Source organism: Polyangium jinanense (assembly GCF_028435365.1).
Genome location: NZ_JAGTJJ010000003.1, coordinates 1 through 57,671 on the forward strand (window position 1 = coordinate 1; position 57,671 = coordinate 57,671).

Below are 57,671 nucleotides of genomic sequence, written 5' to 3' on the forward strand. Positions count from 1 at the left end.
GAGCGAGCGTGAAGGTCTCGCTGGGCGCTGAGCTCACCGAGGGGCTGCGCGCGCTCGCGCGGCGGCAGGGCGTGACGCTGTTCATGGTGCTGCTGGCCGGGTTTCAGGCGCTCTTGCACCGGCTGAGCGGGCAGGAGGACATTGCGGTAGGCACGCCGATCGCGGGCCGCACGCAGAAGGAGCTCGAAGGGCTGATCGGGTTTTTCGTGAACACGCTGGTGCTGCGTGCCGATATGGGCAAAAACCCGCGGTTCGTCGACTTGCTCGCCGAGGTGAAAGAGACGACGCTGGACGCGTATGCCCACCAGGACATCCCCTTCGAGAAGCTGGTGGAGGAGCTCGCGCCGGCGCGTGATCTTTCACGGCAGCCGCTCTTCCAGGTGATGTTTGTCCTGCAAAACACGCCGACGAGCACGCTCGCCGCAGGCGACTTCGAGGTGGCACCGGTCGAGCTGGAAGGCGCGGAGGCGGCCCAATTCGACCTCACGCTAAACCTGACGGAGCGAGGGGACACGCTCGAAGGGGCGCTGGTGTACGCGAAGGACCTCTTCGACGAGGATACCATTGCGCGGATGGCCGAGCGGCTCCAGCTCCTGCTGCAAAGCGCGGTGCGCTCCCCGGAGGCGCGCGTGGCGGACCTGCCGCTCGTGACGGAGTCCGAAACGCGCCAGTTCGCGCAATGGAACGACACCGGCGCGCGCTACCCGGACGACGCATGCATTCACGAGCTCTTCGAGGCGCAGGTCGATCGTACGCCTGACGTGCTGGCCCTCCTGTTCGAGGGCCAGCACGTCACCTATGCCGAGCTGGATCGCAGGGCAAACCGGTTTGCCCACGTGCTGCGCGCGCGAGGCGTGGGGCCGGAGGCGCGCGTTGCGCTTTGCCTCCCGCGGTCCGTCGACCAGATCGCGGCGCTCCTCGGGATCCTGAAGGCCGGCGGGGCCTACGTCCCGCTCGATCCGGCCTATCCGCGCGAGCGCCTCGAATACATGCTGCGCGACAGCGGCGCGCGCTTGCTCATCGCCCGCGGAGAGCCCGGCGAACGCCTCGCGGCGCCGGGCTGCGCCCTGCTCGACCTCTCGCAGCTCGACGCGGCGAGCGACGCGCGAATCCAGGGCGGCGCGCGGCCGGACAACCTCGCCTACATCATTTACACCTCGGGATCGACGGGCAAACCCAAGGGGGTCTTGCTGGCTCACCGCGGGGCGTGCAACCTGGCGGAGACGCAGCGCCGCCTCTTCGGGTTGGGCGAAGGCGCGCGGGTGCTGCAATTCTCGCGGACGAGCTTCGACGCGTCCGTCTTCGAGTTGCTCTTGGCGTTGCCCGTGGGCGGTTGCCTGGTGCTGGCGCGCGCCGAGGCGCTCCAGCCAGGCGGCGGCCTCGCGTCGCTGATCGAGGAGCGTGCGATCGACGCGGCGCTTTTGCCCCCGTCCGCGCTCGCGGTGATGCCGGAGGTCGCCGCCGCGCGGCCGCGCTTGCTCTGGGTGGGCGGCGAGGCTTGTCCCCCGGAGGTCGCGCGGCGCTGGTCGCAGGGCCGCCGGCTGATCAATGCGTACGGCCCGACGGAGATCACCGTGTGCGCGACGATGTTCGCCCACGAGCCCAGCGAGGGCAGCTTGCCCATCGGGCGGCCGCTGCCGAACATGCACGTCTACGTGCTGGATCCGAGCCTGCGGCCCGCCCCGCTCGGCGTCCCGGGCGAGCTCTACATCGGCGGCGTCGGCCTCGCGCGCGGCTACGAGGGGCGTCATGGGTTGACCGCGGAGCGGTTCTTGCCGGATCCCTTCGCGCCCGGGCTCGGCGCTCGCATGTATCGCACGGGCGACCGCGCGCGGTGGCTGCCGGGCGGTGACCTCGAGTTCCTCGGCCGCGTCGACGAGCAGGTGAAGCTCCGTGGGTTCCGGATCGAGCTAGGCGAGATCGAAGCCGCGCTCGCCGCGCACCCGGGCGTGCGGGGCGCGGCGGTGAACCTGCGCGGCGACCGGCTCGTGGGGTATGTCGTGGCCGATCCGGAGCGCGCGCCGTCGCCGTCCGAGCTGCGCGACCACCTCGCGCGCCTGCTCCCCGATTACATGATCCCCGCGGCCTTCGTCACGCTGGACGCCCTGCCACTCTCGCCGAGCGGCAAGGTCGACCGACGCGCCCTGCCGGAGCCCGCCCCTGCGCTTCGTGCCGAGGCGCCGCGGCGCTCCCTCGATCGCCTCGAATTCGAGCTCGCGGCCCTCTGGGAGGAGCTGCTCGGCGTGCGCGGCGTGGGCCCCCGGGACGACTTCTTCGCCCTCGGAGGCCACTCGCTGCTCGCCGCGCGGCTCGTCGCCCGCGTCGAGAGCCAGATCGGCCGCAAATTGCCGCTCGCACGGCTGCTACGCGGCGCGACAATCGAAGAAGTGGCCGCCGTGCTCCGCGAGGACGGCGAAAGGCCGCGCTCGCCTCTCGTCACATTGCAGCCCCGTGGCGAGCGCCCCCCCCTTTATTGCGTCCACGCCATCGGCGGCTCCGCGCTCTCGTACCTGGATCTCGCGCGGGCCCTCGGGGACGAGCAACCTCTCCATGCCTTGCACGCCCGCGGGCTCGATGAGGGGGAGCCCGTCGACGACGTGGTGACGATGGCCCAGCATTATGTGGATGCTTTGCTGGAGACGCATCCCGGGGGAGCCATTCGGCTGCTCGGCTGGTCCTTCGGCGGCCTCGTGGCCTTCGAGATGGCCAGGGAGCTTTCGGCGCGCGGGGTCCCGGTCGAAGAGGTCATCCTCGTCGACACCCATTTGCCCTCGCGGATGCAGGATCCGGGCGACGTCTCGCTGGCCCTCCTCTTCGCGCGCGAGCATGGCATGACCCTGTCGAGCGAGGAGGAGTGCCGCCTGCTCGTGGCCTCTCCGGCCGAACGCGACGCCCGGCTCGCGGCGCTGGCCGTCGAGCAGGGGATCTTCCCCGCAAGCATGGCGGAGACCATCCTTCGTCGCACGCTCGGCGTCTACGAGGCGCACCTGCGGGCGCTGCGCACGTACGTGCCCCGCAATGCCGCCGTGCGGACGTCGCTCCTTCGCGCGACGGGCGCTCTGGCCGTCGAGGAGGACGTGTCCTCCTTCAAGGATCCCACCGGCGGCTGGAGCGAGCTCGTCCCGACGATTACGACGTGGGACCTGCCCTGCGATCATTTCAGCGTCCTGCGCCCGCCTCTCGTCGACCACGTCGCGAAAATCGTGCAAGGTGCACCACGGTCTTCTTGAAGGGAGGATTGACTCATGACGTATAAAGCTTACTGCCTGATGCCGCTGCTCCTCGGAGCCGTCCTGCTCGGATGCTCGGATCCGGATTCGACGCCTCCTCTTGCGGTGGGCCCGCTCGGCGACCGCGCGGATCTCCCCGTGGATGCCCGGATCCGGATCGACGGCCTTTCGGCCCCCGTGGATATCGTGCGCGACGACCAGGGCCGCCCGCACATCTATGCGTCGACCCTCGCGGACGCCATGCGCGCCGAGGGGTACATGGTCGCGCTCGATCGCACGGTCCAGCTCGATCTGTTCAGGCGTCACGCGCTCGGCACGACGGCCAAGTATTTCGCGACCATCAATCCGGCCGCCATCAACCAGGACATCGGCCTGCGGACCGTGGGCGTGAACCGTATCGCCGCCGCGCAATACGCGTCCATCCAGGATCCCCAGGCGAAGGCCCTCCTGGAGGCGTACGCCGACGGCATCACCCAGGCGTTCCGCCGCTTGCGTAGCGGAGAGATCCCCTTGCCGGCAGGCATCACCAATTACCCGCTCGAGGCGCTCGTGGATTGGACGGCCATCGATTCGCTCGCGGTCGCGCGCCTCCGCATCTATCAGCTCTCCAACCAGGGGACCGCCGAGACGTTCTACACCAACCTGTTCGCCGATCTCGGCAAGACGTTCCCCACGGACAGCCCCGATCCTTCCATCACGAAGCGCGCGGGCATGATCCAGGACCTCTGGCTTTTGGCGCCGCGCGAGCGCGTGTACACGTCCTCCTCTACACCGCAGAGCCCGAGCCCGAAGCCTGGGCCGCCCAAGCCACCCGCCAATGCGCGGGAGCGCTTGCCTGCGTCGAGTGACGCCTTCTTCCGCATTCTTACGGAGTTCAACGAGCGGCTCTCGCCCGACGGATTCGGATCGAATACCTGGGCCATCTCTCCCTCGCGCAGCGCCACGGGCCATGTCCTGCTCGCCAGCGATCCCCACCTCGGGCTCGGCGCGCCTTCGACCTTCTGGCCCGTCGCGTTGCACGTCGGCGCGACGGGCGAGGGGCTGCACGTCTCCGGTGTCGCGTTCCCCGGCGTTCCTGGGATCACGCTCGGCCACAACGAGCACATTGGCTGGGGCTCCGCCGTCGCCGGGTACGACGTCACCGACGTATACACCGAAGAGCTCACGCCCGATGGCAAGGCCGTGATGTGGAAGGGAGCGCCCGTGCCCCTCGAGTTCGTCGAGGAGATCATCGAGGTGCAGGGCAGCGAGCCGATTGTGTACAAGCTCCCGATCGTCCCGCACCACGGCCCGATCGCGCCGACCATCGAAAATGGAAAAATCCTCCCCATCGATCCTGCGGCTGGCGCCGTCTCGGTGCGCTGGACGGGGCACGCGGCGACCCACGACCTCGAGGCGCTCTTCACCCTCATGCTTGCCAAATCGGTCGACGAGGCGCGCACGTCGCTCGAGCGATTCGAGGTCGGCGCGCAGAGCTGGGTCGTCGGCGATACCACGGGCAACATTCTCTGGACCTCGCACGCGCGTGTCCCCAAGCGTGCCCCGGGCGCTCTCTCGTGGGATCCCACGACGGGCACGGGCAACCTGCCTTGCCTCGCGCTCCCCGGCGACGGGACCGCGGAGTGGGAGGACGACATCCCCGGAGACATGATGCCGTGGGGCAAGAACCCCGAGAATGGGTACATCATCGCCGCAAACAACGATTCCTGGGGCGGCACCGACGACGGCGACCCCACGAACGACAAGTTCTCGGACGGCACCCCGGCCTACCTCGGCTGCGAATTCGACATCGGCTTCCGGGCGTCACGCATCAAGACGCTCCTGGAAGGCGCCAAGGCGCCCGTCACGCCCGAGGATATGGCGACCTATCAGGGCGACGCGCGGTCGAACCTCGGCGCCCGCCTCGCGCCTTTCCTGGTCGAGGCCATCACGCGCGGCGAGGCGGAGCGCGCCACGCCCGGCACACACCCGGATCTGACGGCCGTGGTGGCGGATCCGGCCTTCGCGCCGGACCGCGTCGCCGCAATCAAGGCCGTGCTTCAGCAATGGGGGACGGAGGCAGATTACCTGGCCGCCGCGGGGATCGATCAGGACACGGGCGAAATGCTCTCCGACGCGGAGGGGGCGCCAAAGGTCGTCGAGGCGCGAGCCGCTCGGGCCACGCTGATCTTCAACGTCTGGCTCATTCGTCTCCTCCGGCGCACGTTCGGCGACGAGTACGTCCGCGCCGGTCGCGAAGAGGGCATTCCGCGGGCGATGCAGCTCGATGGCATCCTCCACCTGGTCGAGGACGACCATGCTTCCTTCGCGACGCTCGACCCCGCGACGAGCGACAGCGCCCTGTGGGACGACATCGACACCCCGGCGGTCGAATCCCGCCACGAGCGCGCGCTCCGGTCGCTGCTCGACGCCATCGCGTGGCTGGACAAGAACGCGACAGAGAGCAAGGCTGTTTGGGGCGCGCACCACAAGGTCACGTTCGCTCCGCTCACGCCGATGTGGATCGAGATGCACATTCCTTCCGCCCTCGATCCCGTCTTCAAGACGGGTTTCCCGCGCCACGGGGACCTGCTCGCCGTGGACGCGAGCGATTTCACCACGTCTTGGGCTCTCGACGACTCGCCCAATTTCACCTACGCGGTCGGCGCCGCGCAGCGCTTCGTCATGGATCTCGACCCGACCGGCCCGCGGTCTTGGAATGCCATCCCTGGCGGGAATGTCTGGGACCCCGCGAGCCCCCACTTCCGCGACGGCGCGGATCTCTGGCGCCGGAACCAGACGCGCGCCGTGCCCTTCCGCGTGGAGGACGTCGTGGCCGCCAAGGAGTCGAGGCACGTGCTTTCGACGCAGTGACGGGACCTCCCGGCCGAGCCGTTACTCCAGCTTGGGCAGGACGAGCGTCTCCCCCACGGGTGGCATCGTGATCCTCGAGAGCCGCTGGTCCTGAAAACTCAAGAATCGCAGCTTCGGATCATCCAGCGAGCGGTCGAACGTGAACCGCACGCGCACCGGGACTCCCTCCCGCGCCTCCACCACCTCTGCCTCGAACGCACCGGTGCGCACGCGCGCACCGGCGGGCACGACGGCGCGTCGCGACCGGAACACCCGCTCCTGAAAGCTCTCGAGCCACGGCCCGCGGGTCGACATTTCGAGGACGGACGGGCCCACGCGCGCGACGTCGTGCTCGTGCGGCGACAGGGAGAGGGTCCACCAGCGGTGGACGCGGGCGCCGCTGAGCATGGTCCGCGTCACGCCCCCCCAAGGGCCGATGATGGGATCGGGCGCGCGCAGGACGACGACGTCAGCGGCGGGATCGTCCTCGACCGGCGCCGATCGCAAGGCGTCGTCGCGAGATCGTCCGAAATTCGCGAATTTCGTCGTGACGTAGGGGATGAGCGCCGCCGGCACGAGGAGGTGCATGACCCCGAGCACGACGGCGACCGCCCCCCAGGCGACGCGCCGCTTCCGTGGTTCCCCGAGCGCCTCGCGCGCCACCCGGTAGCCGTAGCGAAGCACCACGGCAATGCAGGGCGCGATGCCGATGGATGGGATCAGCAGCACGCGTCCCGAGAGGACGCTGGCCAGCGAAGGGAGGATGGCGACGATCGCCCCGATGCCGAGCGCCCCGAGGAGGGCGCGCTCCTCGCGGGACACGCTCGGGAAGGCCTTCCGGCCGAGCGCGACGAAGACGGCCACCGCCGCGAAGCCGATGGCGATCAGGAGGTACGCGGCGCCGGACGCGCCCGTCGGGATCCCCGCCAGCAAATCCGAGAGCAGCAGCGGCAAGCTGTGCACGTGCCGCAGCGCATACCGGAGTGGATCGTCGACCGGATCGGCGTAGTTGCCCGATCCACGAATGCCTCGCTGGTACAGAACATAAAGGACGAAATAAGCCGCCGTGATGGCCACGGGGGCCGCGGCGCGTCGGAGCCGCGCGCGCAGCGGCGCGTCGCGCGAGAGCTCGACCGCGACCATCAAAGGCAGCATCTGAAGCGCGCCCTCGCCGGCGACGAACGATCCTGCAAAAAGAAGCAAGCTCGCGGCCCGCGCGCGGCGGGGGGCGGCCTCGGAGGGCCGCAGCGCGAGCGCGAGCGCGAGCGTCCCGAGCGTGGCGGAGATGAGCAGGTGGCGGCCGCAGACCCAGCTCACGGCCTCCCAGTGGCCCTCGTCGAGCGCGAAGAGCGCGAAGGAAAGGAGCGCGATCGATGGCTCGAAGGCGCGTCGATAGAGCGTCCAGACCGCGGCGAGCAGCGCCGCGAACCAGAGGAGCGAGTGCACGTGTGCGCCGAGGGGTTCGAGCCCGAAGAGCGTATGGTCGAGCAAGAAGGACGCGCTCGCGATCGGGCGAAAGAGCGCGAATCGGAAATCGGGCTGCGTCCACCATGGCAGCGCGCCGTCGTGGATCAACCGGCGCACGTCCTCGGCCTGCCCGCTCGACAGGCGATACAGATCCAGGGGGCGCGCGTTCGAGATGTCGTATCCCTCGAGCGCCGCCATTCCCACCCAGTCATCCTCGAAGAAACCGCCGCGCAGCGCAGGCGAATACAAGGCGAGCGCGAGCAAGGCGACGGCGAGAGGCAAGAACCGCCATCGCCAGCGTGGCCCGCGCGCGCCCTCGGACGCGGGCGGCCGTCTCGACGCGTTCATGGCTGGTCCATCGGGGGCAGGACAGGTGCGCCGGCGGCGGCCTTGGGCGTCGATCCGGCGCGGAGCGTCGCGTCGGCTGCGAGGCGGCCGTCCTCGAGCTTCACCACGCGGTCAGCCAGATCGAAGTAACGATCGTCGTGCGTGATGGCGACCACGGTTTTCCCTTGGCTGCGCAGCTCCGGCAAGAGCTCTCGATAAAATACGTCCTTGAATTGAGGATCCTGGTCCGCGGCCCACTCGTCGAACAGGTAAATGGGCCTGTCCTCCAGGTATGTCGCCAGCAAGGCCAGCCGCTTGCGCTGCCCCTGCGACAGCGCGGTGGTCGAGAGGGCGCCGCCCACCACGGCCACCTTCTTGTCGAGAAGCAGCCGCGCGAGATAATGCTTGACGCGCGTCTCCCGCTGCGCGGGCGAGAGCCCGAGCAAGACGTCGAACACGTGGAAATCGGAGAAAATCGCCGAGAAGAGCTCGCGGTAGTCTTCCCGGTCGGCGTCCGAGACGGGCCGACCGTCGAGCTGGATTTCGCCTCCCTCCGGGGTGTACAGGCCCGTGATCAGCTTGGCCAGAGTCGTCTTCCCGCTGCCGTTGCCTCCCACCACGAACACGAGCTCGCCGCGCCGCAGCGTCAGGTCGATGGGGCCGAGGGTAAAACCCCCCTCTTCATTCTCTCGGTGATACGTGTGCGTGACCTTCGACAGCTCGATGACCTCGAAGGCGCGCGGCGCCTCCGGGGGTTCGGCACGCGGCGCAAGATTTCGCTCCGTGCTGAGCGACAAGCCGAGCTTCTCGATCTTCTGCACGGCGACCTCTCCCTGCCCGATGACGGGGATCATGTCCATGATCGCCCCGAGCGGCTGCTGGATGTACAGCGTCGCCAGGGCATAGCCGGTGAGCGTCGCGCGATCGAGCGGGACCCAGCGCTGGTAGACGAACACGAGCACGCCGAGAAAAACGAAGAAAAACAAGAGCCCCCAGGCGCTCGATCCCGTGAAGAAGTTTTGGCTCTTCACACCGAGCCGCTGCATTTTTTCGATCGTCGGCACGAGGTGCTCGTCGAGGAACGCCCCGCGGCGTCGGCGGTGCAGCTTGAGCTCCTTGATGCCGCTCACGAGCGATTGAAATTGCTTGAACACCGTGTCCTGCACGTTGCGCCCTTGTTCGAGGAGGCGCATCGCGTGGATCGTCGGGATCCAGTACGTCACGAGCCCGACGACGATGCAGGCGAGCATGACGCCGAGCGCGCCCAGGGACAGCCAGGCGAGGTACGACAGCGACGCCAGGATCACGATCACGTTCGTGAAGAAGAACGGCAGGATCGAGAGCCCCGTGCCCGCCGTCACCACGCCCTCCATCAGCGCGCCGAGAACGAGGTGCGGGCCTTGCTCCTCGAGCGATCGTAATGGCGCGGCGAGGATACGCGACGCGAGGTGATGGCGCATCTCGAGCAGCGCCCTGTGGCGGACCCAGGTCAAGAGAACCTGCGAAGCCACCCGCGTGACGAGCGCCAGGGCCGCGACGGCGACGAACTTCACGCCGAGGTCCCCGAGGCGCCCCTCGTCACTGGCCAGCGCCTCGTTGAGCAGCGCCACCAGCGCCGCGAATGCGGCGCCCGAGAGGAGGCCACAAAGGACCGAGAGAACCACGAGCCCGAAGGACTGCCGGAGGAGTAGCTTGACGAGCCTCATGACGATTGCATTCTTTCCCGTGGAAATCGAGCAGCGCGGCCCGATCCCCCGGCCACGTGGTCCGCGCGCCGCGCGGGCATGGGGAGAACCTTGCGTGCCCCGCGGGGCCCGTGGTAGGTTGCGCGCATGGCGACGAGCGTGCTGGATGACGACAATTCGAACTTTATCGTGGTCGTGAACCACGAGGAGCAGTACTCGATATGGCCCGTCGAGCGTGAGATCCCTGCCGGGTGGCGCGCCGTGGGCAAGACGGGCAAGAAGAGCGAGTGCCTCGAATACATCGAGCAAGTCTGGACGGACATGCGCCCGCTCAGCTTGAGGAAGCAGATGGAGGCCGCCGCCGACAAATCGAGCTGACGCCGCCTGGGCGAGCCATGCTCACGATCCCGAGGCGTCGCGGTCGATGAAGTGCGTGACCTGCTCGGGCCAGCCACGTGGGTCCATTCCCTTTTGGCTCAGAAAACCGTAGACCCAGCGCTCGATGCCGAAGCCCATGCACGCCGTCTCCGCGGCCGTGCCGTCGTGGTGCCGGATGTCGTAGACCGACGCATAGAACTCCCGGTGCAGGTTGAACGAGGACGCAGCCACGTCCATGTCGCGGTGGGGAATCCGCAGCATCAGCTCGTATTTGACCTCCCCGAGCCGCTGGTAGACGATCTTGTTCGTGTTCTCGCTGAGGAAGAAGGGATCGTTGGCGAGCTCCAGTCGGGCCGTCAGATCCAGCGCCTCGCAGAGATCCATCGCCGCGTCCATGACCTCCTGGCGGAGCGCCTTCAGCCGGTCGAAGGCGCCCATGAACACGATATCGCGGACCTGGAAGTCCCACAGGCGAGCGAGCGCGTCGTAGGGGGTGGTCTCATGGCGGAAGACATGATTCTGCATGGTGACGCGCAGGACCTCGCCCTCCGGGATCCGCGCGCCGCGATGCTGACCATAACAAGGAAGGCAGACGGCGGGCTTGAGCGCGTGCGTGACGGTCTGGACGCGCGCGCGTAGCTCCTCGACGAGCCGCCCCTCGTTTTCGTTCGCGGAGCGCGCCACGGACTCGATGATCGGTAGATCCTCGGGCAGGTGCGTGCAGAACGTGACGTGCTGCGGGAAATGGCCGAAGTAGCCGACCTCCTCGAGAATCCGCATGGGCAAAAGGACCGGATAGTGGCTCTCCTTCGCGTGAAAGCGGCGCGAGAGGCGGAGGAAGGTGCGTTCGAAGAATCGAAAGAGCGCGAGCACATCCCCGCGGAGGGCCACGAGTCCCGGGTCCAGCGCATGGACGTCAGGGGACGCCATGAGCGCGTCGTCGCCGTCGAGGCCGATCACGCGGGACGCGGTGCATTCACGAAGGATCTTCGTCCGGTACGCGCGCGGCTTGTTCATGCGCTCCTCGATGCAGCTGCGTCGGCAGAGCCGAGCTTCGCGATCATGATCTCCAGCATCTGGGTGCTCCCCTCGATGATCTCCATGATACGCGCGTCCCGGAGGTACCGCTGGATGGGGTATTCGCTGCCGCAGCCGTTCGCGCCGTGGATCTGGAGGGCCTGGTTCGCCACCTCGTTCAGGACGGTGGACGCCTGGTACTTGGCGATCATCGCCTCGTACGACGCGGTATGCAGGCGCTCCGCGCGGGCGTGGCCGGCTCGCCAGCAGAGCATGCGCGCGCTCTGGACGCCGACGATCATCCGCGTGAGCAGCCGCTGGATGAGCTGAAAGTCCTTGAGCGGCGCGCCGAACTGCTTTCGCTGGTCGGTGTACGCGAGGCTCGCGTCGAGGCAAGCCTGGGCCTGGCCGACGCAGGACCACGCGAGGTTGTACCGCCCATTGTCGAGGCCCGCGCTCATCACGTGGGAGATGCCGAAGCCCTGCGTGCCGATCCGATGCGCCTTCGGGACGCGGCATCGATCGAGCACGAGCCTCGCCAGCATGTAGCCCCGGCAGCCGAGAATGCCTTGAATGGGCGTCCTGGAGAACCCCTCGGCGTTGGCCGGCACGAGGAACGCCGTGGGCGCGTCGCCCACGCGCGCGAAGAGGACGAACACGTCCGCGATGGCTCCGCAGGTGATCCATTGCTTGGTGCCGGTGAGCAGGTAATCGTCGCCGTCCACCTCCGCCGTGGTCTCGACGAGGGCGTCGCTCCCGACGTTCGGCTCGGTCAGCGCGAAGGCGGCAAGCAGCTCGCCTCGGGTGAACCGAGGGAGCCACGCTTGCTTTTGCGCCGCCGTGCCCCAGCGCGCGAGCGCGGACGTCGCCATGTGGTGGACGTTCACGAGCCCCTGGATCGAGGCGCTCTCGTATCCGAGCGCCTCGTGCATCAAGCCGCGCACGATGGGATCGGCGTGGCGCCCGCCGAACTCCTCGGGCAGGCCGCTCGCAAGATATCCCTCGCGCGCGAGCGCCTCGACCACCGACCTCGGGATCCGCTCCTCGCGATCGACGAGCTCCGCGTGCGGCGCGACCTCCTCCTTGGCGAAGCGCTGGAACGTACGGCGCGCGAGCTCTTGCGCCTCGGAGAGCGCGATCTTCACGCGCCCTCCGCGTTTGCCCGGGGCCCGTCGCCCGACGATTTGCGCTCCACGAGCGCGGCGATCGCGTCGATGCTGCGGAAGTTGTCCATCTCGAGGTCGTCGGGCCCGATCTCGACCTCGAAGCGCTTCTCGATGAACTCGACGAGCTGCATGGCGAACATGGAGTTCACGAGCCCCATCGTGAAGATATCGTCGCTGTCCTTCACGTCCACGCCCCGGACGTGCCGCGAGAGGAACGCCTTCACATCAACCTTGATCGTGCTTTGCGACATGTACTTGTGCTCCTTATGAATAAGCGTTTGCGTGGCCAGGATCCCGGCCTCAGACATCGTATTGGTAGAAGCCGCGGCCGCTCTTGCGGCCGAGCAGCCCTTGATCGACCATCTGCTGGAAGAGGGGGCAGGGGCGGTATTTGTCGTCCTTGAACTCTCGGTGCAGCACCTCGATGGAGTAAAGGACGGTATCGACCCCGATCAGATCCGCGGTCGCCAGCGGGCCCATCCGGTGGTTGAAGCAGGTCTGGAAGAGGCGATCGATGTCCTCAGCCGAGGCGACGCCCTCGTGGAGCAGGAACACCGCCTCGTTGACGGTCAGCATCATGACGCGGTTCGTGACGAAGCCGGGCGAGTCCTTGACGACGATGCATTGCCTCCGCATCTGCGTGGTGAGCTGCTTGGCGGCGCCGAGGGTGTCCTCGGCCGTGGCCTCGCCGCGGATGACCTCGATCATCGGCATGAGCGGGACGGGGTTCATGAAATGCATGCCGACGATGCGCCCCGGCTTCGAATAAAGGGCGGCGAAGCGCGCCATCGGGATGGCCGAGGTGTTGACGGCGACCGGCACGGGGGGCATGTCGAGCTGGTCGAGACGAGCGTGCAGCTCCTGCTTGATTTCCCATTTCTCGGTCACGTTCTCGACGATGAAATCCGCCGCGCGGAGGGGCGCGAGCTCCGTCGTGGTCTCGATCCGGCCGAGCGTCTCCGCGTCGTTCGCGTCCGGGCCTGTCGGCGCCCCCGAGGAGCGCGCCTGCAGGAGGCGGTACATGCGCAGGTTCTTCCGGATGTTCTGGCGGGCCTTCCGTAGCTGCTCCTCGCTCACGTCGTTGAGGATCACCCGGTGCCCGCTCTCGGCGAGGGCATGGGCGACACCCGTGCCCATGACGCCAGCACCCAGGACACCAATCGTCTTCATTTGCATCGAGCCTCCTCCGGGAAACGTGCCAACCACGCCGCGAACTCTGCTCGCCTCCGCGGGCCGCTGCGTGGCAGCTCGCCTTGTGGGAGGGGAATCGAAGTGGAGCCCCCAGCGCTTCGGCGCTGTTTTGTATATGAGACTACGGTTCGAGTCCAGAGGAAAATGAGGCGGTCTTCGGTGGAACCTCACGGTCGCATGCGGCGAGGGCGCGAGGAGAGAACCGGGGGTGCGGGGGTTGGAATGACAATCGCGTCGAGGTACCTCTGCACCTCTTGTGATGCGCAGTGAATGAACCTTTCGCGACGATCAGAAGCAGGATGGGGGCGGCTTTGTAGGCTTTGACGCTCGAATCGTATCCCGTCCCCTCGAGCCCAGCGACGACCGACGCGCTGGCGGTCGCTTAGAAGATGCGAGCGTCGAGCTTCTGGCCGGACGACGACGACCGCTCCTTGGAGACCGTCGCGAACAAGCTTCGCCATGCCGAACAATCTCTATCGTACCCGTCGTTTTTTGGGTCACCCGACTTCGTGGGCGGTGGGCTCGGAGCGCTCCTCTTTCAAGCACACGAGACTGGTGCCTCTCCGATCCACGCCCACGTCGTTGATCTGTTCCGTTGCGCGGTAGACCAGCCGCCGGTTCATCCCCTGCAGCACGTAGAGCTCGCGCACGCCGCCGTCCTCGGTCGCCCCCACGTGGTCGCCTACATGGTGCACGGAGCCCGACGAGCGCCGTCGCGGACACTTGCTCGAGCCCCCAGTGCCCGCCGGTGCCGTCCGTGGTCACGAGAGCCGGGCGAGAGTTCGTCTGGACGAACCGAGAGGGTTGAAAAAAACGACCGGCAGGTTCGACGGCCGAGCATTCGCCCCTTGAGTTTGACCGCGGAGGGGTGTACGAGGCAAACAGGCCTGGAGGCAGACCCGAGAGGAGTACGATCATGGCGACGTCCCGCCGGAAACCGTTCATCTTCTGGACCCGTGGTCAAACCCGCGGTTTTTCCTTCGGCCTGCGGCGAACCTCGGTGCTTCGTCGGGGAGGACCGCATGCGACCGCTTGACGTCCCGATCGGGGTCTCGGACTTCAGGGCGCTGCGCGAGGGGGGCCGGTACTACGTCGACAAGACGGAGTTGATCTGTGACGTCCTCCGGGCGCCGCCGCAGGTGCTTTTGTTTCCTCGGCCGAGGCGGTTCGGCAAGTCGCTCAACCTGTCGATGCTCAAGTACTTCCTCGAACGGAGCCCGGAGGACCGGCGGCCGTTGTTCGAGGGGCTCGCGGTCATGCGGGATTCGGACGCCCTCGCGCATTTCCAGCAGTACCCGGTCATCTACACGCGCCTCGGCACCGTGTGGGCCCGTGATCGCGAGGAGGCGCGGCAGACGCTCCGCGAGGAGGCCCGGCGGATCTACGAGGCGCATTCCTATCTCCTGACCGAGGACGCGCTCACGCCGCACGAGCGCGCGCGTTTCCTGGAGATTTTCGAGCGTCGCGCGGACGAGGCCCTTCTGTGCTCGGCGCTGGAGGATTTGTCACGGTACCTGCACCGGTATCATCGCAAGCGTGTGGTCATCCTCGTGGACGAATACGACGCGCCGCTGCACCTGTCCCAGATGCACAGATCGTTCGTCGATACGGTGGAGCTGATTCGAAAGTTCCTTCATTCGGGGATCAAGGACAATCCCCACCTGTTCAAAGGCGTCCTGACGGGCATCCTTCGGGTCTCCAACGAAAGCATCTTCTCGGGCCTCAACAACGTCGTGACGTATTCGATCCTCTGTTCGGAATGCGCGACGTCGTTCGGGTTTACCGAGGAGGAGACGACGAAGATCCTTCGCGACGCCGGAACGTATGATCAGATCGAACAGGTGCGCCAGTGGTATCAGGGGTATCTGTTTGGCGGGCAGTCGATCTTCAATCCATGGTCCGTGCTGAATTTCGTGCGCCAGAAGGACGTGCGGTTCCTCGACTACTGGGCGAGGGAGAGCCCGAACGACATCTCCGAAGAGCTGATCGTCCGGTGGTTCTCCGAATGTTACGAGGACTTCGAGAAGCTGCTGCGCGAAGAAGCCATCGAGAAACCCATCCAGGACCATATCGCGCTGCGGGACGCGACGAACCACCAAGAAACGGTGTGGAGTATCCTGGCGATGGCCGGCTACCTGCGGGCCGAGGTGATCGCGCAGCGCGAGGAAGACCAAGATGGCGAGCCCCTCTGCAAGCTCTCGTTCCCAAACCGAGAGGTCAAGGGGAGGTTCACGCGCATCTTCAAGCGGTGGATGGATGCGGGCATCAGTGGTAACCGGGGGCTTGATCAGCTCGCGCTCTCCCTCTTCGAGGGGAACGCGGAGCGGCTCGCCATTGTCTTGGAGGGCTTCCTGATCAGGTTTTCGAACCACGATCGCGCCCTCAAAGACATCGAAGCGCACTATCACATCTTCCTGATGACATTGCTCCTCCCGCTGGAAGAGCGGAGTTTCGAGGTGAGATCGAACCGCGAATCGGGGCACGGGCGATACGACGTGATGCTGACCCCGAAGAGGCCGGGTTTGCCTGGTGTGGTGATGGAGTTCAAGGTCCTGCCGGCGCGAGGCTCCAAGCTCCCCAGCAAGGAGAAGGTCGAAGCTACGCTGGAGACCGCGCTCTTGCAGATCGAGACGCTCGCGTATGCACAGGAGCTCTACGAGCGAGGCGCGAAGCCGATCCACGAGATCGCGGTCGTGTTCTCGGGCAAGCGCGCCTGGGTACGTTCGCGTCGTGCACCACCCAGGCGTTTGCCTTCACGGTAGCAGCACATCTCCGGCTTTAAAGCCGATTGCACCTCGCTCCCGCCACGAGTAATCCCACCTCATGGCATCTTCTCTCGAACAGATCCCCGTCCACACCATCGATGGCCGTCCCTCCTCGCTTGGCGTGTACACCGGCAAGGTTCGCCTCGTCGTCAACGTCGCCTCGCGGTGCGGGCTCACGCCGCAGTACGAGGCGCTCGAAGCGCTTTATCGTAAGTACAAGGACCAGGGCCTCGAGGTCCTCGCCTTTCCCGCGAACGAGTTTGGCGCGCAGGAGCCTGGAACGAACGCCGAAATCCAGTCGTTCTGCTCCACCTCGTACGGCGTCACCTTCCCGCTCTTCTCCAAGATCGTCGTCAAGGGCGAGGGCCAGCACCCGCTCTACCGCGAGCTCACCTCGGCCAAGCCCGAGGCGCGCGCGCTCCCGGGCAGCGATTTCAGGGCGAGGCTCATCGGCTACGGCATCGACCCGGGCGCGCCGCACGAGATCCTCTGGAACTTCGAGAAATTCCTCATCGATCGCAACGGCCAGGTCGTCGACCGCTTCTCGCCCGACGTCCCGCCCGACGCCGAGCTCATCGTGTCTGCGATCGAGCGAGCGCTCGCGTAGGCGTGAAAGCAAAACCCTTCTCATCGTAGGAGACGGTTTGTCATGACTCACCCCGCACTCACTCCGGGCGCTGTCGCCGTCGTCACGGGCGGCGCCTCTGGCATTGGGCTCGCTGCGGCGAAAAAGTTCGCGTCGCTCGGCCTTCGTGTCTGCATCGTCGACCTCGGCGCCGATCGCCTCGCACGGGCGCGTGAGGCGGTCGTGGCGGTGGCGAAGGGCGGCGACGCCGACGTGATGACCTCCGAGACCGACGTCAGCCGCGTGGAGGCGCTCGTCGCGCTCGAAGACGCCGTCACCGCGCGGTTTGGCGGGACGAACGTTCTCATGAACAACGCCGGCATCGGGCCTCGAAGCACCGTGCTCGGACCTTGGGAGAGCTTTTCGCGGACGCTCGAGGTGAACCTCTATGGCGTCATTCACGGCACGCAGGTGTTCGTGCCCCGGATGCTCGAGCGAGGGCTTGCGGGCCTCGTGATCAACACCGGCTCCAAGCAAGGCATCACCACGCCGCCGGGCAACCCGGCGTACAACGTCTCCAAGGCCGGCGTGAAGGTTTTCACCGAGGCGCTCGAACACGAGCTTCGCAACACGCCAGGCTGTCAGATCCGGGCGCACTTGCTCATCCCAGGCTTCGTCTTCACCGAGCTTACCGCGTCCGGTCGGACCGAGAAGCCCGCGGGGGCGTGGACGCCGGAGCAGACGATCGACTTCATGATGGAGCGTCTTGGCCAGAATGAGTTCTACATTCTGTGCCCGGACAACGAGGTGCCGCGCGAGCTCGACGAGCGCCGTATCCTCTGGGCGGCCGGCGATATCGTCGAGAACCGCCCGCCGCTCTCGCGGTGGCACCCCGACTTCGCCGAGGCATTCAAGACGTTCGCCTCGGCGAAGAAATAGCACGGTGTCGTCGAGCGCGATCGCTCGTCGAACCTTGACGGCAACTTCACCTACACCGTAACCTTACGGATGCAACGCATCGGTGTTCGGGTTTCGGGGGGCTGACATGTTGAAGGACACGCCGTCGGGGAGCTCGTCCCATTTCGCCTCGGGAGCGTGGTCTGCTCTCGATGCGCTCACGGATCCGGTGGCGCTCGTCGACGCGCGTGGGGGAATTCGTTACGCCAACCTCGCCTGGTATCGGCTCGCCGACGACGCCGAGCCGGGGCCGCGGAGCCGCGAGCTCGCCACATCCACGCCCCCGGATGCGATGCTCGACATTCACGAGACGAACCGAGAGGCCATGCGCGCTGGCATCGCCGAGGTGATCGCGGGCAGACGCGCGCGCTTCGACCTGGAGCTCGGCACGTGCGTTGCGGCGGACGAGGCCGAGCGGTGGTTTTCGCTCGTCGTCACGCCGTGCCCGGTCGACCCGGAAGGCGGGGCGCTCGTCCATCTTCGCGACGTGACCGCGCAGAAAAAGACGGAGAGCGCGCTCCGCGCGAGCGAGGAAGGTTTGCTCTGGGCCCAGGAGATCGGAAGAATGGGCAACTGGGACTGGGACATTCCCACGGGGGGCTTGACCTGGTCCGACCAGATCTTCCGCATCTTTGGCTACGAGCCGCAGAAGTTCGACGTCAGCTATCAGGCGTTCGTGAACACGATTCACCCCGACGATCGCGACATGGTCGTGGTGGCCGTGAACAAGGCCGTGAACGAGCGCGCCCCTTACAGCATCGAGCACCGCATCGTGTTGCCGACGGGCGAGGTCCGCGTCGTCCACGAGCAGGGCAAAGTCTTCTACAGCGATTCGGGCGCGCCGCTGCGAATGCTCGGCACCGTGCAAGATGTCACGGAGCGCAAACAGTCCGCCGATATCATTCGCTTCCAGGCCGTGCAGCTCGAGCAAGAGCTCGCGGCGCGCGAGGAGGCCGAGCGGGCGCGTACGGCCTTGCAGGACGAGGTGATCCGCGTGCAGCGCGCGCTCCTCGAAGAGCTGTCCACGCCCCTCATCCCCATCCGCGAGGACATCATGGTGCTGCCGCTCATCGGCGCCATCGACGCTCGCCGCGCCGATCAGATGCTGGAGACGGTGCTGCATGCGGCCGTGGCGAAGCAGACGCGCGTCGTGATCATCGACATCACCGGCGTCAGGCAGGTGGATACCCACGTCGCCAATACGCTCATGCGCACGGCGCAGGCGCTCGGGCTCGTCGGCGCGCAGGTCGTGCTGACGGGGATCCGGTCGGACGTCGCTCGGACCTTGGTCGAGCTCGATGTGCCGCTCACATCGCTGGTCGTTCGTGGCACGCTGGCGAGCGGTATCGCCTACGCCACGGGTCAGGCCGGAAAACGGCGCTGACGCCGGCCGGATCGGCTCACATCTGCCGGCGTCGTCCCTTCGCCTCACGGCACGCCGGCGCCACGCCGAGCACCTTTTCGAGGGCCGCCTCTGCGATCCGACCGAGCGCCTCGCGCTCCATCCCCGTCTTTGCGAGGAACTCCATCCCCTGATGGACCGCGAGCAAGAGCCGCCCGAGCTCGCGCGCGTCGGTGTCCGGCGCAAGGTCGCCCTCGCCCCGCGCCTGCTCCACAAGCTCGACGAAGAGGTCCTCCAGGGCTGCGAACGTCTCCCGCGCCCGCGTCCGCACCTCGGGGTCGTGTGATGCGAGCTCCGCGGTGCTGTTGACCAGCAAACACCCGCGCGTATCGCCGAGGGTGGTTTCGGGCGGTCGAGCGGCGGCCTGGAAGAGGTTTCGCAGGCGGTCGATCGCCTTCGCCTCGCTGCCGAGCGCGGCGCGCATGACCTCGAGGCGCCAGGCGGCGTAGGCGTCGAGGACGGCGAGGAAGAGCTGGCGCTTGTCGCCGAACGCCGCGTAAAGACTGCCCTTTCCGAGCCCCGTCGCCCGCATCAGGTCGTCGAGCGACGTCGCCGCGTACCCCTTCTCCCAGAACTGGTCCCGCGCGGCCTCGAGCACCTGTTCCACCTCGAACTTACGTGGACGACCCATACTTCTCTCTATGGTACTTGACCGATCGGTCCACAAGTCTCATACTGGACCGAGTGGTCAACAACGCCGACACGAACGACCTCGTCGTCGGCGACCCAACCTACCACGTCGGCGCGCGTGCCCGGCGGACCAAACCGAACAAAGAAACTGGAGAATGATCATGGGCGCACTCGAAGGAAAAGTTGCCGTCGTCACGGGCGGGAGCACGGGCATCGGATTCGCCGCGGCCAAGCGATTCGCCGCGGAAGGCGCGCGCGTTTTCATCACGGGCCGGCGTCAAGCCGAGCTCGACGCGGCGGTCACGGCGATCGGGACGAGCGCCATCGGCGTCCGCGCCGATTCGGCGAACCTCGCGGATCTCGACCGGCTTTATGCCATCGTCGGCGAGCAGGCGGGCCGCATCGACGTGGTTTTCGCGAATGCCGGCGGCGGCGAATTCGCCCCGCTCGGCGCGATCACCGAGGAGCATTACGACAAAACATTCAATACGAACGTGAAGGGCGTGCTCTTCACGGTGCAGAAGGCATTGCCACTTCTCGTCGACGGCGGCTCGGTCATCCTGAATGCCTCGACCACGGCGACGATGGGCACCGAGGCGTTCAGCGTCTACAGCGCGACGAAAGCGGCCGTGCGCAATTTCGCGCGGAGCTGGATCCTCGACCTCAAAGCGCGTCGCATTCGCGTGAACGTGATCAGCCCCGGACCCATCAAGACCCCGGGCCTCGCGGGGATCGCGCCGACGGAAGAGCAGGCGAAGGCGCTCCTCCAGGGGCTCGCGACCGCGATCCCTCTCGGCCGGCTCGGCGATCCGGACGAGGTAGGCAAGGCCGCCGTGTTCCTCGCCTCCGACGCGAGCAGCTTCGTCAACGGCGCCGAGCTCTTCGTCGACGGCGGGTACGCGCAGATCTGAACCGCGTCGAGCCGCGTCGGGACCCTGCGTCGAGCGCTTGACGCCCCTGGATGGGTGAGGTGTCGTGATGCCCTCTCCATCGCAGACGGACAGGAGTGCGAGATGAGCGATCCCTCGGCGAGCACGTATCGCGCGTTTCTCGACAGCCAGGCGCGCGATCTGGCGCTTTCGGTGGCTCGTGATGCGATGACTGCAGACGCGCTCCTCGGCAAGGCGACGACGGCGGAGGTCGCTGCGTGGTCCGAGGCCGTCGTGGACGCGACGATCGGCGCGCTCGTCGGGGAAGACGGGGCCGCCGCGCGCGTCACGGCGGCTGCGCTGGACCTCGGGCGGCGCGGGGCGCCCGTCGACGAGGTGCTCCGCGTGCTTTCGGGGGCCCGGCGTCATTTCCAGCGCGCGCTCCGCGCCGGGCCTGCATCACCGCTCGATGCCGCGGCCTACGCCGACGCGCTCGACAGGCTGCTCGCTACGCACGATGAAGCGGCAAGCGCGCTCGCGCGATGCGCCGTCTCGGCCACCGACGCGGCTCGGTGCGATGGCGAAGCGCGTTTTCGCAGCCTGGTGAACGCCGTCAAGAGCGTCGTGGTGATCATCGGCGAGGACCACACCATTCTCGAATGGAACAGCGAGGCCGAGCGCCTCTACGGTTGGTCGAGGGACGAGATCCTCGGGAAAAACTACCTCGAATGGTTCGTCCCCGCGGAGGCGCGGGCCGCGGTCGCGGTCGACATGCGCAAGGTGCTCGGGGGCGAGGAGACGCGCGGCTTCGAGAACCCGATCACGTCGCGGGACGGGACCGTCCGTGTCCTGCAATGGAACGTCGGGCGCCTGCGCGACGGCGAGGGACGAGCGATCGCGGTCGTGGCCAGCGGCATCGACATCACCGACCACAAACGGGACCGCGAGGCGCTCGACCGGAGCGAGGGGATGCTGCACGCGGTCATGACGAACGCGCCCATCATGCTCTTCGTCAAGGATCTCGAAGGACGTTATACCTTGACGAACCGCGCCTTCGACGAGGGGATGGGCTTCGAGCCCAACTTCGCGATCGGCAAGGTGGACACCAAAGTCCTTCCGCCCGCCGTCCTCGCGAAGCATCGCGCGGATGACCAGAGAGTCTTCGACGCGGGCGGGCCGATCCAGATCGAAACGAACATTCCCACGAAAAATGGCGTGCGCGTCTTTCTCGGCTCCAAGTTCCCGCTGTTCGACACGAACGGCAAGGCGTATGCGATCTGCGGCATCGCGTCCGACATCACCGATCTGCGGCGCGCCGAGGCGGAGCAGGCGACGTTCCAGGTCCGGATCATCGAGGCGCAACGCGAGACCTTGCGCGAGCTGTCGACGCCGCTCTTGCCCATTGCCTCGGGCGTCGTGCTCATGCCGCTCGTCGGCGCCATCGACGAAAGCCGGGCGGCGCTCGTACTCGAGGCGCTGCTCCAGGGCGTGGTCGCGCATCGCGCCGAGGTCGCGATCCTCGACATCACCGGCGTTCGCACGGTGGACACGCCCGTCGCGCTCGGCCTCGTGCAGGCGGCGCAGGCGGCGGGGCTCCTCGGCGCGGACGTGGTCCTGACGGGCGTGCGCCCCGCGGCCGCGCGGACGCTCGTGGAGCTCGGCATCGATATGCGCGGCATCAAGACGGTGAGCACCCTGGAGCAAGGCGTCGCGCACGCCATCGGGCGTTCGGGCCGCAGCGCCCATGCGAAGGCGCCGGCGCGGTAGAGCTCATCCGCGAGCCTCGGCTCGCTCCACCAGCGCGAGAACCTCGTACGCCGCGACCGGCTCTTCCGGCAAACCGATCGGCGCGAGATACTCTTTCCGCAGCGCCTCCCCGTCCGCCTGCTCGACCACCAAAAACCCGGCTTCCTTCACGAATGCCGGCAGCTGCTCGGGCCGGATTCCCCACCGCATCTGCTCCCCGGCGAATCGCAGCGACGTGCGGATCAACCAATCCAGCGTCCCGAGGTGCGGCCGTCCGGCGTCGTCTCCGTCCACGTGCGAGAATGCCACGCGGCTCCCCGGCCCCGTGTGCTCGTGGACCGCCCGGAAAAACGCCTTCACGTCCTTCACGTCCAGATACATGAGCAGCCCCTCGGCCACGACCACGCTCCGCGCGTCGCTCCGCCACGGGGTCGCGCGCAAGATCTCGCCGAGGGATCGCTTGGAGAGATCTGCCGCGCAGATGTGCAGGTTCGTCCTTTCAAACCCGGCTCCGCGCACCCCCGCCCGCTTCGGCGCGGCCGTCGCCGGCGCATCGATCTCCACGCACGTCACCTCCGGATGACGCCTTGCGACGATCGTCGCCAGCGGATCGAATCCTGCGCCCACCACGAGAAGCTGCGTCGCGCCCGCCGCGATGGCTTCTTCCACGGCATCCGCCATCCATCGCTTTCGCAGCCCGAACCAGATGAGCTGCCCGCGGGCCGTCCATGCCTCCGCAATCTCGTAGAACCGCTGTGTCCACGGCGCGCGCATCATGTCGATCTGCCGCCGCCCGACGGCCCCGGATGCGCGCAGGATCGCCTCCACCGTGGTTGCCGCATCCGCGGGGAGCAGGCCTGCGAAGCGGGGCACGGCGTCGATCAGGATCAGGAATCGGGCGATCTTCTTGGCCGTCAGGCTCGGGCGCTCGTGGGGCATGACGTCCCCGAGCGTAGCACCTTCACCAATCGAGCCGCAGCCGCCCGTCCGTGTAGACCTGATTCGTTTTGCCGAGCTCCGTCGACCCGTTCTCGATCGACCGGTGCACGTTCTCCGCGGGCCGGAGCAGCGCGTCGCGGCCGAGATCAAAACGTTGACCTCGAACGATCACGCGATACGCCTTGTCGAGCGCGAGCGCGCGCTCGCGCGAGGGCAGGAGCAGGAACGCGAGATCCCGATCGCCGCCGGGCGCGGCGCGCCGCAGCTCGGATTCCGCGAGGGCTCCGCCGGGGAAGAAGCGCGCGAGCATCTCCTCGTTCGCGCGGAGCTCGTCGCCTCCGCCCACGCGACGCAGATACGTCAGCACCTCGGGCTCTGCATGTCCGAGCTCCGGTACGTCTTGCATGCCGCGCAGGTCTTGCATGCGAAACCCTTCCGCTCCCGGCACCTTGCGCGCGAACGCGAACGTCTGATCGACCGTCACCCCGAGCGCGGAATGACAGCCCATGCAGAATCGATGCTCCTCGTCGGTCGCGAGCCGCAGCCGCCCCTCGGCGTCCTCGATGAACCCCTGCAATTGCCAGCCGAACGCATTCCGCAGCCCGCTCGTCGCCGACCCCGTGTACACGGGCAGGAGCCCCTCGTCCTTCTCGTCCTGTTCTTTCTCGTAGGCCCGCAGGAGCGCCCATCGATCGAGCTTCAGCACCTTGCGTGAATATCGGAGCTCCTTCATGCGCCGCGCGACGTACCCGGGCGCGTCGGGATCCAGGTAGCGGACCGAATGCAAGAACTCCACGCCGCGCGGGTAGATCCCGCGTTCGAGCGGCTCGCTCGAAGCGCCGCCCGCGTACGTGCGTGGCAAGCGCCGCACGCGCGTCACGCCCGCGGAGAGCGCACCATCGCCGTCGAGATCCTCGCCGAGCAGACGCTCGTCCACCGGCTCGATCGTGCGATCGATCCGATCCGCCGGCGCATCCGGATCCGTCGTGATCGCGGCTTCGAGCAGCGACAGGTTCAGCGTGTAGATCGCGCGTGACGGCGCGCCGCGTTCGTCCTTGCGAAACGCCTCGGGCAAACGGATGAACACGTCGTCCGTGCTCCCGTTCGTGGGCCAGAACGTCCCGGGAAACGGCTTGAATCGGACGGCACGAAAGCCGCTCCCGTCCCGCGCAAAACCCTCGTCGTCGAAGCCGCGATCGAGATCGAGATCCGGCACGTAGCCTTCGTACCCGCGTGCGCCCGCGAGCGCGCGCCGGAGCGGCGTGTAGTTGTCCTCGCGCACGTAGCGGAGGATCTCCTCGTCCGACATCCGCGCGATCTCCGCGCTTCGATCGACGAACAGGTTCTCGTAGTGGTTCGTGAGGGCCGCGTCCGAGAACGCGTATTCCTCCTGCAAATGCGCATCCGCGCGCACGTTCGACCCGTGCGCGCTCGTGTGGCAGACCCAGCACGGGTTCGAGGTCCCGCCGGTCTTCGTGTAACAGAGCGGCGGCACCGAGGCCTCGGGGTTGTGCACGACCCCGCTGGCCTCGCGGGCGCGCGCGAGCGGGTCGTAAAGGCCCTCGGCGGCCCGCTCCTCGCGTCGAGCGCAGGCGCCCGCCACGAGGCCCACCAGGAGCCCGCAGACGAGTAAGGACGCGGCCGCGCGGCGCTTCACGGAGTCCCGTGTGGCCACAGGCTCGGCGCGTGCTCGCCCGGGTGCTGCACGCTCACGAACAGCGTGCGCATGTCCGCGGCGAGCGCCGGCCCCGTGGCCTCCGCGTCGCTCGGCAGCGCAGCGATGCGGAACGCCTTGCCGAACGTCGGCGACACGATGCCCGGCGCGCCCGCGGCGTGCGCGCGATCGAGGTCGAGAAAGTACACCGCATCGGCTCGTTCGTTCGTCGTGAAGTTCCCGTCCGTCCCGAACCACACGCCGCCCGCGCGATCGATCAGGATGTTGTCGGGGTTCGACGCATCGTACGGTCCCGTAGCATTCTTGCCGGCCCACACGCGGAAGAACGTGAACGTCGTCGACGCCGCGGGGCTCTTCGGATTCGCCTCCTGCATCGCGAACACGTTGCCGATCTTGTCGGGCCGCGCCACCGCGGCCTGCTCGTGCACGGCCGGATCGATCAGCCTGCCTGCCTGATCGAGCTGCGTCTTGTGCCCGTGGTTCGTGAACGACACGTAGATCCGCGGCGTGCCGCTCGGATCTCGCGGGTTGTACTCGACGTCCTCGGGCCGGTTCAGCTCCATGATCCCGACCTTCGCGCTCGCCGTGAACAGCACGCGGCGCACGTCGTCGTCGCTCGAGAAGCCGCCGAGCCCGTTGTAATCCATGTCGGAGAGCGCATCGCCCACGGTCTTGCCCGGCTCGCCGAGCGCGTCCGCGTTCGGAGCGATCGCCGTGCTCGCCGTGCCGAGCTCGATCCACTGCCCGATCCCCGGCTGTTCTTCCGTCGGCGCCTCGCCCGTCGCGAGCATCGTCACGCCCGTCGTGTTGTCGAGCCCGGCGAAGTGCGCGGCGTACACCTTCCCCGCGTCGAGCAGCGCGCGTATCTCGGCCCGTGTCATGCCGGGCTCGTAGACGTTTTTCGAAACGAACTTGTACACCCGGCCGCTGCGCCGATCTTCGCCCGCGTAGAGGACGATCGGCTCGTTCGGCAAGAGCTTCCAGTCCGCGTCGACCACGAACGTCGTGTTCTCCCATCGCGCGCGGCCCATCGCGCCGAGCTTCTTGTGCCCCACGCCCGGCGCGTTTTTCCCCTCGTACTCGTCGGGCGCTTTGCCCGGATCGATCTCCACGAGGTAGCCGTAGAGATCCTTCGCGTGGCGCGACTTCACGTCCGGCGACATCCCGAACCAGCTCGTCGGGCTCGGCGCCGGGTCGAACGTGATCGGCCCGCCGGGGTCCGCGCCTGCACCGCGGACGAGCTTCTGCTCGCCCGTCCAGAAGACCTCCATGTCCCCGTGGAAGTCCTGCACGTTCTCCTCCGCGGTGATCACCGTGCCCCATGGCGTCTGGCCGCCCGAGCAATCGGACATGATGCCGCTCACGACGCCGGGCGGGAGCGCGTGGCCTTCGTCATCGTGATCGACTTCGAGCGGCGTGAGCCCCGTGATGCGCGCGAGCGTCTTGCTCGTCGCGTCGTATCGAACGGCCCCAGCGCTGCGATCGACGCGCCACGCGCCCGAGGCTGGGTCCTGCACCACGTGAAACCACGATCCGCCGACCTGGCGCTTGTGCTCGCGCACGTACGTCGCGAGCGCCTCGGGAGGCCACCGGTTCGACGTCACGTCGTTCGTCAGCACCTTCTCGGCCGCGAGGTATTTCGCGAGCGTGAGGTGCTGTCCCGTCGGCGCCGTCGTCGACGTCGGCGGCTCATTCGAAACCGACTCGTGGTTCACCCACATCCACGCCGACGTGCTGCTGCCGTGCCATTGCGGCGGATCGCCGGGCACGTCGTTCCAGTGGTCGCCAAAAACCGCGATGTAATCGTCGTTCACCCCGAACCGCGGCGCCGCTGGGCTCCGATCGAACGTCAGCGGATCGAGCCACGACACCACCACGTTCGGCGAAAGCCCCGCGATCGCCCGCACGCTGTCCGTCGACGTATTCGCGAGCGGAAACTCCACGCCCTTCGGCAGCGTCCCTCGCGCGACCTGATCCACACGCATCCGGACGTAGTGCGCGAGATCCGTCGCGCCCGTGCCTGCATCGTCCGTGAACGCGAATGCGACGACGCTCGAGAGCGGCCGCCCGGCGAGCACACGCGCCGTCGCCGCGGTCCGGTCCGGACCCTCGCCGCCCTCGCAGGCCACGAATGCGACCGCGATCAGGACGCCGGCAGTCCCGAGAGCCTGGAAATGACGCTGCTCCCAGTGGCCCGTTTTTCCTCTCATTCGCCGTTTCCTCGGGCGGCGCTCGCGAATGCGGAGCGCGCGCGCCCGAGGATCTTGGCATTGTCGACGTGGGACACCAGCCGTTTTGCGGATCAGGCCGCTCGCCTTGTGAGCAGCGTATACGTGGCGTCCGCGCCCATGGTTTGGGCGTGGGTCGCGGCGTCGAGGCCGGCGACGTCGCGCCGCGTGGGGTCGGCGCCGCGCTCGATCAGCGCCTCGACGACCGTGCTGCGATTGAAGGCCGCGGCCCACATGAGCGGCGTCCGCCCGTCCGGCCCCGCCGCGTCCGGCTGCGCGCCGCAATCGAGCAGTGTCTGGATCACCTCCAGATCGCCCTTGAACGCGGCCCCATCGAGCGGCGACCAGCCGCGCGGATTCCGGAGCTCCGGATCCGCCCCGAGGAGCAGCAATGCCGTCACGGTTCCCGCGTGACCGTAATACGCCGCGAGCATCAGCAGGCTATCACCCTTCGCGTCGAGCACATCCGGTGAGCGACCTCCCAGCAATTCGACGAGCGGATCGGTTTTTCCAGCGCGGGCGAGGTGAGCGGCGCGCTCGCGTTCCTCGAAGGAGAGGTCGTTCATTGTGCCCCCTCCTTCGCTCCGCGCAGCGCGGCCACGGCGTTCTGCAGCTTGCGGCCGAGCTCCTCGTCCGCCTGCGCGAAATACCCGATCGACCGCTCGCTCACGTCCTCCCGGCTCACCTGCGCGAGGCTGCCCGCGAGGGTTTGCACGAGCCGCGCCTGCTCGTCCTCCTTCATCACACGATAAAGCGCTCCGGCCTGCACGAAATCGTCGTTCTCGACGTGCCGCGGGTGCGCTTGTGGCCCGGTATGCCCCGAGAGCGCGATGCCGACGTCGTACCGCTCGCCCGTCGGCGTCGCGCCGTCATGGCTGTTCGGCTGGTAGTTCTTTTCGCGGCCGCCATTGTCGTCGAAGCGCATCGCGCCGTCCCGCCCGTAGTTCCGCGCGCCGCCCGCCACGCCTTGCGGCGCGTTCACCGGCAGCCGCGTGTGGTTGATGCCGAGGCGATACCGCTGCGCGTCGCCGTATGCGAAAAGCCGCGCCTGCAGCATGCGATCGGGCGAAGGCCCGACGCCCGGCACCATGTTCCCCGGATCGAACGCGGATTGCTCGGTCTCGGCGAAGTAATTGTCCGGCAGCCTGTCGAGCACGAGCCTCCCGATCGGGATCAGCGGATAATCCTTGTACGGCCACACCTTCGTCACGTCGAACGGATCGAACCTGTACTTCGCGGCGTCCGCCTCCGGCATGATCTGCACCTTGAACGTCCAGCTCGGGTATTCACCGCGCGTGATGGCGTCGTAGAGATCCTTGTGGTGGAAGGAGTGATCCTTGCCGCCGATCGCCGCCGCCTGCTCGCTCGTGAGGCACTGGATGCCCTGATCCGTCTTGAAATGGAACTTCACCCAGAACTTCTCGCCATCCGCGTTCACCCACAGGAACGTGTGCGAGCCGAAGCCGTCCATGTGGCGCAGCGTCGCGGGAATGCCTCGATCGCCGTGCAGCCAGATGAACTGGTGCGTCGCCTCCGGCGTGTGCGAGAAGAAGTCCCACGCATTGTTGGGCTCCTGCCGGTTCGTGTACGGGTCGTACTTCTGCGAGTGAATGAAATCGGGAAACTTGATTCCATCCCGCAGGAAGAAGATCGGCGTGTTGTTCCCGACGATGTCCCAGTTCCCGTCCTCGGTGTAGAACTTCAATGCGAAACCACGCGGATCCCGCACGGTGTCCGGCGCGCCTTTCGAGCCCGCGACGGTCGAAAAACGCAAGAAAACGCGCGTCCGTTTGCCCACGGAGGAGAAGAGCTTGGCCTTCGTCCACCGCGGCACGTCGGGGTTCGTCACCTCGAAGTAGCCATAGGCGCCCGAGCCGACGGCGTGCACCACGCGCTCGGGGATTCGTTCGCGGTTGAAGCGGGCGAGCTTTTCGAGGAGGTAGTGGTCCTGCAAGAGCGTCGGCCCGGCGGCGCCCGCGGTCTGCGAATGCGCGTTGTCGATCACCAGCGCGCCACCCTCGGTCGTGAGAATGCGTTTCGTCATGGTAGCTCCCTCCTCGTTCGTGGAATACGAGAAGCGTACGTCCGCCCCGGGCCGGGGGGCCATGACATCGTTTCTATGGTCCTGATAGGACGAGCCTATCGGAGGGCGGCCTGGGCGCGCTCCGTGAGCAAGGTGTAGGCGCTGCGGAGTGTGTCGCCCACGGGGCGCAGCGTGCTCTCCAGGGCCGATCCGCGCCGCCAGACGAGGGCGAGCGTCCGCGCCGGGCTCCGGGACGCGAAGGGACGGATCCGCAGCGCGTCGCGCCGATTCTCGAGCGGCACGGCGAGGTTCGGCAGGAGCGTCACGCCCGCGCCCCCGGCGACCATCTGCGTGAGCGTCGCGAGGCTCGTCGCGCGAAACCCCGCCTCCTCGGCCCCGGCGCGCGAGCAAAACGAGAGGGCCTGATCCCGGAAGCAATGGCCGTCGTCGAGCAAGAGCACGCGCTCGCCTTCGAGCTCCTCGGGCTTCAGCGGCCGGCGAGATCCGGCGAGCGGATGCCCTGGCGCGGCCGCGAAGACGAACGGATCCTTGCCGAGCACCACGTGCGGCCGATCCCCGATATCGGCTTCCAGCGCTACGATCGCCCCGTCGAGCGCCCCTTGCCCGAGCATCTGCACGAGCGTCGACGTTTTTTCTTCGGTCCAGACGAACGTGAGCTTCGGATATCGCTCGCGCAGAACCGGCGCGATCTCCGGCAAGAGATAGGGTCCAATCGTGGGAATCACGCCGAGGCGCAGCGTCCCGGCGAACGGATCGCCGAAACGACGCGCCGTATCGACGAGATCGTCCGCGGCGACGAGTAGCGCGCGGGCGCGCGCGACGATCTCCGCGCCGGCGGCCGTCAGCGTGACCGTGCGCCGATCCCGCTCGAACAGGAGGATCCCGAGCGCCTCCTCGGCCTGCTGGATCTGCGCCGACAGCGAGGGCTGCGACACGTGGCAATCGTCCGCGGCCTTCCGAAAGCTCTTTCGATCCGCGACCGCGACCACGTACTGGAGTTGCCGCAGGGTCACGGGGTGAGGGGAAAGGCGCATGATAGGACGATCCTATCACTGAACCCCGCCAGACGCGACGCGGCCTCTCTACTTGCCGCCTTTCCCTTTGCGGGGCGGAATCCAGATGGGATTCCAGTTCCCGCCCGGAGAGCTCGTCAGCTTCGTCATTCCGCTCCCGTCGGCCCGCACGATCCAGATCTGCTGCTCCGATCCGCGGGTCACGGTCACGGCCAGGTATTGCCCGTCGGGCGACCACGCCGGCTCACCCACGTGCCCCGTGCCTCCCGGCGCTCGCACGAACGTTTCTTTCCCGTCCTCCATGGCGACGAGCCCCACGCGAGCCGACTCTTCGGGCACGCGCAGCGCATAGGCGATTCGTTTGCCCGTCGGGGACCAGGTCGGCTTTTCCTCCACGATCCGCGGCGCAGGCCGCATCTGCGTCAAACGTCGCGCCTCCCCGCCGGACGAGGGCATGAGCCATATGCGGTCCGCGCCCTCGCGATCACTCACGAAGACGAGCACCTTGCCGTCGGGCGAATACCGCGCGCCCCATTCGTCGCGCGGCGTGTTCGTCAGGCGGACGGGATCGCTCCCGTCGGGCCGGATGCGATAGAGCTCGGCCACGCGATCGCGGCTCGAAATGAACACGATCGCGTCGCCCTTCGGCGAGAACGCCGGCTCGAAATTCCCCTCGTCGTTTTTCGTGATGCGTCGAAAGCCGCTCCCGTCGCTGTTCACCCGGTACAGATCGGAAAAATGTGCCGGGTCCACCTTCCCGCCGTTCGACTCGTAGACGACGAAGCGCCCGTCCGGTGAGAATGTGGGAAAGCGTACGCGCCCTGCCAGTGGTCCGAGGGGTTTTGGGGGGCTTCCGTCGAGGGGTTGGAGCAGGAGTTGTTGGGGCCCTTCCTCGCCTTCGACGCGGATCGCGAGCAGCGCGCTGCCGTCGGGGGAGGCGGGGCCATTGTAATCGGCGTGCGGGCTCTTCGTGAGCCGCTCTTCCCCTTTGCCATCCGCGCCGATCACGTAGATCTCGCGGTTTCCATCGCGCTCCGAGATGAACGCGACTTTTCCTGCGATTTTTGGCCGCTCTTCGGGGGGTATTTCGTCTCCCGTCGCGTTTTTCGGCCCTGCCTCCGTCCTTTCCGCCGATTCCGGCGGCAATGGTTTGTCCTTGGTTGTCGGGACATCCGAATTGTTGCCGGTTGTCGGGACAGGTGGTTTTACCTCAATCGCGCCTGCGCTCGTGCCGGTCCCTGGCATTGCAGAATGCGACGGCAATGCGTTGTCCGGTTCTTTTTCTTTTTTCGAGCAGGACGGCGCCGCCGCGAGCAGGGCGAGGAGGGCGGGTGCGAGGCGGGAGAAGCGGGGCAGAAAATGATGCGGCATGCGTATTGGGGAGGGCCCGCGGCGCGCGTGACGCCGCGGGCCATGGAGAGGGGTTCAGCGAATCTGCACGGCGTCGGCGATGACGTAATAACCGGTCGTCGTCCAGCGCGAGACGGTGACCTTGTTCCAGCCTGCCGAGAAGTTGTACGTACCGATGAGCTGCCACGAGCCGCCGCCCGTCTGCTGATTCTTGCTCACCGTGCCGAGCTTCGTGCCGCTCGCGTTGAACATGACGTACGGCGTCGTCGTCGACCGGTCGGAGGCCGAGGTCCACCACGCGTAGACCTGCTTCGAGGCCGCCGCGGACAGGTAGAACTCGAACGTCGCGCCGTCGGAGATCGCCTCCGTGGGCGCGGCATAATAGCCCGTGCCGTAATACCCGGCGACGTTCGTGGACGAAGTCCAGTTCGCCGAGGGCGCCACGATGCGCGCGACCGCGCTGTTGTTGTTCGCGTTGTTGCTGTCGACCGTGATGTACGAGGCGCCGCCGCCACCACCACCGACGCAGGTGTTGATGCGGTTCATGTAATCGGCCCAGGGGAAATCGGTCCCGGGGTCGTTCGCCCGGTTCACCGGATCCGGCTGGTAATGGCCGATGATGTGCTGCCGATCGCGGATGATGTTCTGCCGCTTCACGATGTCGCAGGAGAGCTTCGCGGACGTCGCGACCTGGCCCTCCGTCCACTTGTTCGCGCCGGCGTACGGATACCCGCCGTGCTCGATGCCGACCGATCGCGGGTTCGTGGGCAGGCCATTCCAGCTCGCGCCGACGTGGTGCGCCGTGTTTGCCTCGTCGACGAGCGCCGAGACCTCGCTGCCGCTCTCGTTGACGACGTAATGCGCGCTCGTCTTGTACGGGTTCGTCGGGTACGGCGTCGTGAGCCAGCCCCAGCAGCCCGAATACCCGCCGGCGCAGGTGTGGACGACGAGTAGCTCGGCCTTGTACCCGCTGCGGCCCGAGGTGTAGTTCGACGAGGGCGCCGGGCGCCACACGGCGCCGGCATAAACGGCGTTCGCGGGCCCGGGTTTGCCGACGAACTGGGGCATCGGGAACTTCGGCGTCGCGTCGGGGTTCGGCGCCAGGATCTCGTCGATGCCGCTGTCCTCGGGCGCCGCGATGCCCTCGCGCAGGTGGCGATAGACCTCGTCATGGACGAAATGCGCCTGCGCGTCGAGGCTCGGATGGTTGAAGTACGCCGCCACCGCGGGCGCCCACGCGCCGATGTCTGCGCGGTCGAAGCCGAGCTCCTCGGCGTAGGCGTCGAGCAGCGCCGCTGCGGCCCGGATGTTGGCCTCGGGCTCGGTCTGGACCTCTTCCTCGCTCAGGCCCGCGCGCGCGGCGCCCTTCGTGAGCGCCTCGCCACGCAATGCCATCACGCCATACGCAGCCGGGACACCGTCGAACTCCGAGGTATCGCCGGGCACGTGATAAAGCTGCGTCTCGGTGTATCCGATCGCGATGAGGAGCGACGCCGGAACGGAAAACTCCTTCGCGGCGGCGTCGAAATGGGGCTGATAAGGGTGCATACCAGCGGTCGGGCTTACGGCCGCTTCACCGGGGTTGAGTGTGGTATCCACTTCGCCGGTGCCTTCCTCGCCGCCGCAGCCGGAGAGGACAGCGGAGGCAGAAAGCACGGGCGCGAACATCAGCAGGCAAAGCAGACGTCTCATGGCGTGAACCCTTCTTCGTTTCCGGGGTGGGATCGTGTGGGCCTTCGGGACGCGATGCCGAGGCAGGGATATGAAATGGAGGCGTACGTTGATTGGTCGCCGAGCGCAAGCGCGAGTCACCGCTTGGCGCGTCGCGTCTGTCCGGAGCAACGATGACGCGGGGCGTAACGCCCGAAAATCAGGTCATTCGAACTCGTCCGATATGAACATCTGTGTGGACAGGACGACCGTCCCCTTCTGAATCTTTCCAATCATGGTGAACAGGCTCGTCTTGCCGTCGCCGTCGAGGTCACCCTCGGCCGAGACTTCGAACCCGTCCTTGCCCGGATCGGGCCCGCCGCGCTTCGGTCCTTTGTAGTTCCCGCCCACACGGTATTCGTACTGGTACCGGATCGGCTGCACGAGCGAGACCTTGAGGCAACGCCAGCCCGAAGCCTCATCGCCCTGCTCGAAATCCTGCCCCGGTTTCCCCGAAGGCACATACGTCGTATCCCGGGGCACGACGCTCGGCACCGGCGTCGCCGATTTGCACAGCTTGTGCGTCACGGCCTTGGCATCGAGCTGCTCGCGCTCGTACGCGGCCACGGCCGCGCGGGCCATCATGCCGAGCGTATGCCTGGCCTCCGCGGCTTTCACGCGCGTCGTGTACCGCTTGACGGCGTTCACCGCGAGCGCCGCGCCGATCCCCAGAAGCTCCGCCGCGCCGTCCCCGGTCGCGGAGAGCTCGAGCCCACGATCACTCGGGAACAGTACGAGCGAGAGCATCGATCCGCCCCCGACCCGCGTGCCGGGCTTCGCGCCCGAGGTCGGATCGGCGATCAGCCGGGCGAGCGCCGGATCGAAGAAAAGCAGCATATGCGACGCGGCCTTCTCCTTCGCGCGCGCCGTGAGGAACGCTGGATTCGTAGCCAGCGTATTCGTGTCTTTCCCGAACCGCCGCACGGCATCGAGCGCGACCTTCTTGTTGCCGAGCCCGATGACGGCGAACCCCGGCCGCATTTCGATGTGGAGGATGGAGCCGTCCCCCGTATCCCGCGTGTACGTATCCCCTCTGAGCGTGTCCTTCTTGTCCGGCTTTATGCCCACCTGGAAACTCGAAAATGTTTTTTTCTGCGCGTCCGCATCCTTGGTCGCAATCACCACGAGCGCCGCCATGTCCTTCGCGGGGTCGTCGCTCGCGTCGTCGAACGAAAACGGCCGCTTCGGATCCCGGTACAATCCGACAACGATCTCACCGCCGAGCGCCTTTTCGAAATCCGCGAGCTCGATCCCGATGTTACCGAGCCCCCGCTTCAACATCTGCGCGAAATCAGGCGATATCGAGCGCCCGGCCACCTCCAGAACGTCCTCCACGGTTTTGCCGGACGAACGCTGCATCGACAAACCGATGGCAGCAAGCGCGCCTTCCGGCAGCTTCGGCATGAGCACCTGCGGCGCCGCGTCGAGCACCGAGCCGAGCGCCGGGAAACCGGGCCCATACCCCGAGAATCGCAGGTCGAGCCCGAGTCCCTGCGATTGCCCCACGAGCGCGACGAAGAGGCGCGAGCCCGGCTCGGGCGGCGATTTCGTGCCGGCTCCGAGGCCATGCAAATCGACTGCGATGAACGGATCACCCGCGCGCTCCTTGACGAGCAGCGCCGATCCCTCGACCGAGGGCGCGCGCCCATGACCGACCTCGAACGCATCACGGAGGTTCTCTTTTTGCAGGCACCCGACGAGCGCGCGTGACCCTTCGATCCACGCTCCGTGCATGACTTCGAGGCCCTTCGGCGAGCGGACGACGAAGAGGCCACGCTCCTTTTTCTCGGCCCCGAGCGCGTCGAGCGCCTTCGTCACGAGCGCCCCGTCGTTCATTCGGGCCGCATAACAAAACCTGTCCATCGGCTCGGACGGACCGCCGGGCGTGGCCGGACCCGCGAACACGACGGCGCCCTCGAATGATTTGACGAGGTCCGCGACGAGCGCCGGGTCGAGCCCGAGCTTGCCCGAGAGACCGCCCGCGAGCTCGGACAGGAGCCCCGCCCGGAGGGCCGGATCCATCGCGGCGAGCGCCTTCTCGGGCGGCGGCACGTTTGCCACGAGCACGGCGTCGCGTGGCACGAGGCGGAGGAGCGAATCGATCTTCTGCGGCGGCTCGAGCGCCGCGCCCTTGGCCGGCGCCGCGGTGGTGGTGGGCGCGGGCGGCGCGACCGCGACGTCCGTTTTCGCCCCCTCGCCGGTCTCGGGTGGCGTCTGCACGGCCGCGCCGCCGCACGAAACGAGGGCCGAGAGACCGGCCCCGAAAAACAGCCCACGGACACGCCGCATCGCCATACGAAATTTCTCCTCCAGGACCATGAGAGCATGAACGCCCCCATGTCGGCAAAAGGAGAATGGCGAGAACGAAGCGCCGATCTACCCCGCGAGCGCGGCCCGCACCCCATTCTCGAAGATGCGCAGGCCGAGGCCCGCGGCCGGGAGCGTTCCCGCGTCGCGTTGCCGGATCCAGTCGGGGTGATTCTCCGGGTAGAGATACGCGTCGGGGTGCGGCATGAGCCCGAAGATGCGTCCCGTGGGATCGCAGAGCCCCGCCATGCCGCCCGGCGAGCCGTTGGGGTTGTCCGGCCAGACCTCCGTCGGCGCCCCGCTCGCGTCCGCGTAACGCACGGGCACGAGGCGCGAGGCGAGGATCTCGTCGCGGAGTGATTCATCGAGGAAGAGCAGCTTGCCCTCGCCGTGGCGGCTCGGCATCTCGATCGTGGGGCCGATCCCGCGCGTCCACACGCAGGGGCTCGCGGGGTCGACGGCGAGCTTGACCCAGGTGTCGAAATACCCGAGCCGGTCGTTGTGCACGAGCGCCGCCTGCTGCGCGGCGAGCGGCGTGCCCCGCGCGCGGCTCACGCCCGGCAGGAGCCCCAGACAAACCAGCGTCTGGAATCCATTGCAGACCCCGAGCGCGAGCCCGCCGTCGTCGACGAACCGGCAGAGCGCCTCGCCGAGCCGGAATCGGAGGCGATTGGCGAACACGCGCCCGCTCTGGATGTGATCGCCGAAGGAAAAACCGCCGATGAACGCGAGGATGTGATACCCGGCGAGCGCATCGGCCTGCCCGCCGCGCTCCAGGATCTCGCTGAGGTGCACGAGGTCGACCCTCGCGCCCGCGCGGGAAAAACCGGCGGCCGTCTCGGCCTCGCAGTTCAGCCCGTAGCCCGTGAGCACGAGGACACGCACGTCGCGCGCCTCCTTCGGCGCGGGCTTTATGACGTCAGACGGCATGGGATTCCTCCTGGAAAGCGCGGCGGAGCGCGTTCGAACCGAGCTCGGCGAGTGTTTGTCCTCCATGACGAATACGTAAATACCCCCGTCCCGACGAACCTGGCTCGACCGTGCCGAGCCGGACGAGGGCATGTGGCGAGAGGTGCGCTTCGAGCGCGGCCGCGTCCTCGGCCCGGGTGCTGAGCAGGATGCGCCCCGTCGATTCGCTGAAGAGCGCGATCGCCGGGGAAAGCCCTGCGCCCACGCCATCGAGCGAGACCGACAAACCGAGCTCGCTCGCCATCACCATGTGCGCGAGCGCGACCGCGAGCCCGCCGCGCGAGAGCACGTGCGCCGAGCGAACGAGGCCCGCCTCGTGCGCCGCGGCGAATGCCTGATATCGCGCCGCGAAGCGCTCTGGGGCCGTGCGCGGGACGCCGTCGAGGGCGAGCCCGAGGAGCCGCGAAAGCTCGCTCTCGCCGCACGCGTCTTCGGTCTCGCCGAGCAAATACACGACGTCGCCCGGCGCACGCGGTGAAAGCGTGAGCGCGTGCTTTACGTCTTTCATTTGCCCCATGACGCTGACGAGCAGGGTCGGCGGCACGGAGATCTTCACGCCGCCCATGGTGGCGTCGTTCTTCATCGAGTCCTTGCCCGAGATGAGCGGCAGCCCGTACGCGACGCACGCCTCGTACAGGCCCTCGCACGCGCGCACGAGCTGCGCGAGCTTGTGCTCGCCGTCGGGCGTGGTCGCGCTCTTGATGGGGTCGGGCCAGCAGAAATTGTCGAGCGCGGCCATTCGATCGATCCGCGCGCCGGCGCAAAGGACGCGCCGCACGCCCTCGTCCGCGCAAGCGAGGGCCATCGCGTGCGTGTCGAGGTCGCTATAATGCGGGTGAATCCCCTCGCCGAGCACCACACCCTCGTCGCGCCCGTGCCGCACGCGCATGACCGTGGCCGTGGACGGTACGTCCCGAAAAACGCCCACGAAGGGTTTGACCACCGCGAGCCCCTTCACCTCGTGATCGTAATGCCGAGCGTACCGCTCGTCGCTGCGGATGTTCGGCTGCGCGAGCATCGAGACCACGAGGTCGTCGATCGGCCGCGCGGCGAGCGCCCTGTCGCGGTCCGCGGCGCTCGCGAACGCCCGCGTGGGCGGGCTCCAGCGCGCCGTCCGCACGACCTTCGGCAGCCCGCCGTGCAGGAACGCGAGCGGGAGATCACAGGCCTTCTCCTCGCCGTAACGCACGACGAGCCTGCCCGAGCTCGTAAAGGTGCCGATCTCGGTGGCCTCCACCTCGCGCCGCGCGGCGAGCGCGAGGAACGCGTCCAGTTTGTCCGGAGGCACGGCCACCGTCATGCGCTCCTGCGCCTCGCTGACGAGGATCTCCCAGGGCGCGAGGCCCGGGTATTTGAGCGGCACGCGCGCGAGGTCGATCTCCGCGCCGCCGGATGCCTCGGCCATCTCGCCGACGCTGCTCGAGAGCCCGCCGGCGCCGTTGTCGGTGATGCCGCTGTAGAGGCCCCGATCCCGCGCCTCGGCGAGCATGTCGAACATCATCTTCTGCGTGATCGGGTCGCCGATCTGCACCGCCTGGACGGGCGAGCTCTCATTGAGCTCGACGCTGGAGAACGTGGCGCCGTGAATGCCGTCCTTGCCCACGCGCCCGCCGATCATGACGATCCGGTCCCCGGGCGCGGTGAACTTTTCATGCGTGGGCCGGTCCGCCGTCTGCACGGGCATCGCCGCGACGGTCCCGCAATACACGAGCGGTTTGCCCACGAACCGGTCGTCGAAGAGCTCGAAGCCGCGCATGTACGGAATACCGGACTGATTGCCGCCGTCGATGACGCCGTGGTGCACGCCGTCGCGAATGCGCCGCGGGTGCATGAGGCCCTTCGGCAGCGTGGCGGTATGGTTTGGTTTGCCCAAACAATACCCCCACACGTTCGCGAGCAGGTCCGCGCCGAGCCCGCAGCCGAAGCTGTCGCGGTTGACGCCCACGATGCCGGTCATCGCGCCGCCGTACGGATCGAGCGCCGAGGGCGAGTTGTGCGTCTCGACCTTGTAGACGAGATGGCATTCGTCCGTGAATCGCACGACGCCCGCGTTGTCGCTGAAGACGGAGACCAGAAAATCGCCGCTGTCCCCGTCGATCCCGGACGACGCCCGGGCCTTGCGGACGTCCTCGGTCGCGGCGACGACGTACGTCTTGAAGACGCCCCGCTCGATGCGTCGAGTATTCCCCGCGGGGTCTGTGTACTCGATCGGCGCGTTGAAGATCTTGTGCTTGCAGTGCTCGCTCCACGTCTGCGCGATGCACTCGAGCTCGGCGTCGGTGGGCTCGCGGCCTTCCTTCTCGAAATGGGCGCGGGTCGCGTGCATCTCGGGCACGGAGAGCGCGAGGAGCCGCTCGCGCGAGAGCCGTTCGAGCGCCTCGTCGGAGAGGCCGCGCAGGGGGACGATCTCGGTCCGCGGCGCCCCGGTCGCGCCGGCGCGGGGAACGCCGAGGTCGGGCTTGCGCGGCGGCTCGTCGATGCGAATGCGCTGGATGAGCGGGTTGTGCAGGACCTCGGCCGCCGCGCGCTCGATGTCGGCCCGCAGAAGGCCCCAGACGAGGTACATCGTGCCCGTGTACACCTGGCCCGTGAGCGCGCGCCCGAGCGCGTCCTCGCACGCGGTCTTGACGCTCTTGCCGACCGCGTCCGTCACGCCGGGCAGAAAGGAGACGGTGAGGAGCACGGGCGGATCGCCGGGCTCGCCGTCGGGCAGCGCGCCGAGGGCCGCGACCTCGATCACGGGGTCGGCGATGGCGGCGAGGACCTTTTTGGCCTCGGCCTCGGATATGTCGAGATCACAGAGGTATACCTTGCGCGTGCGAATCCGCGCCGGGGAGAGGCCGAGCCAGGCCGAGAGCGTCTGCGCGGTTTTCGTGGCGAGCGCGTCCGGAACGGCCGGCCGGTTCTCGATCTCGAGCCGGTAGATGGGCATGGTGGGTGGGCTCCTCGTCCGCGCAGCCGTCTAGCACAACCTGGGGGATGTGGAAGGTTTGCGGGCGTGGCTTCGTTCGCTTCGCCAGGCGCCCGCGCGAGGCCCGAGCGCTCGCGCTTGGAAGGTCCTACGCAAAAGGATAATCTGCGGCGAAGGAGCGACCTCGTGCCTCGAACGATCCGGTGGGCCGCGTGTTTGCCCGTGCTCGCCTTGCCACGCGTGGCGCGGGCGGAGGTGCTCGACAAGGTCGCGCCGCCCTGGGAGCCGTTCGTCCTCGGCTGCACGCTCGTCGCGCTCGCCGTCACGGTCGCGCTCGCCCTCTCCGGCAAGAAGACGCTCCGCGCGGCCGGCTTCGTGGTCGCGCTGCTCTGGGCCGTTTATCGGATCGGAACGGATGAATGGTTTTCGGAGGACGTCGGCCCGCACATCCGCGTGGACCTGCCCGCAGGGGAGGCGCGGGTTTGGCTGGGCACGATCGTTTTGGAGGGGCTCGTGCCGCTCGTGGCCGTGCTCGTGATCGGCGCTGTCACCACCAGCCGATATCAGCGACCAGATCGCCCACGCTCCCGTGCCTGACGATGGCGCGGTTCTTCTTGATCTCGTAGGCCTTCGGCGACGCGTCCACGATGTCCTGCTCGAAGTGGTGCGCTTCGAGCTTGTACTTGCCCTCGCCGTGCATCAGGCCGCCCTTGAGCTTGATGTAGGTGGAGTGGAACCGCGATTCGAGGTCGACGATCTGCGTCGCCGAGATCTGCATGCCGAGCTCGAGGTGGACGGTTTTCACGGCGTGCTCATGGGACGCATCGAATGCCAGCGCGAGATGGGCGCCGACCGTGAGGAGCGCTTCGATGTCGGCCTTCGTGAACGTCTCGTAGATCGTGATTTTCGCCACTGGATCTCCTCCCTGAGTTCGTTTGGAACCCAAGCATCATGACACGAGGAGACCCGGCGTGGCAACCCGCCGAGAGCGCCGAGGCTACACGTCGCGCCCCTCCGCCTTCCGCGCGTCGAACCGCCGCGCGATCATCTCGAGATCGTGCCCCTTGAGCGCCGCCTCCAGCATCGGCGGGAGCGCATTCGGCGTGCACGCGAAACAAGGCACGCCGAGCTTCGCGAGTTTTTTCGCGAGCTCCGCGTCGTACATGGGCGTCCCCGAATCGTCGAGCGCGAGGAGGCACATCGCGCGCACGCCGCTCTGCACCATCTCCTCCATGCGCTTGACCATCTGCTCTTGATTGCCGCCCTCGTAAAGATCCGTCAGCAGAATGAAGAGCGTGCGGCGCGGGTTCGAGACGAGGCCCTGGCAATAACCGACCGCTCGATTGATGTCCGTCCCGCCGCCGAGCTGGATCCCGAAGATGAGATCCACCGGATCCACGAGCCGCGGCGTCAGATCCACGACCTCCGTGTCGAAGGCCACGACGTGCGTCTCCAGGGCCGGCAAGCTCGCCAGGATCGAGCCCATCACGCCGCCGTAGACAACGCTGCTCGCCATCGAGCCGGACTGGTCCATCGCCACGATCACGTTCCATTCGCGCCGCCGGTGCTGCCGGGCAAAAAAGAAGAAACGATCGGGGACGATCGTGCGTCGGTCCTTTTGATAGTTCTTGAGGTTTTTCCCGATCGTACGGCGCCAGTCGAGGTTCGGCAGGCTCGGAATGGGCTGGTGGCGCGAGCGGTCGAGCGCGCCGCGCACCGCGCGTTCGAGCTCGCCTTGCATTCGCTTTTTGATCTCCTCCACGACGGACCGGACGATTTCCCGCGCGGCGTCCTTGGCCCGGTCCGGGATCATGTCCTTCATCGTGAGCAGCGTGCCCACGAGCTCGACGCTCGGCGTGATCTGCGCGAGCGATTCGGGCTCGAAGAGTAGCTCTTTCCAGCCCTTCTTCTCGATTGCGTCCTGCTGGATGACCGCGACGACGTCCTGCTCGAAATACTTGCGCACGTCGCCGAGCCAAGCCGCGAGCTTCGGGCGGCTCGCGCCGAGCCCGGCGCTGCGCTTGGTGCTGCTGCCGCTGCCATTGCCCGGCTCGGTCTCCTCGATGTCGTACAGCGCGCCGAGCGCGGCGTCCATTTCCGCCATCTCGCGCGTGAGGAGCCCGCCGCCGCTGCCGGCGCCCATTCCTGCGCCTCCACCGCCGCGGATTTGATCCTCCACGCGCTTGCCGAGGATGAGCCGCCAGCGCTGGTGTCTATCGAACGTCATCGGTCCGGCGGGCGCTGGCGGCGCCGCGGGCGGATTCGGGGCAGCAGGGGTGGGGGCGGGAGGCGCCTTCTTTTTGGCCATGGCTTTTACAGATCCAGATCCAGATCGCCGAGGTCGTCCTGAAGAGCCGCGAGCTCGGCGTCGTCCACCTTGGTCTCGATCGCCCGGAGAATTTCTTTTTCGCTGCCGCCCCAGAGCTCCGCGAGCAGGGCCGCGATCTTTCGCGCCTCGCTCGTCTCGAACGAGCCGAACGCGCGGCGGAGCGCGACGACGGCGCGCCGGAAATCGTCGTGGTCCATCGCCTCGACGAACGTGCTCATGGCGGCCCAGAGCGAGCGGCGTGAGAGCAATGCATACCGGTTGCGCGTGGCGAGCCCCTCGAAAAAGCCCGCACCTTCGCTCGGCGAGACACCGGGGCAGATGCGGCGCGAGATGCGGCGGTCGAGGACGTCGTCCTTGAGGATGCCGCGTTCGAGGAGAATCGCGCTTGCGACGCCCGCGACGTGCGCCGAGGCGACGTCGTCGTCGGCGATCGCGTCGAGCACGCTCGCGAAACGGTCGACGTCGAGTTTGTCGGGGAACATGTGCCCCACGCGATGCAGGTGTCCGAGCGCGACGCCGACGTTCCGCGAGGCCTCCTCGTTGCAGCGCGAGGCCTCCGGCGCGAGGAGCGCACCACGCAAGAAAAGCTGGGCTACGAGCGGTTCGAGCGGCGCGACGTCGATTTTGCGTACGTCCTTGTACGCGACGAGGTGGCTCAATTCGAGGGCGGCACCCGCCACGGCCACGAAATCACCGTCGTCGACCGCGAGCGTCGAGACGCGGGCGAGCGCCGCTGCCGTCGCGTCCGAGAGGTCGCATTCGACGCTCCTCCGTGCGAGGTTCGCCGCGGCGTGCACGTTCGCGGCTGCTTCGAGCGCCTCGCCGATGGAGCGCGCCGCGGCGATCTCGATCGTATCGCCCCGGAGGGCGTTCTCGACGAGCTGGATCTCGCAATCGGGTGTCCAGCGGGCGCCCCAGACTTCCTTGTACGTGCTTTGCGCCCGGTCCTCCTCGCTCGTCCGATTCGCCGCGAATCCGATGCCGAGCACGGTGAGCCGGTGCAGGAAGATGGAACGATTCCGATCCCGGTAGGCCGCATCCTCCGATTTCGCGAAGCGATCCTGCCGGAGGTCGAGCCAATCCTTGCTCGTCGACCCTTTGATGATCTGTTCCTTGTCCTTGAGGTATTCCTCCAGGCGCAGATCCTTCACCCAGCGATAAAAATCGTCCTGGATCGACGTGCGCAAGACGCCCGGAGGCACCTTGCCGAGCGCGTCGCCCACCGCGACGTCGTGGATGAAACGCGCGACGTTGAGGGGTTCGCCCTGGCCGAGGCACGTCGCCGCTGCGTCTTCGAGGTCGCGCAGCGTGGGTGCGTGCGCGTCGCGCAGCGAGGCCATGCCCTCGGCAAGCCGCACGGCTTCGATGACTTCCGCGCTCGATCGCACCATGCCCGCCTTGCGCAGCTTCCCTGCGACCTCAGCGAGAAAGCGCGTCCCGAGCCGCGCCGTCGAGCCCGCTTGGGCCTCTTCGTAAAGCGCCTGGAAATACCCGGGCGCCTTGTTGCCCGCGCCGTATCCTGATTGCGAGCTCAATCGAAAGAAGCTGTACGGCATCAGCGTGCGCGTGACCGGTACAGTTTGGAGTTTTTCGATTTCCTCGTCGGTCATGGCCGGCTCTTCGGCGACGAGCACCGGCGCGTGATAGGCGCCGCAGATGACGACGATCCGGTCGGGGTCGTGCCCTTCCGCGATCGTGTCGCGGATTCGCCGACGCATGAACGCTTCGCGCAAGAGCGTCTCTTCGCGCCGCCGCGGCGACTCGTACTCGAGCGCGCGGAGCTCGCGGCCGAGTTCGAAGATGCTCAGGCGATAGGAATCCGGCGACATCGAGTGCTCGAAATGGCGCTCCCACCAGGTGTCGTGGTCCGGATCGCCCGAGAGCTCTGCGATCGCCTCGTAGGGATCACCGAGGTAGCGCTGGGTGTCCGTCTCTTGTTTTTCGTCTGCCTCTTCGGATTCGTCCTCGTCTTCGTGCGCATGCTCTGGCGCGGGCTCGCTGCGGGCGAGGTAAACCGAGGCGGCGAGGTCGATGAAGCGGGCCACCCGTTTTTTCTGGAGCGCCCAGCGAAGCGCGACCCACTCGGGCGAATAAGCGGCGAGGGGGAAAAGAACGGAGCGGACGGGCCGCTCTTGCGTGAACGCGAGCAGCGCGACCGGGGGCGTCGTACGTTTGTCGAGGAGGTGCGCGATCTCATCGGTCGCGTCGCTCGGGCCCTCGACGAGCACGGCCGTGGGATCAACCTCGTCGAGGAATCGCTCGACGTGCCAGGCGCCCATCGGCGACAGGTGGCGTACGCCGAAGATACGCGCGAGCGGCCCCGTGGTGGGCGGGGTTTTTCCCGGCACCACGGCCTTTGCCCCGGGGTTTGCCTTCCTCGCCGCCATGGCTGCCTACACGAGCTCCTTGCAGGCCGTATAAAGCGGCTCCCAGGCGCCGCCGCGCTTCTTCATGACGTTCTCGAGGTACTCGACGAACACCGCCTCGTCCTTCGAATCCTCCTTGACGACCGCGCCGAGCAGGCCCGCGGCGAGGTCGCGGTCGCTCACGCGGCCGGTGCCGAAATGGCCGGCGAGGGCCATTCCATTGCCGAGCACCGAAATGGCCTCGGCCGTGGAGAGGACGCCTGAGGGGCTCTTGAGTTTTTGCTTGCCGTCGATCGTCTGGCCCCGACGGAGCTCCTGGAAGACCTGCACCACGCGGCGCACGGCCTCCTCGGCCGGGGGCGCCGCAGGCAATTGGAGGCTCGATCCGATCTCGCGCACGCGGCGCGCCACGATCGCGACCTCGGTGTCGATGTCGCTCGGCACGGGGAGCACGACAATGTTGAAGCGGCGCTTCAAGGCGGCGCTCATGTCGTTGACGCCGCGGTCGCGGGTGTTCGCCGTGGCAATGACGTTGAAGCCGCGCTTCGCTTGCACGTGCAAGCCGAGCTCGGGTACGGCGAGGACCTTCTCGCTGAGGAGCGTGATCAACGCGTCCTGCACCTCCGAGGGGCACCGCGTGATCTCTTCGAATCGGACGAGCCTGCCCGCTTCGAGCGCGCGGTGAATGGGCGAGGGCACGAGCGCCTTCGGGCTCGGCCCTTCCGCAAGCAAGAGCGCGTAATTCCACGTGTAACGAATCTGCTCCTCGGTGGTGCCCGCCGTGCCCTGGACGAGGAGCTGCGAATCATTGCAGATGGCCGCCGCGAGGTGCTCCGAGAGCCAGCTCTTCGCCGTGCCCGGCTCGCCGATGAGCAGAAGCGCGCGGTCGGTGGCGAGCGTGGCGATCGCGATCTCCACGATGCGCGGCGCGCCCACGTATTTCGGCGTGATGTTCACGTCGCCGACCTTGCCGCCCATGATGTAGAGGAGCACGGCTTTCGGCGAGAGCCGCCAGCCCGCGGGTTTTTCGAATTTGTCGGCCGCCGCGATGGCTTCGAGCTCGCTCGCATACAGCCGCTCCGCCGGCTCGCGGAGGACATCCGATTTCACAGAGCCCTCGCCGCCGTCCGCCTTCTGGGTGTCCTTCTTCGTCGCCATGCTCTTGTCCCCGACCGTGCGTTCGATGGAAATACGTGGTTTGTCGTGTCAATCGACCGTGGGCGCCGCTGTTCGAGCTCGTTCGAGGAAGCGCAGGCATTCCTCGAAGGGCGCCGCTTCGGCGCGCGAGAGGCGCTTCCTCTTTTGCTTCGCGTCGAGCCAGCTCCGGAGCATCGGGGCCAGGGCCGGATCGTCGTACGCGGTCATGACGTTGCACGCGCGGCCATAGTCGTAGCCGCCGCGCAGAGGCTCGAGCAGTCGCAAGAACGCGTGCAGGATGCGCGGGTCGCGCTGCTTGCCGAGGCATTCGAAGACGAGCAGGGCCTCCTCGCTCGACAAACCCTCCTCGCGCGAGACCGAGAGCGCGTCCCCGAGCGTCTTCGGCGAGCGCGCATGCACGAGGAGGGTGAGCGCGGAGATCCGCAGGCTCTTGTTCCCGAGCATGGCGACCCCGAGATCGACCCAGCGCTCGTCGTTGCGGATCTTCTGGGTGGCCTCGGCGGATTCCCCATTGCCCGGTGTGCCGTCGTCCCCCTCTTCGAGATCCACGAAATGGTTTGCGACACGCGCGAGGATACGCTCCGCGAGGTCGAGGCCCTTTTTCTGCGCGAGCGCCAGAGGCTCGAAGAAACGCGCGAGGCGGTCGTGGGCCTTCGCCGGATCGAGGGCGATGACGCCACCGACGAAATCGTCCTTCGTGGTGTCGGGCGCGTCGTAGAGCGACGGCATGAGCTCTTCCCATGCGCCCGGAAAACCGATGCGGAGCAGCGCGCGCGCCGCGGCGTCGCGCACCTCCTTGACCTTGTGCTGGCGGAACGCTTCGAGCACGAGGTTCGCCCCCTCGTCCGTGCCCCGCGCCGTGAGGAGGTCGACGAGATCGACGAGGTATTCGACCTGGTTTGTATGCGCCTTCTGCTCCTTCGCGGCCGCGTCCTTTTCTTCTTTCGTCGTGGCCTTCTTGATGCGGTAATGGCCGAGCTCGCGGAGCTCGGGCGAAAAGAGCGCGATGATCCGCTCGTTCGCGCGCGGGTGCTTGCTCGCGGCGAGCGAGATCTCGGCCGCCGAGCGCAATTCGGCCGTGCCTCCGAAGGCGCGGAGGAGCACGTCGAGCGCCTCGTCGCTCGGAGCCCCGGCGAGCGCATGCACGGCCGCGACGCGCACGTCCTTCGAGCGATCCTTTTCCGAAAGCACGAGCGCGATGGGCTCGGCGGCGAGGGGGTCGATCCGGCCGAGCTCGGCGATCGCCGCGGCGCGGATGTCCGGAACGCCTTTTTCGACGGCCTCGCGGAGAAGGTCCGTGGCCTTCGCTCCCTCGATCCGCGCAATGGCGCGAAGGAGCCGCACGTCGAGCGCGCGGCCCTTCTCGAGGTCGAGGTGTTTTTGAAGGCTGGGCACGATCGCCTCGCCGAGCGCCGGCACGAGGTATTGCACGACCACCTCGGCGATGGCGCCGTCCGAGAGCGCCGGAACGACGAGCGGCAGGAGGCGCAGGTCCCGCGCCGCGCCGCGGTCCGACATCGCGTAATCGCGAATGATGCGGGAGCGCTGCCGCGCATCCGGGGCGTTCGTCAGGGCGCCGACGAGCGTATTGAGCTCCGTGGGCGTGAGCGGCGTGCCGATTTTCCGCGTCGGCGTGAGCGGCGTGAGGTCGCCGTTCGCCTCGGGCAGGGCCGGCGTCGCCTGCGCCCCGCGCACCTGCGCCATGAGCGAGGCGAGCGCGAGGAGCTCGGAGGCCGCGGCCTTGCCCGTGGCATTCTGGAGTTTTTCGATCTGCTCTGTGACCTTGCCGAGCGCGGGCGCGCGCGCGGCGAGCGGGGCGAGCGTGTCCCGCGCGGCGGCGAGGTTCGGGTCTGTCCGGGCAATCTGCGCGCCGGCGAAGAGCCAGCGGTCGACGTCGCGGTCGAGCTGCTTCAGGGTATCCTTGGCCATCGTCGTGCTTCCTCTTCGATCAAGCGCGGAGGCGCAGGTGTTCGTCGCCCACGAAGAGCGCGAGCGGATCGCCGTAGATGGCGCGCCTGAGGAGGTCGTAATAAAGGCGGACCGCGAGCGTTCCCGGGCCGAACGCCGCCGCCGCGTGGCGGAGCGCGTCGGTGCTCGGGAGCCTGCCGTCGTTCATGTTGCGGAGGACGAGCCGCATGCCCGCCTCGTCCTCGACCACGAGCTCGCCCGCCACGTCGCCGAATTTCTTCGCCGCGACCAGGAACACCGCGTCGAGCGGGTGAAGCGGGTTCTTGAGCTGATTGCGCATCGCCCGCAGCACCGGGTCGAGGGGTTTTCCGTGACGGTGCACGGCCTCGTAATCGGCCGCCTCGCGCGGCCGCTCGCGGATCACGCCTTCGGTCTTTTCGTCCCAGCGGACGCGGCGATTGACGAGGTCGCCCGGATACAGCGCAGCGTCCGCGATTTCGAGCGTGCCCAGGCGCGAGGACCGGAGCTTCGTGAAGGGCAGGGTGTGAAACGGGAGCGAGGTCACCTCGCAGACGACCGAGCCGTCGTCGAGGTCGACCAGAAAACCGATCGCCGTGGCAAACTGGGTGATTTCGTCGTCGGAGCGCTCGTGCGCGAGCTCCAAGAACCTTCGATTCTTGACCCAGTAGCCGGCTTCCCGGAGCTCGGGCAATCGCCAGGCCTTGCCGAGGATCGATTCGAGCTGCGCGTCGGCCTCGCTCTGCGTCGTGCCCTCCTCGACGAATTTGCCCTCGAGCGCCTTTTTCCCGCGGCGAACCGTGGTGTAAAGTTGCGTGAGCGTGAACGCGATGCGCGCCTCCTGCGCCTCGCCGAGGCCCCGCGCCACGTCCCGCACGCCGGGGGCGTCGTCGTCGTCCTCGTCGCCGAGCCATTCGCCGGACACGTACGACGCGAGGCGCGTGAGCACACCGGCCGTGCGCTTCATGTCCGCGTCGGCCATGCGCTTCGCCTGGTGCTCGATCGCCTCGATGCTCTTTCCGGAGAGGCCGCCGAGGCCGCCCGAGACGAGGTCGACGAGGAACGTCTCCAGGGTATCGAGGGCGTCGCTTTGCTCCTTGGCCTTCTTGGCGAGCGCGGTCTTGTTGACGCGCGGGGCCGCGGCCGCCGCGGCCGGCTTCTTTTCGGCGGCGGCTTTCTGGGCCTGCTTTTCGCGTTTCTGGACGAGGTCCTTCGGCGGCTCCTCGACGGGGAAGAGCGCGCCTTTTTGCGCGTATGCGAGCAGGAGCGCGACGCCGTGCTTGCAAGGGAAGAGGCGCGAAGGGCAGGTGCAGCGGACGGTGGGTTTGTCCGTTCCGGTCGCGAGGTCCATGGAGACCGCATAAGGCGAGCTGCCAGAGCCGTCGCAGTGGCCGAAGGCGAGGGTCCCATCGTCGTTCTTGGCGAGCTTCTTCAGCGCGCCTTTCCGCAAGAGCGACTTCGCGTCGAGGAGCACCTTCTCGTTCGGCGCCCACTCGGCGATCGATTGCTCGGTGACGACCACAGCCATGCATCGGACCGTACCAGAAGGACGCCGACGTGGGGAGGGGGAGTTTGGAGAGGTGTGACAGGAAAAGTCCGGGCCAGGACGAACCGGTTCAGGGGGCGCAACGCGGGGGAACGTCCTCGTGCGCGGGGTCGTCTCCGGCGGGCTTTCCGGCGAGGATCGTGGCGAGCAGGCCGCTCGTGAAGGCGCGCTCCTCGCAGAGGTCGAACGGCATTCCGAAGCGGCCGGCGCGGCACTGGAGGCGGGCGCGGGCGGCGCAGGGGTTTTTGCCGAGCAGATCGACGTGGCCTGCGCCGTCGAGCACGTGGGCGGCGTCCTCTTTGTCGAGGAAATGAATCGAGGCGGTCGGGCCCTTGCCCGTGGGGCTCTGGAAGTGCAGCGTGCCGTCGCTCCAGCCCGTGACGAGCCATTGGCCGTCGGGCGTGAAGGCCAGCGAAAAGAGGTTCGACGTCAGATTTTGCATGAGGTGCGCCTCGCCGGTCGCGACGTTCCAGAGCCGGAGGGGGTTGTCGAGCCCGCCCACGGCGAGAAGCTTTCCGTCGGGGGAAAACGCGAGGTCCTCGATGGACCTCGTGGTGCCGGGCTTCGTGTCGGCGAACGTTTGGCGCGACGCACCCGTCGCCGTGTCCCATACCCGCGCGCTCTTGTCTTCTGAGCCCGAGGCGAGGAGTTTTCCATCGGGGGAGAACACGACCGCGGTTACGGCGTCGGTGTGCCCCGGCAAGCGGAGCTTTTCGGCGCCCGCGGCGACGTCCCAGAGTCGCACGGTTTTGTCGCTCGATCCGGAGGCGAGGTATTTTCCATCGGGTGAAAACGCGAGGTCCTGGATCGCGCCCGTATGCCCGAGGAGAGGGCGCGCCGGCGCGTTCGTCGTCGTGAGCGAGAAGAGGAGGATCGCGTCGCCCATGTCGACGGCGGCCCACGAGCCATCGGGCGAAAGGGCGAAGGCCTGGGCGGGGTCTTTGAGTTTTTCCGCGCGGACCGTGGCGCCCGTCTGCGCGTTCCAGACGCGCATTCCATGGCCAGCCCCGCCGAGGAGCTTGCCGTCTCCCGAAAATGCGATGTTGCCTTGGTCGTCGGAGACCGACGAGGTGCGGTGCAGCGTTCCCTTTTCGAGGTCGAGCATCCGCAGCATGCCGTCCCACGGCAGCGCGGCGAGGGTTTTCCCGTCGGGGGAGATTGCAAAAGAGCTGATGCCCGGGTCCTGCAGGCCGATCCGCTTCACGAGGGCGCCGCTCGTCGCGTCGACCACGCAGACCGGGCCGGGACTGCAGTCGACCGCGAGGCGGCGGCCGTCCGGCGAGAAGGCGACATCGCCGAAATAGACGATCTCTTCGAGCTTCGTCCGGACAGACCCGGTTTTTGCATCCCACACGGAGATGCCGGCGAGGTTGTCCGCGGCGAGGAGGGAGCCATCCGGCGAGAGGGCGATCGTATGGGCGGGGTCCTCCGCGTCGACCTGGATCGTCTTTTTCAGGGCCCCGCTACGCGGGTCCCAGATCTGCACGCCGCCCTTGTCGGTGGCGACGGCGAAGGTCTTCCCATCACGCGAGAAGGCCGTCTGCCAGATCGGCCCACCTTTCCCCCCGAGGGTCGCGGTCACGCGGCGCTTTTCGATTTCCCAGAGGCGGACCTTGTCGTCGGTGAAGGGAATGGCGAGCGTCTTGCCGTCCGGCGAGAACGTCGCGCTGACGGGCCACGCCGGCTCGTCTTCGTCCTCGTAGGGCAAACCCCCCTTGATCGGGATCCGTGAAGAATACGGCGCGCTGACGTCGTGGATGAACGAGTTCTCGTTCTGGAGCGCGACGAGGCGCATGAGGTCGGGAGAAAATGCGGTGCCGTCGACGGTGGGGAGGTTCTGCAGCTCGCGCACGAGGAGCCGCGACGAGAGGTCCAGGAAAAAACCATTCGAAGAGGTCTTCACGCCGAGGAGCTTGGCGTCGCTCGACAGAGCGATCGGATCGTTCCCCGAGATCCAGGGCACGTAGAGGTGAACATACTCGCGACCCGTCTCCGCCTCGAAGAGGGAGACCTCGATGTCGCCGCCAGCCGGCCCTTGCGAGAGCGCGAGGAACCGGCCGTCGCTCGACCAGTCGAGCGAGCTCACCGTGAGGTCGCGGTTTGGCAGGACGACCAAGGGCAGTCGTCGTTCGGTCTTGTAGAGCAGCCCGAAGGCGCGATCGAAGAGCTTCTGGGCCTCGGCCGCGTCGCCGAGCCTGCGCGTCACGAGGGCCGCGCCGAGCAGGGCCTGGCCATTCGGGTGCGCCGCGAAGGCGCCGAGATACGCCACGCGGGCGGCGCGGAGCGAGGCTTCGTCGCCCTTGGCCGCGAGCGCGTCGGCCTGCTCGACGAGCGGAAGCGTCACCTTCGTGATGTTCGGCGCGAGCAGGTTCTCGAGCTTCTTGTCGCCCTTCTCGGCCGCCGCGTGGGCCGACTCCGCGCGTTTTTTCATGGCGTCGCTCGCGCCGGGCATGCGGAGCAGCTTGTTCGTGAGGTCGTATGTGTACGAATAATCGTACAGCTCGACGGCGAGCTCGGCGCTCGTCGCCAGATCCTCGGCCAGCACCTCCGGGGCCGCGCTCGGGCAGAGCTCACGCACGCGCGCGAACACGCGCAGAGCGCGGTCGAGCTTTCCTTTGCCCAGCAGCGCGGGGACCTTCTTTCGCAGCGCGTCCGCGACCTCGCAAGGGTTCGCCGGAGGCGGCGGGCTCGGGGCGGGCTTGGCGACGGGCGATGGCGGCGCGGGCGGGGGTTGCGGCGGCGCGCTTCCGCAGGCGAGGAGCCCGAGGAGGGGTGCGGCAGGAAGAACCCCAAGGAAACGGAGCGAGCGGGCAAACATGCGTGGACGGTATCACGTCGGATCCGCGGCTCGCAATGCGGCTAGAGGGAGAGGCGCGTGTCCTCCGACAAGAGCACGTTCACGCGCTCGATGTCGCGGCGGAATTCGGTCCAGCGGGCCTCGCGCTGGGTGAGGTCGTCAAAGGGGACGTCGCGGAGATCCCGGAGTGCGGCGTCGGCGACGCGGCGGAGCGCGGCGAGGCTGAGGAGGCCGACGAGGTGCGCGTCGAGCGCGTGGCCGATGTAGGTGTCATTGAAGGCGACGCCCTTCGCGCGCCACGCCGCGCGGCCTTCGGCATTCGTGTTCACGACGTCGTGAATGAATACGGCGCGCATGCCGCCGCCGGGGTGCTCCATCATGCGGGCGCCGGCGATGGCGTCGCCCTGGCCGCTGTCGCCGCAGAAGACGAACGTGTATTCGGGGAAGAGCTTGCGGTATTCGATGAAGCTCCCGTATTTCTTGTCGGCCATGAGGTCGTGCGTGGCGATGTGGCCGAAATCGCCGGTGAGGACCTTGGCATAAGGGAGGCCGAGCGCGGTGAGGTGCTTGCGCGTGATGCCTTCGCCGAGGCCGGCGCGGTCGCCGGGGCGGGCCGTGAGGAACGTGAGGTCGCCGAGACCGTCCTGCGGGGCGAAGGCGAGGTCGAGCTCGTGGTAGAAGGCGCGCACGCCGGGGTAGGGGCGCGGCTCTTTCGTGCGGGGATAACGAGTGTCTTTCCAGTTCGGGTACAGCGTGTCGTCGATGTCCGAGAGGACCTTCAAATCGGCGCGCGGTACGGCGGCGACGCGGAAATGCTCGAGGAGCCGCTCGCGGAGGAGGTCGTCGTCGAGGTCGCGATAGATGAGTTGCTGGAGATCGCGGTAATCGCCGCCGTCGTCGATGGCGTTTTTCAGCGCGGTGAGCTCCGCGCCGCGGGTGCCGAGGAGGATGGTTCCGATGGCTGCTTCGTCGGCGCTGCCCGTACGGCCCCGCTGGAGCGCGAAGACGAGTGCGGCGCGCGTGGGGATGGAGAGATCGGCGAGCCGCTCTTCGCAGAGAAGTCGGAAAAGGGGGGTGCGGTTGTCCGGACCAACGACGCGGTCGTCGATGCTGGAAAAGAGCCGTTTGAGCGGCAGGCGCCCGAGGAGATGGTCGAGCTCGCGGGGGCGGGCGCCGCGGAGGAGGTCGAGGATCCGGGCCTCTTCGGTCCGATCGGTGTGGCCCGCGAGCAGGCGCTCGATCGTCGCGATTTTGGCGTCGGCGGCGGCCTTGTCGAAGTCGTCCGGGACCATCGAGGAAACGATAGAGCCCGGGCCGTACGGTCGTCAACGGCCCGTCAAGCGGGGCCGCCCTCGTTCCCCGCGACGCCCAAGAGGCGCGGATCTTTCGGGCCTTCCGTCGTTTCCACGAGGATGCCGTGCCGGGTCAAATACTCCACGCCGTTTTCGCCCGCATATCCCTCGGCCACCACGATGACCTTCGTGATGCCCGCGTGGTGGATGAGCTTGGCGCACAGGATACACGGCTCGCCCGTGACGATGATCCACGCGCCCCGCGTGGCCACGCCGCTCGCGGCCGCGTTGCAGACGACGTTCATCTCGGCGTGATGACAGCCGACCTCCATGCGCGTGCCGCTCGGGATCTGCATGGTGTCCCGCAGGCAGACGTCGCCCCCGCAGAGGTCGCCGCCGCCGCGGGGGCCGCCGTTGTAGCCGTCCATGAGGATGACGTTGCGGTCGGGGTCGAGCAGGAGGGCGCCGAACTTGCGGCGGGGGCAGTTCGACGCCTTGGCGAGGGCCAAGCATTGCTCGATCCGGATGCGCAGGTGTTTCGCCTTCATGACGGGAGGCGAGGGTTTTACCCGGCCCGCTCGATCGGCGCAAGGACGATCCCGCCGCGAGCGATCCAGCGAGCCGGGCCCGAGAGGGGCGTCGAAATGGGCGCCGCGCGCCTCAATTCGTGCATTCGACGTTCGAAAGCATGCCCGTGCCGGTGACCTTGTTGTCGCATTTCACGATCGTGCCCGTCGTACCGGGGCCGACGTTGATGCCGAGGTTCGGGTTGGTGATGCCATTGGCCGTGTTCTTCTCGAAGACGTTGTCGTTGCCCCAGCCCATCGTCGCCTGGCGCACGACGAAGCCGTCCTTCGGGGTCTTGTCGCCGGTGTTTTCCGCGAAGAGGTACTTGTTGCCCGTGACGGCCACCCACGCGTCCTCCGAGCCGTCGGCCGTGAGGCCCTCGCCATTGAAGGTATTTCCACGGACCTCGCCGCCCTGCGTGCCTTCCTTCAGGTCGACGTGCTCGGTTTTGATGCCGGGGCCGAACTTGTTCGAGAGGATCTTCGTGCCGTCGCAGGCATCCGGCATGTCCGGAGACGGCCAGGCGCTGTCGTCGCTGCCCACGTAAATGCCCTCGGCCGAATCCGGCACGGCGAGGCCCGTGTTCGTGATCTCGGAGTACTCGATCGTGTTGCGGCTGGCCCCATTGCGAAGCTGAATGGCCATTTCGCCGACGTCGTGCACGAAGAGGTTCGAGAGGATGTTGTCGCTCGATCCGTCGACGTAAATGCCCTTGCGGCCGCCCGTGATCGTGATGCCCGAGACGACCCAGTAATTCACCTGGAGCAAGCGCAGGCCGGTGTTCGCGGGCATGGCGCTCGTGTCGAGGATCGCGTCGCGCGGGCCGCATACGATGATGGGTTTGTCCGCGGTGCCGCTCACCATCTCCAGGTCGAACGTATCGGCATAGGTGCCCGCCGCGAGGCGGATGAGCTGGCCGGGCGCGGCCTTGGAGAGCGCGTCCGTCAAAGCCGCCGCGTCGGCGACGTTGACCTCGGTGTCATGCGGCCAGTCACAAGGATCGGCCGGCGGGCCGCCGCCCGCGCCGCCCGCGCCACCCGCGCCGCCCGTGCCGCCGGTGCCGCCCGCGCCGCCCGAACCCCCGGCGGCACCCGCGCCGCCTGGCCCACTCGAGCCGTCTCCACACGCGGAAACGACGGGGAGCGCGATCAAGACGGCCGCCAAGGAGAGGACACCCGAGCCCGAAAGGAACGAACGGAACGGCGAGGAAGTGCGCAAGTTTTTAACAATCATGAAGGTTCTCCAGCGAAGAGCTTACCTGGAGGCGTGGCAGGCGGGAACCACTTTGCATCGAGCAGAAGCGTGCTCGTCGCAGGCCGCGCGCGGCGATTGCCGGCCGTGAGGCATTGGATGGTTTGCCGTTTGGCAAGCGCGCCGGGGAAGGACGCGCATTCGGAGACGCGGGACACAAGGCTGATCCTGGCATATTCCTGCACCATGGACGGATGCTTCGTGTGCATGATCCAATGAATGCTCGCTTGACCCGGACCCCGGACCCGTGCGTATTTTTCGATACATGCATGAGCCGCCGCCCCCGAAAGTGCTCGTCGTGGACGACAACGAGCCGAACCGCGTCCTGGCCGAGGAGACGCTGCGCCTCGAGGGCTACGATGTCGTGATCGCGACGACGGGGGAGCAGGCGCTCGAAGTGTTCGTCCGCGAAGCGCCCGATCTCGTGCTGCTCGACATACGTATGCCCGGGCTCGACGGGTTCGCGACGTGCGCGCGGCTGCGCGCCCTGCCGCGCGGGACGGAGACGCCCGTCGTGTTTTTGACGGCCCTCCGAGACCTCGAGACGTTCGACCGCGCGAGCCGCGCCGGCGCCGACGATTTTCTCACGAAGCCGGTGCGCCCCGCGGAGCTGCTCTCGCGCGTGCAGACGCTGCTCCGCATCCGGCGGCTCAGCGTGGAGCTGCACGATCACTTCCGCGTGATCCGAAAGCAACGCGACGACCTCGTGCGGCTGCAGCTCCAGAAGGAGCAGCTCGTGTCGTTCGTCGTGCACGACCTCAAGAACCCCGTGAGCTCGATCGAGCTGCACGCGCAGCTTCTCACGCGCGACGCGTCGCTGTCCGAGGACGCGAAGGAGAGCGCGGTGTGGATCATGCGCGAGGTGCAGATGATGAAGCGGCTCGTGCTGAACCTGCTCGATATCGGCAAGGCCGACGACGGCAAGCTCGCTCTGCGCCGGAGCTCCGTCGACGTCGGTGCGATGGCCGTCGCGGTGGCGAACGCGGCCGGCGTGCGAGCCGCCGAGCGCGACCAGCGGATCCTCGTGCAGGTGGCGAGTGGGCTGCCCGCGATCGAGGCCGATGCCGATCTCGTGCGCCGCGTCTTCGAGAACCTGATCGACAACGCGCTCCGCTACGCGCCGCGCGGCGCGCCGGTCTCGATCGACGTGTCAGCCGGCGAGGGGCCGTTCGTGGTCGTGCGTGTGGCCGATACGGGGCCAGGGATTCCGGAGTCGATGCGCGAGCGGATCTTCGATCGGTACGTGCAGCTCGACGCGCATACGGCGAGCGATTCGCGCCTGGGTCGTGGGCTCGGGCTCGCGTTCTGTCGGCTCGCGGTGGAGGCGCACGGCGGGTCGATCTGGATCGATCCTTCCGCGCAAGGCACGGTCTTCTGCTTCCAGTTGCCTCATGGACGTTGACGCGCTGCTCGCCCGCGTGCTCCGGCAGAGCGCGGTACTGCTCGTCGCGGACGCGCGCGGCGTGGTGCTCTACGCGAGCGAACGTTCGTCCGAGGTGATGAGCAACGCGCTCGTCGGAGAGTCGCTCGAAGCGCTGTTCGCCGGGGAAGGCGGCATGATGGACGAGCTCTGGCCGACGCTGCGCGCCGGCGGGACGTGGACCGGGGCCATCGCGCGCAAGGATCCGAGCGGAGGCCTTTCGTGGCTTCGTGGCGCGGTGTTCCCCGTGCGTGACGAGGCCGGCGAGCTCCGGTTCGTCGCGACCGCGACGCCGGTCTCGCGGGCGGCGCATCTGGAGGGCGATCTGCGCGACGCCGCGAGTTTTTACGAGCAGGCGCCGTATGCGCTGCAGTCGCTCGACGAGGGCGGGCGCATCCTGAGGGTGAACACGACGTGGCTCACGTGGATGGGGTACACGCGGGACGAGGTCGAGGGCGTGCTCTCGTTCAAGGACGTGATCACGAGCGAGTCGTACGCGCTGTTCCTCGAGGCGTTTCCGGTGTTCAAGGAGCGCGGCTCGGCGCGGGACATCGAGTTCACGTTCCGGCGCAAGGACGGCTCGACGTTCCCGGGGCTGCTGAGCTCGACGGCGATCAAGGACGCCTCGGGGCGCTTCGTGCGCAGCCGCGCGGTCATCCTCGACCTCTCGGCGAGGAAACGCGCCGAGTCCGAGCTCGCCGAGGCGAAGCGCATCGCCGACGCGGCGAACAAGGCGAAGAGCGAGTTCTTGTCGTCGATGAGCCACGAGCTGCGCACGCCGCTCAACGCGATCCTGGGCTTCGCGCAGCTCCTCGGGCGCGACAAGAGCCCACAGCTCACGGCGCGGCAGCTCGGGTACCTGAAGCACGTGCTGCGCGGCGGCGAGCATCTCTTGCGGCTGATCGACGAGGTGCTCGATCTCGCGCGGATCGAATCCGGTCACGTGCCGATCTCGGTCGAGCCCGTGGACGTCGAGGCGGTGCTGCGCGAGGTGTCCGTGACGCTCGACCCGATGGCGCAGAGCCGCGGCGTGACGCTCGCGCTCATGCCGCTGCCGCCCGATCTGCCGCAGATCTGCGTGGATCGGACGAGGTTTTCCCAGATCCTCCTGAACCTCGGATCGAACGCGATCAAGTACAACCGCGCGGGCGGACAGGTGTCGTTCGTCGCGAGCGTGACGGCGTCCGGCGAGGTGCGCGTGACGGTGTCGGACACGGGCATCGGGATCCCCGCGGAGCGGCAGGCCGAGCTGTTTCAGCCGTTCCATCGGCTCGGGCAGGAGACAGGTTCGATCGAGGGGACGGGGATCGGGCTCGCGATCGTGAAGCGGCTCGTCGAGCTGATGGGCGGTCGGGTCGGGGTGCACAGCACGATGGACAAAGGTTCGGAGTTCTGGGTGGAGTTTCCCGCGGCCGCGATCACGCCCGAGGAGCGCGTGTCGTCCGTGCCGCGCACGCCCGCGCACCGTGAGCTCGCATCGTCCGAGGGGCGCAGATACAAGGCGCTCTACATCGAGGACAACCCCGCGAACCTCGCGCTGATGCAGGAGCTGCTCGCGACGCTGGAGTCGTTCGAGCTCCTGACGGCGCCGACGGCGGAGATCGGGATCGAGCTCGCCCGCGCGCATCGGCCCGACATCGTGGTGC

The 57,671-nt window shown here is 67.6% G+C and carries 41 protein-coding genes (1 of these 41 running past the window's edge); 12 read left to right on the forward strand and 29 right to left on the reverse strand.

Annotation, left to right across the window (positions count from 1 at the left end):
- Window positions 1-3,230, forward strand: a 3,230-nt coding sequence (locus KEG57_RS09235) for a non-ribosomal peptide synthetase (protein WP_272458374.1), incomplete at its 5' end; no start/stop codon positions are given.
- Between the two features lie 15 nt (window positions 3,231-3,245).
- A complete protein-coding gene (locus tag KEG57_RS09240) occupies window positions 3,246-6,083 on the forward strand; it encodes a penicillin acylase family protein (protein WP_272419268.1) in 2,838 nt (945 codons plus the stop codon).
- A 21-nt stretch (window positions 6,084-6,104) separates the two neighbouring features.
- On the opposite strand, the gene KEG57_RS09245 is transcribed toward KEG57_RS09240, so the two are convergent.
- Both KEG57_RS09245 and KEG57_RS09250 read right to left on the reverse strand, forming a co-directional pair.
- Window positions 6,105-7,877, reverse strand: a complete 1,773-nt coding sequence (locus KEG57_RS09245; RefSeq protein ID WP_272419270.1) for a hypothetical protein — start codon at window positions 7,875-7,877, stop codon at window positions 6,105-6,107.
- Complete coding sequence (locus KEG57_RS09250; protein WP_272419272.1) at window positions 7,874-9,562, reverse strand: cyclic peptide export ABC transporter; 1,689 nt, start codon at window positions 9,560-9,562, stop codon at window positions 7,874-7,876. The genes KEG57_RS09245 and KEG57_RS09250 overlap by 4 nt, the downstream gene beginning before the upstream one ends.
- Before the next feature lie 126 nt (window positions 9,563-9,688).
- On the opposite strand from KEG57_RS09250, the gene KEG57_RS09255 reads away from it, so the two are divergent.
- Window positions 9,689-9,919: an MbtH family protein gene (locus KEG57_RS09255; RefSeq protein WP_272419274.1), complete on the forward strand. Its 231-nt coding sequence runs from the start codon at window positions 9,689-9,691 to the stop codon at window positions 9,917-9,919.
- A 21-nt stretch (window positions 9,920-9,940) separates the two neighbouring features.
- On the opposite strand, the gene KEG57_RS09260 is transcribed toward KEG57_RS09255, so the two are convergent.
- The 5 genes from KEG57_RS09260 to KEG57_RS09280 form a co-directional block, all read right to left on the reverse strand.
- Window positions 9,941-10,936, reverse strand: a complete 996-nt coding sequence (locus KEG57_RS09260; protein ID WP_272419276.1) for a class-II aminoacyl-tRNA synthetase family protein — start codon at window positions 10,934-10,936, stop codon at window positions 9,941-9,943.
- On the reverse strand, window positions 10,933-12,081 hold the full coding sequence (locus tag KEG57_RS55520; protein WP_272419278.1) for an acyl-CoA dehydrogenase family protein: 1,149 nt from the start codon (window positions 12,079-12,081) through the stop codon (window positions 10,933-10,935). Before KEG57_RS55520 ends, KEG57_RS09260 begins: the two co-directional genes overlap by 4 nt.
- Window positions 12,078-12,353: an acyl carrier protein gene (locus tag KEG57_RS09270; protein WP_272419280.1), complete on the reverse strand. Its 276-nt coding sequence runs from the start codon at window positions 12,351-12,353 to the stop codon at window positions 12,078-12,080. The genes KEG57_RS55520 and KEG57_RS09270 overlap by 4 nt, the downstream gene beginning before the upstream one ends.
- 49 nt (window positions 12,354-12,402) lie before the next feature.
- Complete coding sequence (locus KEG57_RS09275; protein WP_272419282.1) at window positions 12,403-13,278, reverse strand: 3-hydroxyacyl-CoA dehydrogenase family protein; 876 nt, start codon at window positions 13,276-13,278, stop codon at window positions 12,403-12,405.
- Window positions 13,279-13,790: 512 nt separating this feature from the next.
- A complete protein-coding gene (locus tag KEG57_RS09280; protein ID WP_272419283.1) occupies window positions 13,791-13,943 on the reverse strand; it encodes a hypothetical protein in 153 nt (50 codons plus the stop codon).
- A 372-nt stretch (window positions 13,944-14,315) separates the two neighbouring features.
- Between KEG57_RS09280 and KEG57_RS09285 the strand changes: the two genes are divergently transcribed.
- From KEG57_RS09285 to KEG57_RS09300, 4 genes are all read left to right on the forward strand, one after another.
- Window positions 14,316-16,055, forward strand: a complete 1,740-nt coding sequence (locus KEG57_RS09285) for an AAA family ATPase (RefSeq protein WP_272419284.1) — start codon at window positions 14,316-14,318, stop codon at window positions 16,053-16,055.
- A gap of 61 nt (window positions 16,056-16,116) precedes the next feature.
- Window positions 16,117-16,665 carry a glutathione peroxidase gene (locus tag KEG57_RS09290; protein WP_272419286.1) on the forward strand — a complete coding sequence of 183 codons (549 nt, stop codon included), beginning with the start codon at window positions 16,117-16,119 and terminating at the stop codon, window positions 16,663-16,665.
- A gap of 42 nt (window positions 16,666-16,707) precedes the next feature.
- Window positions 16,708-17,562 carry an SDR family NAD(P)-dependent oxidoreductase gene (locus tag KEG57_RS09295; protein WP_272419288.1) on the forward strand — a complete coding sequence of 285 codons (855 nt, stop codon included), beginning with the start codon at window positions 16,708-16,710 and terminating at the stop codon, window positions 17,560-17,562.
- Window positions 17,563-17,668: 106 nt separating this feature from the next.
- A complete protein-coding gene (locus KEG57_RS09300) occupies window positions 17,669-18,964 on the forward strand; it encodes a PAS domain-containing protein (RefSeq protein WP_272419291.1) in 1,296 nt (431 codons plus the stop codon).
- A 16-nt stretch (window positions 18,965-18,980) separates the two neighbouring features.
- Here KEG57_RS09300 and KEG57_RS09305 read toward each other — a convergent pair whose 3' ends face one another.
- The gene (locus KEG57_RS09305) at window positions 18,981-19,613 is read right to left on the reverse strand and encodes a TetR/AcrR family transcriptional regulator (RefSeq protein WP_272419292.1); all 633 of its coding nucleotides are present in this window, start codon (window positions 19,611-19,613) and stop codon (window positions 18,981-18,983) included.
- 160 nt (window positions 19,614-19,773) lie between these two features.
- On the opposite strand from KEG57_RS09305, the gene KEG57_RS09310 reads away from it, so the two are divergent.
- On the forward strand, window positions 19,774-20,523 hold the full coding sequence (locus KEG57_RS09310; RefSeq protein ID WP_272458375.1) for an SDR family oxidoreductase: 750 nt from the start codon (window positions 19,774-19,776) through the stop codon (window positions 20,521-20,523).
- Between the two features lie 102 nt (window positions 20,524-20,625).
- Window positions 20,626-22,248 (forward strand): PAS domain S-box protein, encoded by a 1,623-nt coding sequence (locus tag KEG57_RS09315; protein ID WP_272419295.1) that lies wholly within the window; start codon window positions 20,626-20,628, stop codon window positions 22,246-22,248.
- 3 nt (window positions 22,249-22,251) lie between these two features.
- Here the strand turns inward: KEG57_RS09315 and KEG57_RS09320 are convergent, their stop codons facing one another.
- The 11 genes from KEG57_RS09320 to KEG57_RS09370 all read right to left on the reverse strand — a co-directional run bounded on the left by KEG57_RS09320 (window position 22,252) and on the right by KEG57_RS09370 (window position 39,394).
- Window positions 22,252-23,166 (reverse strand): class I SAM-dependent methyltransferase, encoded by a 915-nt coding sequence (locus tag KEG57_RS09320; RefSeq protein WP_272419296.1) that lies wholly within the window; start codon window positions 23,164-23,166, stop codon window positions 22,252-22,254.
- 22 nt (window positions 23,167-23,188) lie between these two features.
- Window positions 23,189-24,823: an Aq_1262 family (lipo)protein gene (locus KEG57_RS09325; protein ID WP_272419297.1), complete on the reverse strand. Its 1,635-nt coding sequence runs from the start codon at window positions 24,821-24,823 to the stop codon at window positions 23,189-23,191.
- A complete protein-coding gene (locus tag KEG57_RS09330) occupies window positions 24,820-27,051 on the reverse strand; it encodes a PhoX family protein (protein ID WP_272419298.1) in 2,232 nt (743 codons plus the stop codon). Before KEG57_RS09330 ends, KEG57_RS09325 begins: the two co-directional genes overlap by 4 nt.
- A gap of 92 nt (window positions 27,052-27,143) precedes the next feature.
- On the reverse strand, window positions 27,144-27,635 hold the full coding sequence (locus tag KEG57_RS09335) for an ankyrin repeat domain-containing protein (protein ID WP_272419299.1): 492 nt from the start codon (window positions 27,633-27,635) through the stop codon (window positions 27,144-27,146).
- Window positions 27,632-29,113, reverse strand: a complete 1,482-nt coding sequence (locus KEG57_RS09340) for a catalase (RefSeq protein ID WP_272419300.1) — start codon at window positions 29,111-29,113, stop codon at window positions 27,632-27,634. Before KEG57_RS09340 ends, KEG57_RS09335 begins: the two co-directional genes overlap by 4 nt.
- Before the next feature lie 95 nt (window positions 29,114-29,208).
- On the reverse strand, window positions 29,209-30,147 hold the full coding sequence (locus tag KEG57_RS09345) for a LysR substrate-binding domain-containing protein (protein ID WP_272419301.1): 939 nt from the start codon (window positions 30,145-30,147) through the stop codon (window positions 29,209-29,211).
- A gap of 48 nt (window positions 30,148-30,195) precedes the next feature.
- The gene (locus tag KEG57_RS09350) at window positions 30,196-31,497 is read right to left on the reverse strand and encodes a beta-propeller domain-containing protein (protein ID WP_272419303.1); all 1,302 of its coding nucleotides are present in this window, start codon (window positions 31,495-31,497) and stop codon (window positions 30,196-30,198) included.
- A gap of 54 nt (window positions 31,498-31,551) precedes the next feature.
- Window positions 31,552-33,168: a golvesin C-terminal-like domain-containing protein gene (locus KEG57_RS09355; protein WP_272419304.1), complete on the reverse strand. Its 1,617-nt coding sequence runs from the start codon at window positions 33,166-33,168 to the stop codon at window positions 31,552-31,554.
- Between the two features lie 183 nt (window positions 33,169-33,351).
- The gene (locus KEG57_RS09360) at window positions 33,352-35,481 is read right to left on the reverse strand and encodes a hypothetical protein (protein ID WP_272419305.1); all 2,130 of its coding nucleotides are present in this window, start codon (window positions 35,479-35,481) and stop codon (window positions 33,352-33,354) included.
- Window positions 35,482-35,562: 81 nt separating this feature from the next.
- Complete coding sequence (locus KEG57_RS09365) at window positions 35,563-36,423, reverse strand: phosphoribosylformylglycinamidine synthase subunit PurQ (protein ID WP_272419306.1); 861 nt, start codon at window positions 36,421-36,423, stop codon at window positions 35,563-35,565.
- On the reverse strand, window positions 36,413-39,394 hold the full coding sequence (locus KEG57_RS09370) for an AIR synthase-related protein (protein ID WP_272419307.1): 2,982 nt from the start codon (window positions 39,392-39,394) through the stop codon (window positions 36,413-36,415). The genes KEG57_RS09365 and KEG57_RS09370 overlap by 11 nt, the downstream gene beginning before the upstream one ends.
- Before the next feature lie 165 nt (window positions 39,395-39,559).
- Here KEG57_RS09370 and KEG57_RS09375 point away from each other — a divergent pair, with 165 nt between their 5' ends.
- Window positions 39,560-39,970 (forward strand): hypothetical protein, encoded by a 411-nt coding sequence (locus KEG57_RS09375; protein ID WP_272419308.1) that lies wholly within the window; start codon window positions 39,560-39,562, stop codon window positions 39,968-39,970.
- Here the strand turns inward: KEG57_RS09375 and KEG57_RS09380 are convergent.
- From KEG57_RS09380 to KEG57_RS09425, 10 genes are all read right to left on the reverse strand, one after another.
- A complete protein-coding gene (locus tag KEG57_RS09380; RefSeq protein ID WP_272419309.1) occupies window positions 39,921-40,286 on the reverse strand; it encodes a hypothetical protein in 366 nt (121 codons plus the stop codon). The genes KEG57_RS09375 and KEG57_RS09380 overlap by 50 nt on opposite strands.
- An 84-nt stretch (window positions 40,287-40,370) precedes the next feature.
- Complete coding sequence (locus KEG57_RS09385) at window positions 40,371-41,600, reverse strand: VWA domain-containing protein (RefSeq protein WP_272458376.1); 1,230 nt, start codon at window positions 41,598-41,600, stop codon at window positions 40,371-40,373.
- Window positions 41,601-41,686: 86 nt separating this feature from the next.
- Window positions 41,687-44,089 (reverse strand): DUF5682 family protein, encoded by a 2,403-nt coding sequence (locus KEG57_RS09390; RefSeq protein ID WP_272458377.1) that lies wholly within the window; start codon window positions 44,087-44,089, stop codon window positions 41,687-41,689.
- Window positions 44,090-44,095: 6 nt separating this feature from the next.
- Complete coding sequence (locus KEG57_RS09395; protein WP_272419312.1) at window positions 44,096-45,226, reverse strand: ATP-binding protein; 1,131 nt, start codon at window positions 45,224-45,226, stop codon at window positions 44,096-44,098.
- Between the two features lie 48 nt (window positions 45,227-45,274).
- Entirely contained in the window at window positions 45,275-47,155 is a 1,881-nt protein-coding gene (locus KEG57_RS09400) for a HEAT repeat domain-containing protein (protein ID WP_272419313.1), read from the reverse strand.
- 19 nt (window positions 47,156-47,174) lie between these two features.
- Window positions 47,175-48,680 (reverse strand): SWIM zinc finger family protein, encoded by a 1,506-nt coding sequence (locus tag KEG57_RS09405; protein WP_272419314.1) that lies wholly within the window; start codon window positions 48,678-48,680, stop codon window positions 47,175-47,177.
- An 88-nt stretch (window positions 48,681-48,768) separates the two neighbouring features.
- Window positions 48,769-51,516 carry a WD40 repeat domain-containing protein gene (locus KEG57_RS09410; RefSeq protein WP_272419315.1) on the reverse strand — a complete coding sequence of 916 codons (2,748 nt, stop codon included), beginning with the start codon at window positions 51,514-51,516 and terminating at the stop codon, window positions 48,769-48,771.
- A gap of 41 nt (window positions 51,517-51,557) precedes the next feature.
- Complete coding sequence (locus tag KEG57_RS09415) at window positions 51,558-52,787, reverse strand: hypothetical protein (RefSeq protein WP_272419316.1); 1,230 nt, start codon at window positions 52,785-52,787, stop codon at window positions 51,558-51,560.
- A 44-nt stretch (window positions 52,788-52,831) separates the two neighbouring features.
- Complete coding sequence (locus KEG57_RS09420) at window positions 52,832-53,335, reverse strand: deoxycytidylate deaminase (RefSeq protein ID WP_272419317.1); 504 nt, start codon at window positions 53,333-53,335, stop codon at window positions 52,832-52,834.
- Window positions 53,336-53,447: 112 nt separating this feature from the next.
- On the reverse strand, window positions 53,448-54,587 hold the full coding sequence (locus KEG57_RS09425) for a right-handed parallel beta-helix repeat-containing protein (RefSeq protein ID WP_272419318.1): 1,140 nt from the start codon (window positions 54,585-54,587) through the stop codon (window positions 53,448-53,450).
- 265 nt (window positions 54,588-54,852) lie between these two features.
- Here KEG57_RS09425 and KEG57_RS09430 point away from each other — a divergent pair, with 265 nt between their 5' ends.
- Together KEG57_RS09430 and KEG57_RS09435 are read left to right on the forward strand one after the other, a co-directional pair.
- Window positions 54,853-56,007 carry a hybrid sensor histidine kinase/response regulator gene (locus tag KEG57_RS09430; protein WP_272458378.1) on the forward strand — a complete coding sequence of 385 codons (1,155 nt, stop codon included), beginning with the start codon at window positions 54,853-54,855 and terminating at the stop codon, window positions 56,005-56,007.
- Window positions 55,997-57,671 carry the 5' portion of a PAS domain-containing hybrid sensor histidine kinase/response regulator gene (locus KEG57_RS09435; RefSeq protein WP_272419320.1) on the forward strand. Its footprint extends 224 nt past the window's final position, so 1,675 of the gene's 1,899 nt are visible here — the first part of the coding sequence; its start codon is at window positions 55,997-55,999; its stop codon lies beyond the right edge, outside the window. Before KEG57_RS09430 ends, KEG57_RS09435 begins: the two co-directional genes overlap by 11 nt.

Bases quoted from the DNA above. Each gene is read 5' to 3' on its own strand.
- KEG57_RS09405 (WP_272419314.1), bottom strand. From the start codon at position 48,680: ATGGCTGTGGTCGTCACCGAGCAATCGATCGCCGAGTGGGCGCCGAAC.
- KEG57_RS09350 (WP_272419303.1), bottom strand. From the start codon at position 31,497: ATGCCGCATCATTTTCTGCCCCGCTTCTCCCGCCTCGCACCCGCCCTC.
- KEG57_RS09360 (WP_272419305.1), bottom strand. From the start codon at position 35,481: ATGGCGATGCGGCGTGTCCGTGGGCTGTTTTTCGGGGCCGGTCTCTCG.
- KEG57_RS09340 (WP_272419300.1), bottom strand. From the start codon at position 29,113: ATGACGAAACGCATTCTCACGACCGAGGGTGGCGCGCTGGTGATCGAC.
- KEG57_RS09305 (WP_272419292.1), bottom strand. From the start codon at position 19,613: ATGGGTCGTCCACGTAAGTTCGAGGTGGAACAGGTGCTCGAGGCCGCG.
- KEG57_RS09285 (WP_272419284.1), top strand. From the start codon at position 14,316: ATGCGACCGCTTGACGTCCCGATCGGGGTCTCGGACTTCAGGGCGCTG.
- KEG57_RS09415 (WP_272419316.1), bottom strand. From the start codon at position 52,787: ATGGTCCCGGACGACTTCGACAAGGCCGCCGCCGACGCCAAAATCGCG.
- KEG57_RS09255 (WP_272419274.1), top strand. From the start codon at position 9,689: ATGGCGACGAGCGTGCTGGATGACGACAATTCGAACTTTATCGTGGTC.
- KEG57_RS09400 (WP_272419313.1), bottom strand. From the start codon at position 47,155: ATGGCCAAGGATACCCTGAAGCAGCTCGACCGCGACGTCGACCGCTGG.
- KEG57_RS09270 (WP_272419280.1), bottom strand. From the start codon at position 12,353: ATGTCGCAAAGCACGATCAAGGTTGATGTGAAGGCGTTCCTCTCGCGG.
- KEG57_RS09420 (WP_272419317.1), bottom strand. From the start codon at position 53,335: ATGAAGGCGAAACACCTGCGCATCCGGATCGAGCAATGCTTGGCCCTC.
- KEG57_RS09240 (WP_272419268.1), top strand. From the start codon at position 3,246: ATGACGTATAAAGCTTACTGCCTGATGCCGCTGCTCCTCGGAGCCGTC.
- KEG57_RS09330 (WP_272419298.1), bottom strand. From the start codon at position 27,051: ATGAGAGGAAAAACGGGCCACTGGGAGCAGCGTCATTTCCAGGCTCTC.
- KEG57_RS09355 (WP_272419304.1), bottom strand. From the start codon at position 33,168: ATGAGACGTCTGCTTTGCCTGCTGATGTTCGCGCCCGTGCTTTCTGCC.
- KEG57_RS09410 (WP_272419315.1), bottom strand. From the start codon at position 51,516: ATGTTTGCCCGCTCGCTCCGTTTCCTTGGGGTTCTTCCTGCCGCACCC.
- KEG57_RS09315 (WP_272419295.1), top strand. From the start codon at position 20,626: ATGAGCGATCCCTCGGCGAGCACGTATCGCGCGTTTCTCGACAGCCAG.
- KEG57_RS09345 (WP_272419301.1), bottom strand. From the start codon at position 30,147: ATGCGCCTTTCCCCTCACCCCGTGACCCTGCGGCAACTCCAGTACGTG.
- KEG57_RS09260 (WP_272419276.1), bottom strand. From the start codon at position 10,936: ATGAACAAGCCGCGCGCGTACCGGACGAAGATCCTTCGTGAATGCACC.
- KEG57_RS09310 (WP_272458375.1), top strand. From the start codon at position 19,774: ATGGGCGCACTCGAAGGAAAAGTTGCCGTCGTCACGGGCGGGAGCACG.
- KEG57_RS09385 (WP_272458376.1), bottom strand. From the start codon at position 41,600: ATGACGTTCGATAGACACCAGCGCTGGCGGCTCATCCTCGGCAAGCGC.
- KEG57_RS09275 (WP_272419282.1), bottom strand. From the start codon at position 13,278: ATGCAAATGAAGACGATTGGTGTCCTGGGTGCTGGCGTCATGGGCACG.
- KEG57_RS09365 (WP_272419306.1), bottom strand. From the start codon at position 36,423: ATGCCGTCTGACGTCATAAAGCCCGCGCCGAAGGAGGCGCGCGACGTG.
- KEG57_RS09300 (WP_272419291.1), top strand. From the start codon at position 17,669: ATGTTGAAGGACACGCCGTCGGGGAGCTCGTCCCATTTCGCCTCGGGA.
- KEG57_RS09245 (WP_272419270.1), bottom strand. From the start codon at position 7,877: ATGAACGCGTCGAGACGGCCGCCCGCGTCCGAGGGCGCGCGCGGGCCA.
- KEG57_RS09335 (WP_272419299.1), bottom strand. From the start codon at position 27,635: ATGAACGACCTCTCCTTCGAGGAACGCGAGCGCGCCGCTCACCTCGCC.
- KEG57_RS09370 (WP_272419307.1), bottom strand. From the start codon at position 39,394: ATGCCCATCTACCGGCTCGAGATCGAGAACCGGCCGGCCGTTCCGGAC.
- KEG57_RS09295 (WP_272419288.1), top strand. From the start codon at position 16,708: ATGACTCACCCCGCACTCACTCCGGGCGCTGTCGCCGTCGTCACGGGC.
- KEG57_RS09390 (WP_272458377.1), bottom strand. From the start codon at position 44,089: ATGGCGGCGAGGAAGGCAAACCCCGGGGCAAAGGCCGTGGTGCCGGGA.
- KEG57_RS09290 (WP_272419286.1), top strand. From the start codon at position 16,117: ATGGCATCTTCTCTCGAACAGATCCCCGTCCACACCATCGATGGCCGT.
- KEG57_RS09395 (WP_272419312.1), bottom strand. From the start codon at position 45,226: ATGGCGACGAAGAAGGACACCCAGAAGGCGGACGGCGGCGAGGGCTCT.
- KEG57_RS09425 (WP_272419318.1), bottom strand. From the start codon at position 54,587: ATGATTGTTAAAAACTTGCGCACTTCCTCGCCGTTCCGTTCGTTCCTT.
- KEG57_RS09320 (WP_272419296.1), bottom strand. From the start codon at position 23,166: ATGCCCCACGAGCGCCCGAGCCTGACGGCCAAGAAGATCGCCCGATTC.
- KEG57_RS09250 (WP_272419272.1), bottom strand. From the start codon at position 9,562: ATGAGGCTCGTCAAGCTACTCCTCCGGCAGTCCTTCGGGCTCGTGGTT.